Source organism: Pigmentiphaga sp. NML080357 (assembly GCF_002188465.1).
In the GTDB taxonomy this organism is placed as follows: Bacteria; Pseudomonadota; Gammaproteobacteria; order Burkholderiales; family Burkholderiaceae_B; genus Pigmentiphaga.
The window spans coordinates 170,063-226,431 of sequence record NZ_NINW01000041.1; the positions used below are offsets into that span (position 1 = coordinate 170,063).

General features: G+C 68.1%; 52 protein-coding genes and 2 pseudogenes (2 of these 54 running past the window's edge). 26 read left to right on the forward strand and 28 right to left on the reverse strand.

What is annotated here, in order from left to right:
* On the forward strand, window positions 1-555 hold the 3' end of the coding sequence (locus tag CDO44_RS19405) for an NAD(P)/FAD-dependent oxidoreductase (RefSeq protein ID WP_087781929.1). Its footprint begins 654 nt before the window's first position; 555 of the gene's 1,209 nt are visible here — the last part of the coding sequence; its start codon lies off the left edge, out of view; the stop codon is at window positions 553-555.
* Window positions 556-751: 196 nt separating this feature from the next.
* Here the strand turns inward: CDO44_RS19405 and CDO44_RS19410 are convergent, their stop codons facing one another.
* The 4 genes from CDO44_RS19410 to CDO44_RS19425 are packed head-to-tail and all read right to left on the reverse strand — an operon-like array spanning window position 752 to window position 4,269.
* Window positions 752-1,363, reverse strand: coding sequence for a membrane integrity-associated transporter subunit PqiC (locus CDO44_RS19410; RefSeq protein ID WP_087781930.1), 612 nt, complete (start codon window positions 1,361-1,363; stop codon window positions 752-754).
* Window positions 1,360-2,997, reverse strand: coding sequence for an intermembrane transport protein PqiB (locus tag CDO44_RS19415; RefSeq protein ID WP_087781931.1), 1,638 nt, complete (start codon window positions 2,995-2,997; stop codon window positions 1,360-1,362). Before CDO44_RS19415 ends, CDO44_RS19410 begins: the two co-directional genes overlap by 4 nt.
* Window positions 2,981-3,610: a paraquat-inducible protein A gene (locus CDO44_RS19420; protein WP_087781932.1), complete on the reverse strand. Its 630-nt coding sequence runs from the start codon at window positions 3,608-3,610 to the stop codon at window positions 2,981-2,983. Before CDO44_RS19420 ends, CDO44_RS19415 begins: the two co-directional genes overlap by 17 nt.
* Window positions 3,607-4,269 (reverse strand): paraquat-inducible protein A, encoded by a 663-nt coding sequence (locus tag CDO44_RS19425; protein ID WP_087781933.1) that lies wholly within the window; start codon window positions 4,267-4,269, stop codon window positions 3,607-3,609. Before CDO44_RS19425 ends, CDO44_RS19420 begins: the two co-directional genes overlap by 4 nt.
* A 244-nt stretch (window positions 4,270-4,513) precedes the next feature.
* Here CDO44_RS19425 and CDO44_RS19430 point away from each other — a divergent pair, with 244 nt between their 5' ends.
* Window positions 4,514-5,239, forward strand: coding sequence for an enoyl-CoA hydratase/isomerase family protein (locus CDO44_RS19430; protein WP_087781934.1), 726 nt, complete (start codon window positions 4,514-4,516; stop codon window positions 5,237-5,239).
* A gap of 9 nt (window positions 5,240-5,248) precedes the next feature.
* Here CDO44_RS19430 and CDO44_RS19435 read toward each other — a convergent pair whose 3' ends face one another.
* Complete coding sequence (locus CDO44_RS19435) at window positions 5,249-5,773, reverse strand: MarR family winged helix-turn-helix transcriptional regulator (protein ID WP_087781935.1); 525 nt, start codon at window positions 5,771-5,773, stop codon at window positions 5,249-5,251.
* A 151-nt stretch (window positions 5,774-5,924) separates the two neighbouring features.
* Window positions 5,925-6,923: pseudogene (locus CDO44_RS28410) on the reverse strand (Bug family tripartite tricarboxylate transporter substrate binding protein); the annotation flags it as partial.
* A 166-nt stretch (window positions 6,924-7,089) separates the two neighbouring features.
* Between CDO44_RS28410 and CDO44_RS19445 the strand changes: the two are divergent.
* A complete protein-coding gene (locus CDO44_RS19445) occupies window positions 7,090-7,854 on the forward strand; it encodes a hypothetical protein (protein WP_087781936.1) in 765 nt (254 codons plus the stop codon).
* A gap of 21 nt (window positions 7,855-7,875) precedes the next feature.
* Here CDO44_RS19445 and CDO44_RS19450 read toward each other — a convergent pair whose 3' ends face one another.
* The 3 genes from CDO44_RS19450 to CDO44_RS19460 are packed head-to-tail and all read right to left on the reverse strand — an operon-like array spanning window position 7,876 to window position 10,698.
* Window positions 7,876-8,880, reverse strand: coding sequence for a TauD/TfdA family dioxygenase (locus tag CDO44_RS19450; protein WP_158213345.1), 1,005 nt, complete (start codon window positions 8,878-8,880; stop codon window positions 7,876-7,878).
* Window positions 8,881-8,933: 53 nt separating this feature from the next.
* Window positions 8,934-9,701, reverse strand: a complete 768-nt coding sequence (locus tag CDO44_RS19455; RefSeq protein ID WP_087781938.1) for an HpcH/HpaI aldolase/citrate lyase family protein — start codon at window positions 9,699-9,701, stop codon at window positions 8,934-8,936.
* 28 nt (window positions 9,702-9,729) lie between these two features.
* Window positions 9,730-10,698 carry a tripartite tricarboxylate transporter substrate binding protein gene (locus CDO44_RS19460; protein WP_087781939.1) on the reverse strand — a complete coding sequence of 323 codons (969 nt, stop codon included), beginning with the start codon at window positions 10,696-10,698 and terminating at the stop codon, window positions 9,730-9,732.
* Window positions 10,699-10,942: 244 nt separating this feature from the next.
* On the opposite strand from CDO44_RS19460, the gene CDO44_RS19465 reads away from it, so the two are divergent.
* From CDO44_RS19465 to CDO44_RS19475, 3 genes are all read left to right on the forward strand, one after another.
* A complete protein-coding gene (locus CDO44_RS19465; protein WP_158213346.1) occupies window positions 10,943-11,920 on the forward strand; it encodes a tripartite tricarboxylate transporter substrate binding protein in 978 nt (325 codons plus the stop codon).
* 52 nt (window positions 11,921-11,972) lie between these two features.
* Window positions 11,973-12,992, forward strand: a complete 1,020-nt coding sequence (locus tag CDO44_RS19470; protein WP_158213347.1) for an isopenicillin N synthase family oxygenase — start codon at window positions 11,973-11,975, stop codon at window positions 12,990-12,992.
* A gap of 91 nt (window positions 12,993-13,083) precedes the next feature.
* Entirely contained in the window at window positions 13,084-13,395 is a 312-nt protein-coding gene (locus CDO44_RS19475; RefSeq protein ID WP_087781942.1) for a DUF1330 domain-containing protein, read from the forward strand.
* A gap of 62 nt (window positions 13,396-13,457) precedes the next feature.
* On the opposite strand, the gene CDO44_RS19480 is transcribed toward CDO44_RS19475, so the two are convergent.
* The 4 genes from CDO44_RS19480 to CDO44_RS19495 all read right to left on the reverse strand — a co-directional run bounded on the left by CDO44_RS19480 (window position 13,458) and on the right by CDO44_RS19495 (window position 17,562).
* Window positions 13,458-14,447 carry a tripartite tricarboxylate transporter substrate binding protein gene (locus CDO44_RS19480; protein ID WP_087781943.1) on the reverse strand — a complete coding sequence of 330 codons (990 nt, stop codon included), beginning with the start codon at window positions 14,445-14,447 and terminating at the stop codon, window positions 13,458-13,460.
* Between the two features lie 46 nt (window positions 14,448-14,493).
* Entirely contained in the window at window positions 14,494-15,513 is a 1,020-nt protein-coding gene (locus CDO44_RS19485) for a TauD/TfdA family dioxygenase (protein ID WP_158213348.1), read from the reverse strand.
* 35 nt (window positions 15,514-15,548) lie between these two features.
* Entirely contained in the window at window positions 15,549-16,532 is a 984-nt protein-coding gene (locus CDO44_RS19490) for a tripartite tricarboxylate transporter substrate binding protein (protein ID WP_087781945.1), read from the reverse strand.
* A 223-nt stretch (window positions 16,533-16,755) separates the two neighbouring features.
* Window positions 16,756-17,562, reverse strand: a complete 807-nt coding sequence (locus CDO44_RS19495; protein ID WP_233146277.1) for a LysR family transcriptional regulator — start codon at window positions 17,560-17,562, stop codon at window positions 16,756-16,758.
* Here CDO44_RS19495 and CDO44_RS28150 point away from each other — a divergent pair.
* On the forward strand, window positions 17,464-18,516 hold the full coding sequence (locus CDO44_RS28150) for a tripartite tricarboxylate transporter substrate binding protein (RefSeq protein ID WP_233146278.1): 1,053 nt from the start codon (window positions 17,464-17,466) through the stop codon (window positions 18,514-18,516). The genes CDO44_RS19495 and CDO44_RS28150 overlap by 99 nt on opposite strands.
* The gene (locus CDO44_RS19505) at window positions 18,513-20,039 is read left to right on the forward strand and encodes a sulfatase-like hydrolase/transferase (protein WP_087781947.1); all 1,527 of its coding nucleotides are present in this window, start codon (window positions 18,513-18,515) and stop codon (window positions 20,037-20,039) included. Before CDO44_RS28150 ends, CDO44_RS19505 begins: the two co-directional genes overlap by 4 nt.
* A gap of 21 nt (window positions 20,040-20,060) precedes the next feature.
* Here CDO44_RS19505 and tldD read toward each other — a convergent pair whose 3' ends face one another.
* From tldD to CDO44_RS19520, 3 genes are read right to left on the reverse strand one after another with little or no spacing between them, the layout of a single operon-like run.
* Window positions 20,061-21,521, reverse strand: coding sequence for a metalloprotease TldD (tldD, locus tag CDO44_RS19510; protein WP_087781948.1), 1,461 nt, complete (start codon window positions 21,519-21,521; stop codon window positions 20,061-20,063).
* A 48-nt stretch (window positions 21,522-21,569) separates the two neighbouring features.
* A complete protein-coding gene (locus CDO44_RS19515; protein WP_087781949.1) occupies window positions 21,570-22,391 on the reverse strand; it encodes a carbon-nitrogen hydrolase family protein in 822 nt (273 codons plus the stop codon).
* A 57-nt stretch (window positions 22,392-22,448) separates the two neighbouring features.
* Window positions 22,449-26,519, reverse strand: a complete 4,071-nt coding sequence (locus CDO44_RS19520; protein ID WP_158213349.1) for a YhdP family protein — start codon at window positions 26,517-26,519, stop codon at window positions 22,449-22,451.
* A 164-nt stretch (window positions 26,520-26,683) separates the two neighbouring features.
* Between CDO44_RS19520 and glnE the strand changes: the two genes are divergently transcribed.
* From glnE to CDO44_RS19540, 4 genes are all read left to right on the forward strand, one after another.
* Window positions 26,684-29,479: a bifunctional [glutamate--ammonia ligase]-adenylyl-L-tyrosine phosphorylase/[glutamate--ammonia-ligase] adenylyltransferase gene (gene glnE / locus CDO44_RS19525; protein ID WP_087781951.1), complete on the forward strand. Its 2,796-nt coding sequence runs from the start codon at window positions 26,684-26,686 to the stop codon at window positions 29,477-29,479.
* Window positions 29,480-29,755: 276 nt separating this feature from the next.
* On the forward strand, window positions 29,756-30,322 hold the full coding sequence (locus tag CDO44_RS19530) for a VOC family protein (RefSeq protein ID WP_087781952.1): 567 nt from the start codon (window positions 29,756-29,758) through the stop codon (window positions 30,320-30,322).
* Window positions 30,319-31,062 (forward strand): IclR family transcriptional regulator, encoded by a 744-nt coding sequence (locus CDO44_RS19535; protein ID WP_087781953.1) that lies wholly within the window; start codon window positions 30,319-30,321, stop codon window positions 31,060-31,062. The genes CDO44_RS19530 and CDO44_RS19535 overlap by 4 nt, the downstream gene beginning before the upstream one ends.
* A 60-nt stretch (window positions 31,063-31,122) precedes the next feature.
* Window positions 31,123-32,106 (forward strand): tripartite tricarboxylate transporter substrate binding protein, encoded by a 984-nt coding sequence (locus CDO44_RS19540; protein WP_087781954.1) that lies wholly within the window; start codon window positions 31,123-31,125, stop codon window positions 32,104-32,106.
* A 14-nt stretch (window positions 32,107-32,120) separates the two neighbouring features.
* Here the strand turns inward: CDO44_RS19540 and CDO44_RS19545 are convergent, their stop codons facing one another.
* Both CDO44_RS19545 and CDO44_RS19550 read right to left on the reverse strand, forming a co-directional pair.
* Window positions 32,121-32,471 carry an AzlD domain-containing protein gene (locus tag CDO44_RS19545; RefSeq protein WP_087781955.1) on the reverse strand — a complete coding sequence of 117 codons (351 nt, stop codon included), beginning with the start codon at window positions 32,469-32,471 and terminating at the stop codon, window positions 32,121-32,123.
* On the reverse strand, window positions 32,468-33,229 hold the full coding sequence (locus tag CDO44_RS19550) for an AzlC family ABC transporter permease (RefSeq protein ID WP_087781956.1): 762 nt from the start codon (window positions 33,227-33,229) through the stop codon (window positions 32,468-32,470). Before CDO44_RS19550 ends, CDO44_RS19545 begins: the two co-directional genes overlap by 4 nt.
* 193 nt (window positions 33,230-33,422) lie before the next feature.
* Between CDO44_RS19550 and CDO44_RS19555 the strand changes: the two genes are divergently transcribed.
* The 7 genes from CDO44_RS19555 to CDO44_RS19585 all read left to right on the forward strand — a co-directional run bounded on the left by CDO44_RS19555 (window position 33,423) and on the right by CDO44_RS19585 (window position 39,426).
* Window positions 33,423-34,343, forward strand: coding sequence for a branched-chain amino acid transaminase (locus CDO44_RS19555; protein ID WP_087781957.1), 921 nt, complete (start codon window positions 33,423-33,425; stop codon window positions 34,341-34,343).
* A gap of 13 nt (window positions 34,344-34,356) precedes the next feature.
* Window positions 34,357-34,548 (forward strand): zinc-finger domain-containing protein, encoded by a 192-nt coding sequence (locus CDO44_RS19560; protein WP_087781958.1) that lies wholly within the window; start codon window positions 34,357-34,359, stop codon window positions 34,546-34,548.
* Between the two features lie 120 nt (window positions 34,549-34,668).
* Window positions 34,669-35,523: a formyltetrahydrofolate deformylase gene (gene purU / locus CDO44_RS19565; protein WP_087781959.1), complete on the forward strand. Its 855-nt coding sequence runs from the start codon at window positions 34,669-34,671 to the stop codon at window positions 35,521-35,523.
* Between the two features lie 26 nt (window positions 35,524-35,549).
* Entirely contained in the window at window positions 35,550-35,972 is a 423-nt protein-coding gene (locus CDO44_RS19570; protein WP_087782002.1) for a nuclear transport factor 2 family protein, read from the forward strand.
* 21 nt (window positions 35,973-35,993) lie between these two features.
* On the forward strand, window positions 35,994-37,040 hold the full coding sequence (locus CDO44_RS19575) for a YheT family hydrolase (protein ID WP_087781960.1): 1,047 nt from the start codon (window positions 35,994-35,996) through the stop codon (window positions 37,038-37,040).
* A gap of 90 nt (window positions 37,041-37,130) precedes the next feature.
* The gene (locus CDO44_RS19580; protein ID WP_087781961.1) at window positions 37,131-38,816 is read left to right on the forward strand and encodes a thiamine pyrophosphate-binding protein; all 1,686 of its coding nucleotides are present in this window, start codon (window positions 37,131-37,133) and stop codon (window positions 38,814-38,816) included.
* The gene (locus CDO44_RS19585) at window positions 38,809-39,426 is read left to right on the forward strand and encodes a DUF2946 family protein (RefSeq protein WP_087781962.1); all 618 of its coding nucleotides are present in this window, start codon (window positions 38,809-38,811) and stop codon (window positions 39,424-39,426) included. Before CDO44_RS19580 ends, CDO44_RS19585 begins: the two co-directional genes overlap by 8 nt.
* A 36-nt stretch (window positions 39,427-39,462) precedes the next feature.
* Here the strand turns inward: CDO44_RS19585 and CDO44_RS19590 are convergent, their stop codons facing one another.
* Window positions 39,463-40,962 carry a M48 family metalloprotease gene (locus CDO44_RS19590; protein WP_087781963.1) on the reverse strand — a complete coding sequence of 500 codons (1,500 nt, stop codon included), beginning with the start codon at window positions 40,960-40,962 and terminating at the stop codon, window positions 39,463-39,465.
* 116 nt (window positions 40,963-41,078) lie between these two features.
* On the opposite strand from CDO44_RS19590, the gene CDO44_RS19595 reads away from it, so the two are divergent.
* Together CDO44_RS19595 and moaC are read left to right on the forward strand one after the other, a co-directional pair.
* Window positions 41,079-41,939 (forward strand): sulfurtransferase, encoded by an 861-nt coding sequence (locus CDO44_RS19595; protein ID WP_087781964.1) that lies wholly within the window; start codon window positions 41,079-41,081, stop codon window positions 41,937-41,939.
* A complete protein-coding gene (gene moaC / locus CDO44_RS19600; RefSeq protein WP_087781965.1) occupies window positions 41,939-42,424 on the forward strand; it encodes a cyclic pyranopterin monophosphate synthase MoaC in 486 nt (161 codons plus the stop codon). The genes CDO44_RS19595 and moaC overlap by 1 nt, the downstream gene beginning before the upstream one ends.
* 22 nt (window positions 42,425-42,446) lie before the next feature.
* Here moaC and CDO44_RS19605 read toward each other — a convergent pair whose 3' ends face one another.
* From CDO44_RS19605 to pmbA, 8 genes and pseudogenes are all read right to left on the reverse strand, one after another.
* The gene (locus CDO44_RS19605; RefSeq protein ID WP_198951399.1) at window positions 42,447-43,499 is read right to left on the reverse strand and encodes a P1 family peptidase; all 1,053 of its coding nucleotides are present in this window, start codon (window positions 43,497-43,499) and stop codon (window positions 42,447-42,449) included.
* Window positions 43,500-43,606: 107 nt separating this feature from the next.
* Window positions 43,607-44,956 carry a cytosine deaminase gene (locus CDO44_RS19610; RefSeq protein WP_087781967.1) on the reverse strand — a complete coding sequence of 450 codons (1,350 nt, stop codon included), beginning with the start codon at window positions 44,954-44,956 and terminating at the stop codon, window positions 43,607-43,609.
* 100 nt (window positions 44,957-45,056) lie between these two features.
* Window positions 45,057-45,743: pseudogene (locus CDO44_RS19615) on the reverse strand (ABC transporter permease); the annotation flags it as partial.
* Window positions 45,740-46,504 (reverse strand): ABC transporter ATP-binding protein, encoded by a 765-nt coding sequence (locus CDO44_RS19620; protein ID WP_087781968.1) that lies wholly within the window; start codon window positions 46,502-46,504, stop codon window positions 45,740-45,742. The pseudogene CDO44_RS19615 and the gene CDO44_RS19620, both read right to left, overlap by 4 nt.
* A complete protein-coding gene (locus CDO44_RS19625; protein ID WP_087781969.1) occupies window positions 46,501-47,514 on the reverse strand; it encodes an ABC transporter substrate-binding protein in 1,014 nt (337 codons plus the stop codon). Before CDO44_RS19625 ends, CDO44_RS19620 begins: the two co-directional genes overlap by 4 nt.
* Window positions 47,515-47,574: 60 nt before the next feature.
* On the reverse strand, window positions 47,575-48,489 hold the full coding sequence (locus CDO44_RS19630) for an ABC transporter substrate-binding protein (protein WP_087781970.1): 915 nt from the start codon (window positions 48,487-48,489) through the stop codon (window positions 47,575-47,577).
* A 222-nt stretch (window positions 48,490-48,711) separates the two neighbouring features.
* On the reverse strand, window positions 48,712-50,016 hold the full coding sequence (locus tag CDO44_RS19635; protein ID WP_087781971.1) for an NAD(P)/FAD-dependent oxidoreductase: 1,305 nt from the start codon (window positions 50,014-50,016) through the stop codon (window positions 48,712-48,714).
* Between the two features lie 99 nt (window positions 50,017-50,115).
* The gene (gene pmbA / locus CDO44_RS19640; RefSeq protein WP_087781972.1) at window positions 50,116-51,507 is read right to left on the reverse strand and encodes a metalloprotease PmbA; all 1,392 of its coding nucleotides are present in this window, start codon (window positions 51,505-51,507) and stop codon (window positions 50,116-50,118) included.
* 208 nt (window positions 51,508-51,715) lie between these two features.
* On the opposite strand from pmbA, the gene yjgA reads away from it, so the two are divergent.
* The 4 genes from yjgA (at window position 51,716) to CDO44_RS19660 (ending at window position 54,324) form a co-directional block, all read left to right on the forward strand.
* Entirely contained in the window at window positions 51,716-52,336 is a 621-nt protein-coding gene (yjgA, locus tag CDO44_RS19645) for a ribosome biogenesis factor YjgA (RefSeq protein WP_369824694.1), read from the forward strand.
* A 27-nt stretch (window positions 52,337-52,363) separates the two neighbouring features.
* Window positions 52,364-53,008, forward strand: coding sequence for a molybdopterin adenylyltransferase (gene mog, locus CDO44_RS19650; protein WP_087781973.1), 645 nt, complete (start codon window positions 52,364-52,366; stop codon window positions 53,006-53,008).
* A 32-nt stretch (window positions 53,009-53,040) separates the two neighbouring features.
* Complete coding sequence (locus CDO44_RS19655) at window positions 53,041-53,712, forward strand: alpha/beta hydrolase (RefSeq protein ID WP_087782004.1); 672 nt, start codon at window positions 53,041-53,043, stop codon at window positions 53,710-53,712.
* 117 nt (window positions 53,713-53,829) lie between these two features.
* The gene (locus tag CDO44_RS19660; protein ID WP_087781974.1) at window positions 53,830-54,324 is read left to right on the forward strand and encodes a universal stress protein; all 495 of its coding nucleotides are present in this window, start codon (window positions 53,830-53,832) and stop codon (window positions 54,322-54,324) included.
* 131 nt (window positions 54,325-54,455) lie between these two features.
* Here CDO44_RS19660 and CDO44_RS19665 read toward each other — a convergent pair whose 3' ends face one another.
* Window positions 54,456-55,382, reverse strand: coding sequence for a LysR family transcriptional regulator (locus CDO44_RS19665; RefSeq protein WP_087781975.1), 927 nt, complete (start codon window positions 55,380-55,382; stop codon window positions 54,456-54,458).
* A gap of 138 nt (window positions 55,383-55,520) precedes the next feature.
* On the opposite strand from CDO44_RS19665, the gene CDO44_RS19670 reads away from it, so the two are divergent.
* Window positions 55,521-56,369, forward strand: partial view of a tripartite tricarboxylate transporter substrate binding protein gene (locus CDO44_RS19670; RefSeq protein WP_087781976.1) — the 5' portion only. 111 nt of this gene lie beyond the right edge of the window; only the first 849 of its 960 coding nucleotides appear in the window; the start codon lies at window positions 55,521-55,523; its stop codon lies off the right edge, out of view.

Consider the following 56,369-nt stretch of genomic DNA (forward strand, 5'->3'; position numbering starts at 1 on the left):
ATATCCGGCGACGACATGCAGGGCCGGTGGCGGGCCGTCTTTCCCTCGCAGGTCGACGAGACCGACGAGGAGGCGCTGGGCGATGCCGCCGTGGCGCGCCGGCTGGCCCACGTCTTCCCCAAGGCCGAGCCCTACGAGGTGCTGCACCGGAACATCTACCGCGTCCACCAGCGCGTCGCGGCGCGTTTCCGGCAGGGCCGGGTCTTCCTCGCGGGAGATGCCGCCCACGTCAACAACCCCATCGGCGGCCTCGGGTTGAACTGCGGTATCCATGACGCCATGGAACTGGTCGACACGCTGGCCGCCGTGGAACGCGGCGAGGCGGACGCCTCGGTGTTCGATCGCTACGAGCGCAGGCGGCGCCAGCTGAACATCGAGTTCGTGCAGCAGCAGACGGTCAACAACAAGAAGCGCCTGGAAGAAAAGGATCCGGTGGTGCGGGCCCAGGCCCTGGACGAGGTGCGCAGGATTTCGGAAGATCCGCAAAAGCACCGTCAATTCCTGCTGCGCAGCTCGCTCATCGACAGCGTGCGCAAGTCCAGGACGATCGACTAGGAGGTGGTCTCGATTGCGGGGGGTGGGTTCTTGATCCGTCCTTGGCCGGTGGGGCGCAGCGGAGCCGGTCCCGCTGCGCCCCACCGCCCGCCCGGCCCCGGCGCATCGCACAAGCCCGTGTGAAGAACTCAACAGCCGCGGACACGCCGTGGCTGGACCGGACCGCTGCCGGCCGCAGTGCGCGGACCTCGGCGGCTCAACCCGCCGAGCAATGCGCCACCCGGCCGCCGCCCGCCGCCGCGCGCACGCTGGCGGCAATGGCGTCTGCCACTTGCGCGACCATGCCCTGGTGAGCCGCCACGACGTCGGGCACCGACGGCCCCACGGCGGCCTGCTCGAACCGGCCGAGGCACACCTGGCCGGGGCCCGCCGAGGCGCCCTTGACCGACCACGCCACGTCCGCCTGCACCGGACCGCCGAGCCTCGCGTCCAGGCGGGAGAACTCGACGTTGATGCGATAGGCCGGCTTGCCCGCAACGCCGCCCTTGGCCACGTCCACCGCGTGAAGCCGGCTCTGGAGAGCCGACGACAAGGCATCCTGCAACTCGTCCCCCAGCGACGCCGACCACCGCTGCTGTTCGAGCATCTGCACCTGCGCAGCGTCTTCGCGCAGCACGATCTGCCGGCGTCGCAGGCGTTCGGGCAGGGCCACGGGCGCGAGGTCTATCACCATGTCGGGCGCGACGGCCGGAGGCGCGGCCGGCGCCTCGCCCTGCAACGTGTAGATGCGCGGAGCGGGAGGCGCGGCGCATCCCTGCAATCCGCCTACCGCGGCCAGCGTCGCCATCGACAGTATGAAGCTCTTCATCGTTCTTCCTTGGGCTTTCCGCGCAGCAGCGATTGCGGATTCTCTTCGAGATAGTCGGTCAACTGGCGCAGCGAATTGGCGGTGCGCATCAATTCCTGCAAGGCCCGGCGCAGATCCTGCTGCAATGGCGCGTCGGCCGAGAAGGTGCCCTCGGCGGCCTTGAGCGTCTTGCGGGCATCCTGCATGGCGGCGACGATCTCCGGCGCCACCTGGCCGTCGAGCCGCTGCACCAGCTTGTCGGCGGACGCCATGGTGGCGCGCATGCCGGCCAGCGCCGACGACAGATCCTGGCCGATGGCATCGAAAGGCACCTTGCCGATCTTGTCCACGATCTCGGCCAGCTTGTTCTGCAGTTCGTCGAAGGTGCCCGGCACCGTCGGAAACTCCTGCAAGCCATGGCTGTGGCCGAGCCTGGGCGCCGCCGCGCCCTTGAAGAAGTCGATGGCGACGTAGAGCTGCCCGGTCAGGAGGTTGCCGTTGCGCAACTGGGCGCGCATGCCGCGCTGGACCAGCGCATCCATCAGGCGCTGCCTCCCCTCGGCGTCGAGCGCGCCCGGGTCGCCCGGCTGGCGCAGGCCCAGCCGCGAGGGATACAGATCCACGACGACCGGCAGCCTGAAGGAATTGGTCTCCTTGCGGAACTCGATTCCGATGGAACGGACCTCGCCGATCACCACGCCGCGGAAATCCACCGGCGCCCCGGGCGACAGCCCGCGCACCGACTGCTCGAAATACATCACGACGCTGGTGGGCGCGCCGTCCTCGACCTTGAGCGCGTCCTCCTGATTGTCGGCCAGCTGGAACACCGCATCGTTCTGGGCGATCTGCCCAGGCGGCAGATTGGGCGAGTCGAGGAAAGAAACCCCGCCCAGCAGGACGGTGGCGATCGACTCGGTCTGCAGCTTGAGGCCGTCGGCGTTGAGCTTGAGGTTGACGCCGCTGGAGTGCCAGAACCGGGTGCTGGTGGTGACGAAGGAATCGTAGGGAGACTTGACGAACACCCTCACCGTCACGCCTTTGCCATCCTTGTCCAGGTCATACGCCACGACCTGCCCCACGCTGACGCGGCGGAAATACACCGGCGACCCGATGTCGAGCGAACCCAGGTCGTGGGCATGCAGCACGAACTGCTTGCCCGGCGTGTCGGCCGTGACGATGGGCGGCACCTCCAGTCCGACGAAGGACGTGGCGCGCTCTTCGGAGCGCCCGGCGTCCACGCCGATGTAGGCGCCCGAGAGCAGCGTTCCCAGTCCGCTCACGCCGCTGGCGGCGATGCGCGGCTTGACCACCCAGAAGCGGCTGTCCTCCACCGCGAAGCTACTGGCGTCGGAGGTCAGTTCGACTTCGACGATGACGTGGGAGCGGTCTTCGGCGAGCCGGATGGATTGCACCTGCCCGATATCGACCTCCTTGTACCGCACCTTGGTCTTGCCCGCCTCGATGCCTTCGGCGGAGCGGAAGCTGATCTCGATGGTCGGCCCGCGCCCATACCAGCTGTCGAGGGCGAAGGAGAGGCCGGCGATTGCGGCCACGATGGGGATCAGCCACACCAGCGACGGCAGCCAGCGGCTGGGCCGGCGGCGCACGGGATCGCCCGGCGCAGCGTTCGTGGGGGTTTCAGGCTTTTGTGTCATGGACGTCTACCGGGTCCCAGATAAGGCGAGGATCGAAGCTCATGGAGGCGAGCATGGTAAGCACGACGACCGCGCCGAAGGCAATCGCGCCGGGTTCGGGCCGGACGGTGGCCAATGCGTCCAGGTGCACCAGCGAGGCCAACAGCGCCACGACGAACACGTCCACCATGGACCAGCGGCCGACCGCCTCCACCATGCCATAGAGACGGGTCCGCTCGAGAGGCCGCCATGTCGAACGGGCCTGCGTCGTGACCACGAGCATGAGCAGTACGGCGAGCTTGAAAATCGGAATGACGATGCTGGCGCAAAAGACCACGGCGGCCACGAAATACGATTGGTCGTGCCACAGGTAGACCACGCCGCTCATGATGGTGTTGGATTGCGTACCGAACAGGGTGCCGGTCGTCATGATGGGCAACAGGTTGGCCGGCAGGTAAAGCACCATGGCGGCCAGCAGAAACGCCCAGGTGCGGCGCAGGCTGTCGGGCTTGCGCAGGTTCAGGGCCGCGCCGCAGCGGGTGCACGCCGAGCCCGCGCGGGAGCGCGGGAAAATGGCGGTGCATTGCGGACACTCCACCACGCCGGCCTGCGCCGCCGTACGCACCGGCTTCATCGAGCCTCCTCCGCCATGCGCACGCGATCGGCCTTCTCGACCGATTCGGCGTACTCCCACAGATCCGCCGGGTCGAAACTGACCACGATCGCCAGCAGCACCGTCAACACCCCGAACGCCCATAGCGCGGGCCCTGGAATCACGGTGGCCATGGCGGACAGCTTCACCAGCGAAGCCACGATGCCGAGCATGAAGACTTCGATCATGCCCCAAGGCCGGCCCAGGCGCACGACGCGCACGACGGCGCCGAAACCGGCGGGGACGCGACCGCCCGACAGCGGCACCAGGAGGTAGGCCAGCAAGCCGAGTTCGAGCAGCGGGAACAGCATGGTGGTGGCAAGGACCAGCAGCGCGACCGAGAACATGTCCTCCTGCGCCAGGGCCCTGACGGCGCCCCATACGGTGGTTTGCGTGCTCACGCCCTGGATTTCCATCGTGACGATGGGAAAGGCGTTGCAGATGACGTATACGATCAGGCTGGCCAGCACGATGGGCAGCAAGATGGGATAGCGCCGGTCGTTGTTGCGATAGAGCTCCGTACCGCAGCGCTGGCAATAGGCGCGTTCGCCGGGGACGAGCGCGAGCCTGCGGTAGGCGGCGTCGCAATGCGGGCACAGCTTCAGGGCCGTATCGGCGCGGCAACTCGAAGGCAGCGGCATGGGGATGGGGCCTGGATGCGGGACGGCGCCTGCCGGCCGCAAAGGCATATACAAACACCGTTGTATGTAAACACTCCGTGCATGATATAGCAGAACCGGCCGGCCGCCCCACTCGGGGAGAGGCGGTGGCGACGCATCCGCCTGTTGACGGGCGCCGTCCATTTACTTATCCTGCATCACATACTTGAGTATTGATACTACCTTCCACCGTTCACGGCGGACACGCCGCCATACAGGACTTTCCATGTCGAATGCGCACGCCAATGCCGCCGGCTCCGGCTTTACGTACTCCACCGAAGACGGATGGGGACATCTGCGACTGGACAGGCCGCAGGCGGGCAACCGGGTCGCGCTGGAAGCGCTGGCTGCCATGACGGCCCTGCTCGACAGCGAACGCGGACGCGCGGGCGTCCTCCTCCTGTCGGCGGCGGGACCGGATTTCTGCCTGGGCCGGGAACGGGCCGAGCAGGCCGCCCCGATCCCCCCTTTCGACGCGTTCAGGCCGGTCGCCGCCTTCTACCGCGCCTTGTCGGAGTTTCCCGGCCTCACGATCTCCGCCGTGCAGGGACGGGCGGCGGGATTCGGCGTGGGCATGGCCCTGCGCACGGACGTATGCCTGGCATCCGACGACGCGAGTTTCACGCTCGACGAAATCCCGCACGGCATCCCGCCCATGTTCGTGCTGAGCGAACTGGTCGACCACATGCATCCCAAGCATCTGATGGAAATGGTGCTGACCGGCCGCACGGTGGCGGCCCCGGAGGCGCTCGCCATGGGCATCGCCTCGCGGACCCTGCCCGCCGGCCAATTGCTGTCCACGGCCAGGGAAATGGCCGGACGGCTGTCGGGATCCAAGGCGGACCTGGTGGCAGTGTGCAAGCGCTATACGCGGCAGATCCGCGCCGTGCCTCATGCCAGCCGCCTCGATGCGGCGCTGAGCGCGCAGACGCGCTATGCCGTGGGCGGCTGAAACGGCCGTTCAGTTCAGCGCCAGCCCGAACCCGGCGTAGAAGGCGAAGATTTCCATGGCCGCGCGCTGGTCCGTTTCCGACAGCTTGCCGTGGAAGTACTGCACTTCCCTGTGCAAGTCTTCGACGATGGCGTGCAGGATCTCCACACCCGCCGGCGTCACGCAAGCCCAGGTGGCGCGACGGTCTTCTTCCGACGGCACGCGGCGGACGTAGCCGCTGTCCTCGAGCTTGGTGACGAGCCTGGACGCCAGCGCGGACGACGAAATGTCGAGGCGTTCGGCCACCTGCCCGATGGGCAGGCGCTGGTCGGGCGAGCCATAGATCTGCACTAGCGCCTGCTGTTCCAGCGGCTCGAGCCCGTGCTTGCGCACGCAGTCGTCGATGATGCGCTGGACCCGCCGTATGACGTACCTGGCGGACGCCACGTTCTGCATGTAATCGTGGAACTCGTAAGAGTGGAAACCGTGGTTCGTGTCGACCCACTTGACGAATCGCAAACCGCTTTTTTCCGGGCTGACGCGCTTTCCGGCCATGTGTCGTCCTCTTGATTCTTTCCTGCCGCGCGCATGGCGGGATGCGGCAGCCGGGCAAGAAATTTGCCTTTAGTAGTGTATCAAAAACACTTACTTGGAACGGACACTGCGCCGTCGGCGGCGGTCGTTCGGGGAAGATGCCGGCGGTCTCGGCAATTCGCCGCCAGCTGCTCACGGCCCCCTTCAGCATGCCGGCGAACTCCTCCGGACTGGTGCCGACCGGCTCGGCGCCTTCGGCTACGAGGAGCCTGGCCACCTCTTCGTCGCGCAATAGCGCACGCACCTCGCCATTCAAGCGCGCCACCACCTCGGCCGGCGTTCCCTTGGGCGCGGCCAGGCCATGCCACAGTCCGCTCTCCAGATCCACCCCCTGCTCCCTGAAGGTCGGCACGTCGGGAAGCAGGGGCGAACGGCGGCTTGCCGCGATGCCGATCGCGCGCAGCCGCCCTTCCCGGACGTGGGGCAGGACCGGAACGACACTGGCCACGCTCATTTGCGTCTCGTTCGAAATCGTGGACAGCATGGCCGGCGCACCGCCACCATAAGGAACGTGGACCAGCTTCAATCCCATGGTGGTCTGCACCAGCTCGGCGAACAGGTGATTGACGGTTCCCTGGCCCACCGACGAATAGTTCAGGCTTCCCGGAGGCCGGCTCTTCGCATAAGCCTTGAACGCCGCGAGCGAATCGGCAGGCACGCCGGGATGCACCACCATGACGAAAGGCGCCTTGGCGATGAGCGAAATCGGCGCGAAATCGTTCATCGGATCGAAGGGCACGGTCTTGAAGATGCTGGGGTACACCGGCAGCGCGGTCCCTGCCCACAAGAGGGTATAGCCGTCCGGCTTGGCACGCGCGACCTGGCTGGAGCCGATCATGCCCGCCGCCCCGGCGCGATTCAGCACGACGACCGGCTGTTTCAACCGTTCCTCCAGCTTGCGCGCGACGAGCCGCGCGACCGGATCGACCCCGCCACCCGCCGCATAGGGAACCACGATGGTGACGGGACGCGATGGATAGCGCTCCTGGGCGGCGCCTGGCATGCCCGCGGCCATCAAGACGAGGCCGGCGCCCACGCAGCCGGCGACGGCGGAAGCGCCGGGGCTGGAACGAACGGCATGAGGCACTCCCGTATCGCGATGCATGGGCATTTCCCCTCTCCTGGCCGGCGGCCAAAGCTACTTATCTAAATATATGACTCAAGTTATTTTTTATTCATTGGCATAGTCGATGATTGACAATCATGGTTCAAGTAAATATCTTGAATAACTCACTTCAGTAAATCAATACGGCCCATTCCCCCGGGAGCTCGACACGATGATCATCGCCATATCGGACACCGCTGCCAGGCAGCGATCGGCGGTACTGGCCGCGGACGGCATCATTCCCCCGAGCCGCATCGAGTACATCGGAAGCCGGCCAGGCCGCGGCGGCGCCGGGCAGCCCCAGGCGTTCACCATCGAGATGACGCCGGGGCAGGAATTTGGCGCCCACTACCACACCGTGGACCAGTACCAGGTGATTCTTCATGGCGAGGGGCGCATAGGCCGGCGGGAAGTCTCGACCTACTCGGTGCACTACACCGACCGCTACACCGGCTATGGTCCCCTGGTCGCCGGCGAGAGCGCCATGCACTACATGACGCTGCGCGCCGAGGCCGACCCGGGCCCGCAATACATGGGCCAGCCGGGGGCCAGGGAGCGGATGCGGCCGTCCAAGCGCCGGTTCCTGCTGAAATGCGACATTCCCACGCTGGGCGCCGAGGAGCTGGCGCGGCTGGAGCAGCCCCGGATCGATACGCTGTTTCCCGCGCACGACGATGGCGTCCTGGCCCTCGCGTGGCGGCTCGGTCCGTCCATGACGGCCTTGGCCCCCGACCCTGCGCAGGGCGGCGGCCAGTTCCTGCTGGTCATGGACGGTGAACTTCTGCTCGATGAACCCCTGGGACGCCACTCGACGATCTTCGTCCATCCCGGCGATGAAAGCGTCGCCATGCGGGCCGGCGCCGCCGGGGCCCAGGTCCTGCTGATGCAGTTCCCGCGCGGCGGTCAGGCGGAGACAGCGCCCTCCTCCCCGCAGTAATGCGCGGGCCCGGCGCCGGATTCAACTCGGCAGGCGCGCCAGCCCATAGCCGTTGAGCTGGGGAAAGTCGGGCGGCAGACGCCGGCGCTCGCGGCACGTGAGCCAAAGCCGCAGCATGTGGCGCTCGCGCCCCGGCTCGGGCCAATCCTCGAAGTCCGTGCGCGAATGCAGCATCGTGTAGTTGTTGCACAGCTGGATATCGCCCGGGTTCAGGTCCATGTCGAGATGCAGCCGCGGATCGCGCGCCAGCTCGTCCAGGCAATCCAGCGCTTCCACCTCGAGCGCGGCGAGGGGCTGCCCGAGTTTCGCGGCGCCCGCTTCGATCTGGGCACGCACATACCGGCAGCTGACCAGGCCGTCCACCTGTCCGAATACCGGCACGCGATGCGGCGTGACGGGCGCATCGCTCAGGGCGGCCTCGCGCCGGATGTAATGGAACCCCCGGTACAACGGCGCCAGGTACTCGGGATGGCGGCGCCGGATCTCGTTGTGCAGCGTCAGCGCGCTGACGATGCTGCTTGCGCCGCCGGACTTGGCGCGCCGCAGGCACATGAGCCCGACCTCGTCGCAGCCGTCGGAATGGAAGGGCAAGTGCGCGTTGGTTTCGTAGCCGCGCACGTCGATCTTGCCGAACTGGCGCCCGTAGTCCTTGACGTGGCCCAGCAGTTCGCCGCGCGGGTTCTGCATGACGGCCATGCCCAGATACGCCCCGAGTCCCCAGAAGACCATGCCCGCCTCTTCATCGGTATAGCGCTCGGCGGGAAACCCGGTCAGCACCGCAAAGCCCCGGCCGCGTTCGATCTCGCGGGCGCAGCGTTCGAGCTTGGCCGCCACGCGCGGCAACGGGAAAGTCTCGCGGTCGACCTGCGGCAGTTCCAGCCCGCGCGCCTGCGCAGCGCGCAATGCGCGCTCGATCTCCTCCAGCTCGTCGTCGGTGAAGGCCTCCATCCAATCCCGCCGCGCGCCGAGTTCGGCGCCGATCCAGGCATCCGGCGATGTGATGGCATCCATGTAGACCGCAGACATATGCGTCGTTCTCCTCGTTCTCCAGCTGTTCGCCGGACGGTACGCCACCGGTCCTAGCCGGCGGCGGCCGTCCGCATGGAAGCAAGGCCGCCGCGCAATGCGGCGCCAAGCAGAAAGGTGAGCATCATCGTGTGATAGGTCATGCCCATGGCCACATGTTCCCGGCAATCGTCGCCGGAAAACGCGTTGGCCCCGACTGCCACGCCGGCGCGCTTGCAGGCGGCCACGCATTCGGCAACCGCCGCGCGCACCGCCGGGTGCTTGCCTTCGCCGGACAAGCCCAGCGAATAGGACAGGTCGGTTGGCCCCACGCACACCGCGTCCACGCCAGGCACGGCGAGGATGTCGTCTAGATTGGCCATCGCGGCGGCGGTCTCGATCATCAGGATGACGGCGATCGCCCGATCCGATGCCTCGACGTGCGCGGGGCCGCCGGCGAATCCATAGCGGGCCGCGGGCGTCGAAAACGCCACCGAGCGCGACCCGGCCGGAGGATAGCGGCAGGCCTGCACGATGCGCCGCGCCTGGTCGGCGGTTTCGACGAGCGGCACCTGGATGCCGCAGGCCCCGGCGTCCAGCAGGCGGGGAATGTCCCGTTCGAACGTGCGGACGATCGGCGCGAGGCCGACGCCATGCGCGGCGCGGATCGCCTCGCCGACGGTTTCCACGCTGGCGGGGCCATGCTCGTTGTCGATGACGACGAAATCGTAGCCGGCATAGCCGCACATCTGGATCAGCGCGGGCTGCGGCGTGCCCACGGATATGCCGTGTACGTGCCGGCCCTCGCGCAACCGCGGGGCGATGCTGTTCTCCAGGTTCATGCCAGGGCTCCCAAGCGGCCGACGGTCGTCATTGAGGCTTCAGATCCATGGCGCCGGCCAGGGTCCTGAATTTGGCGTTCTCCTTGCGTACGTTGCGCACCGCCGCTTCGCCCACGCTCCACGAAGGCGCCAGCCCCAGCTGTTGCAACTGCGCATTGGTATCCGCGTCGCGCGCGACCTTCTCCAGCGCCGCCTGCAAGCGCGCATACACGTTCGCGGGCACGCCCTTGGGCACGAATACCCCGAACCAGCCGCCAGCCTCGAAGCCCGGCAGCCCCTGCTCGGCGATGGTGGGAACCTCGGGCGCCAACGGGCTGCGTTGCAGCGAGGAAATGCCCAGTGCCTTGACCTGTCCGGCCTTGAGCAGCGGCAGCACGGCCGAGGTATCCGCGACCGTGAACTCGACATGCCCGGCCGCGACGTCGGCCAGGCTGGGGCCGGTCCCCTTGTAGGGTACGTGCAGGAATCGGATGCCGGCCTCGCGTTCGAACATGGCGATGAAGAAAGGATTGGCGCTGCCGCCGGTGGCGGCGGTGACGGGCTCCTTCTTCCGGCGCGCATAGGCGATCAGCTCCGGGATATTGGACGCGGGCACCTTCGTGTTCACGACGAATATCTGCACGCCCGTCGCGGCGATTGCGACCGGCGTGAAGTCGCCGTCGGCATCGTAGCGGACGCTGGCATTGATCAGCGGCAGGATGGAAATGGTCGCGGTGGACCCCAGCAGCAAGGTGTAGCCGTTGGGCGCGGAAGACGCCACGGCTTGCGCCCCGATAGCGCCTCCCGCTCCTCCCTTGTTGTCGACGTAGACCGGCTGCCCCAGTTCGCTGCCCAGCTTGTTCGCCAACAGCCGCCCTACCGAATCGACCGGCCCGCCGGGCGGGAACGGCACCACCAGTTTGACGGGCGCCGCCGGATACGCCGGTTCGGCAGCGAGCGAGACCGGCGTCAGGGCCGCCATAAAGATCGTGGAAAGAACGAGGCGCCAAGCTTTCATGATACGTCCGCGTGGAAGTTTCGATCTAGATTAATGCACAAAAATAATTTATTCAAGTACGATATTTTAGTTATCGAATCATAAATTGGAGGGCGGCGGATGTCAACGCCGCTCGTTCGCGCTCCTTCAAACGGATATCGCCGGCCCAGAAAAAATAGTGCACAAAAGTATGGTTTTAAAGTACCATAAAAAGAATAGCAAGCGGCTGCCCATCAGGCGAACAGGTTTTCAGAAGGATGGATCCATGGTCTCGATTGTCCGCGCGGGATGCTTTCTGCTGGCCACGGCCGGCATGCTGCCTGGATGGGCGCCGGCGCAGGCCTCTTATCCCGCCCGGCCCTTGACCCTGGTCGTGCCCTTTCCCGCCGGCGGCCCTACCGACCTCATCGCCCGCGTGCTGAGCACGAAGCTGTCCGAGTCGCTCGGCCAGCCGGTGGCGGTGGAGAATCGCCCCGGTGCGACGGGCAACATCGGCGCGGCCCACGTCGCCCGCGCCCGGCCCGACGGCTATACGCTGCTGCTCGGCACCAACAACACGCACGGCGGCAATCCCGCGCTCTACAAGTCGACCGGCTACGACGCCATCAAGGATTTCCGCCCCATCGGCCAGATCGCCTACCAGCGGAACAGCCTCGTGGCATCGCCCGATGCGCCCTTTGCCACGGTTGCACAATTGGTGGAACGCGCGCGCACCCGGCCCGAGGCAATACGGTTCGCCTCGCTGGGCAACGGCAGCGGAGCCCACGTCGCCGGCGAATTGCTGCAGCTCGCCTCGCATACCCGCATGACGCACGTCCCCTACAAGGGCGTCGCGCCGGCGCTGCTGGACTTGATGCGCGGCGAAGTGGACATCATGTACGTCGGGCTGCCGAGCTCGCTGCCCTTGCTGCGCGCGGGCAAGCTCAAGGCCTTGGCCGTGGACGGCGGGCAGCGGTCGGAAGACCTCCCCGACGTGCCGACCTTGGCGGAGTCGGGATTTCCCGGCATAGAGATCGAACCGTGGTACGGGCTGCTGGCACCTGCCGGCACGCCCGACGCGGTCGTCCGGCGCTTGAGCCGTGAAACCCTCAAGGCCTTGGACGACCCCGCCCTGCGCAAGCAATTCCTCGATGCCGGCTTCCACATCCGCGGCTCGACGCCTGAGGAATTCGAACGATTCATCCGCGGCGAACTGGCGCAATGGGCGCAGCGAATCCGGCTGTCCGGCGCCCGGGCGGACTAGGACTCCGCGCATCCTCATTGCCCAAGCGGCTTCACTCCACTGGGAGACATCCATGGCCTTACCTCTATCCAAGCAGATATCCACGGCGGAAGTGCCCGTGGTCGACCTGGCCCCCATGCACGACGGCACGCCGCAGGAAAAGGCCCGCCTGGCCGCGCACATGGCCGAGGTCTGCCGGGACATCGGCTTCTTCTATGTCGTCAACCATGGCTTGACGCCGTCCGACATGCAGGCGCCGTTCGAGGCCGCCCGGCGCTTCTTCGCGCAGCCTGCCGAGCGCAAACAGGCGATCGCCATGGCGAACTCGCGCGACTACCGCGGCTACCTGCCGATGAAGACGCTCGGCGACGACCCCTCGCTGAAAGGCAATATCCACGAAGCCTTCCATTTCTATCTCGAACGCGATGCGGCCCATCCTTCCGTCGCCGATGCCAAGCCGCTGCGCGGACCGAACCAGTGGCCCGGCGATCTGCCGGGCTTTCGCGATGCGCTGTTGCGCTACTACGAGCAGGTCGACGCACTGGCCTACCGCATGCTGGGACTGTTCGAGCAAGGGCTGGGCCTGCCGGAAGGCGGGCTGCGCCGCTACTTCAACGACCCCATGACCATGATCCGCCTGCTGCACTATCCCCCCCAGCAGCCGACGGACTCGGGCGAACACATCGGCGTTCGCCCTCACACCGACAACGGCGCTTTCACCATTCTTTCGCAGGACGATGTGGGCGGACTGGAGATCCTCGGCCGCAGCGGCGACTGGATCGCCGTCCCGCCCATCCCCGGCAGCTTCGTGATCAACCTGGGGGAAATGATGAAGCTGTGGAGCGACGGCATTTTCCTGGCGACCCCGCACCGCGTGGTCAACCGGTCGGGACTGGAGCGCTATTCCGTGCCGTACTTCCTGATGCCCGACTACGACACGCGCATCGAGCCGCTGGTGAAGAACTCCGGCGAATTCAATGAACCCGTGCTCCACAACACCATCGCCCGTGGCCAGCAATTGAGCTGCGGCGAGATACTCGGCGCGGTCTGGCAGCGCATCTGGCCCAGCCTGGATCGCCAGCGCGTCGACTAGGCATGGTGCATTCCCCAACCGCATTCCCCGGCGCCGGCCTGCGTCCGCACCACGGCCGCGCCGGACCACACCCATTTATCGCGAGGTATTGATGAGCTGCTATCTGATCAGTGAAATCGAATGGCTGGACACCGAACCCATGAAGCGCTACCTGCCGCTGGTGGAACTGTCCAAGCAGAAATACGGCGGACGCTATCTGGTGCGCGGCGGCAATCCCCGGCTGTTGGAAGGCGAAGGCAACGTCAGGCGCATGGTGGTCACCGAGTTCGATTCGGTCGAACAGGCCATGCGGTGGTGGAACTCTCCGGAATACGCGGAGGCCAAGGCCATACGCCAGCCTGTGACCAGATGCCGCGTCGTGCTCGTCGACGGGGACATCGAACGCGAGCTGCCTGCGGCGTGATGGCCGCGGCCCGCCGGGCGGATCGGGACCCGGCGGCGCCCTCGTGGACGGACCTCAATGATTCAATCGATGCGCAGGTTGCCGCTGCGGATGAGGTTGCGCCACTTTTCCGTTTCCTTGCGCACTCGCTCCCGCGCCGAGGAAGCATCGGTGGATACGGGCAGCACGCCGGCCGCGCGCATGCGCTCCTGGACTTCGGGCTGCGACATCTTGGCGGCGAGCTTGCTGGAGAGCGCCTCGACGATGGCGGCGGGCGTACCCGCCGGCGCGAATACCCCGAACCAGCCGCCGCTTTCCACGCCCTTCAATCCCTGTTCGTCCAGCGTGGGCACCGCCGGCACGAGGGGATTGCGCTGCAAGGCGGCGATGCCGAGCGGCTTGAGCCGGCCGGCCTCCAGGAACGGCAGGATGGCCGAGACGTCGGCCGCCACGACCGGGACGTGGCCGGCCACCACGTCCGCGATGGCCGGTCCCGTGCCCTTGTAGGGCACGTGGGCGAGGACAATGCCCGCCTCTTTTTCCAGCAGGTGCAGTGCCAGGTCGTCGGGCGTCCCCGCCCCGCCGGCAGCGGCCGCCAGCGGCACCCGCTGTTCCCGTGCATAGCGGATGAAGCCCGGCATGTCGCTCACCGGCACCTTGGGATTGACGGCGAAGATGTGGACGCCGGTGGCCACCACACTGATGGGGACCAGATCGCGCTCCGGATCGTAACCTACGTCGGCCTTCATGGACGGCAGGATGGAAATCGTCGCAGTCGATCCGACCAATAGCGTGTAGCCGTCGGCCGCGGCATGGATGGCCGCCTGGGTCCCCACCGTTCCCGATCCGCCGGGGCGATTGTCCACGTAGACGTTCTGGCCAACCGCTTCTCCCATCGACTTTGCCACCAGGCGCCCGATGACATCCACCGGGCCTCCGGGCGCATACGGCACGATCAGGCGTATGGGACGGGCCGGGTAGGGTTCCGCGCCCGAGACGGGCCCGGCGGCAAGCGCTCCCGCCGAGGCCAGGACAGTGACGAACAGCCTTCTTGCCGCATCGATCGAACGCATTTCACGCTCCGCATGGGGAATGTGGGGGAAAGACGGCCTGGGCGGTTCATCCGCCGAAAGCCACCTCGGTAAGCTGCCCCAGGCCGTAGCCGTTGTGCTGGGGAAAATCGGCCGCCAGCGGCCGCCTGCGCCGGCAGGTCAACCACAGGCGCAGCATGTGTCGCCGTCGGTCCGGTTCGGGCCAGTCTTCGAAATGCGTGCGGGAGTGGAGAATCGTGTAGTTATTGCATAGCTGCATGTCCCCGGGCTGCAGGTCCATGTCGATATGGAAACGGGGATCGGCGGCCAGGCGATCGAGGCAGTCCAGCGCCTCGCGCTCGAGGGCCGTCAGCGTCGTGCCGGTTCGAGTGCATGCCGCCTCGATCTGCGCCCGGACGTAGCGGCAGCTCACGACGCCGTCCCGCTGGCCGAATACGGGAACGCGCGTGGCGGTGACCGGATCGTCGGTCATGGCGGCCTCGCGTTTGATGTAGTGAAAGCCGCGATACAGGACAGGCAGGAATTCCGGATGACGCTCGCGGATCTCGTTGTGCAATGCCAGCGCGCTGACGATGCTGCTCCGGCCGCCGGCCTTGGCGCGGCGCAGGCACATCAGCCCGACCAGGTCGCAGCCGTCGGTATGGAAAGGCAGGTGCGCGTTGGTTTCGTAGCCGCGCACGTCGAGGTTGCCGAATGTGCGTCCGTAGTCTTTCACGTGGCCCATCAATTCGCCCCTGGGATTCTGCGTGACGGGCAGGCCCAGGTAAGTGCCGATGCCCCAGAAGACCGCCTCGACGTCCTCGGGCGCGTAGTCCTGCGCCGGAAAACCCCGGACCACGACGAATCCGCGCCCGTTTTCGATCTCCTCGGACCACCGCGCGAGCCTGGCCGCCAGCCTGGGCAGCGGAAACGTCTCCCGTCCGATGCGCGGGAGGTCGAGCTCCAGGGCGCGGACGTTGCGCAAGGCCGCATCCAGTTCCTGGAGGTCCCGCTCATCCAGGTGGTGAATCCAATCGTCTTCACGCTCGAGATCGGCGCCTTTCCACGCCGCGGGATGATCGATGGGCTGCAGGTAGACATCGGACATGAAACAGGCTCCATAGATGGCGGACAGCCGCCGGCTCACTCGGACGGCTTGATGCCGAACTCGGCCACCGCGCGCCGCCATTTCAGGCTTTCATCTTTGACGTGCGCGGCAAACTCGGCACGGCCGCTGCCGGTGGCCGTTACCCCTACGCCGGCGAGTTTGGCCTTCACTTCCGGGTCGGACACCGCGCGCCGCACCTCTTCGGCCAGGCGGTCGAGCACGGCCTCCGGCGTTCCGGCCTTGGCGAACACACCGAACCAGCCGCCGCTCTCGAACCCCGGCAACCCCTGCTCGGCCACGGTCGGCAGATCGGGCAGGACCGGGCTGCGCCGCGGCGAGGCGATGCCGATGGCGCGCAGATGGCCGCTTTCCAGAAACGGCAGCGCCGCGGCCAGCTCCACCACCATGAACTGGATCACGCCGCTTGCGAGATCGTTCAGGGCCGGTCCGCTCCCCCGATAGGACACCCGTTGCAATTGGAGGCCGGTATCGCGGGCGAAGATGTAGCCGGCCAGATCCTGCGGCGAACCGAGGAAGGTGCCGAAGCTGACCGGTGTGCGCTGCGCCTTGGCGAAGGCGACGAACTCGCGCACGTTGTTTGCCGGCGTCTTGCTGTTGATCACCAGCACGTGCGGACCGGTCGCCACCAGGCCGACCGGCGCGAGATCTCGCCCCACGTCGTACTGGATGGCGGGCGAGATATTCGGAAGGATGGAAATCGGCGTGGGCGATCCCATCAACAGCAGATAGCCGTCCGGGGCGGACTTGGCGACGACCTGGGTTCCGATCGCGCCCGACGCGCCGGACCGGTTCTCGACCACCACGGGCTGGCCCAGCCCGGCGCCCAGCTTCTGCGCCACCACCCGACCGATGATGTCGAGCGAGCCGCCGGGCGGATAAGGCACGACCAGGCGCACGGGCTTGTCGGGATAGGGTGCATCCCCCGCCGCCGCAAGCCCCGACACCGCCACGCAGGCCCAGGCGGCACACGCACCTACCCACCATCCGTACAGACGCATAGGTTTCTCCCCGAAAGCGCAGGCACGGCGGTATCGCCGGCAGCCGGATATATCGCACAAAAGGCGATTATATGAATATGGTACTCAAATTACATACTTGATTGAAAGCAGTCAACCGTTTTCTGCGCACGTAACGGCGGCGCGCGTGCCGGAGGGCGGAGCACGGGAAGCGTTGGGGTGGCCTCGCGCCGTGGCCAGGCGCGAGGCGGAAGGGAAAGGCGGCTCAGCGCTGGCGCGACATCTCGGCCGCCTCGGCCTGCAGGCAGTCGATCAGCGCGAGCATGTTGGGAGAAGGGTCGAGGCTCGGGTGGCGAAGGATACCGATCGGCCCGAAGACCGGGGGCAGTTCCATTTCCAGGATGGAAAGCCGGTGGCGGCGAGCATGATAGGCAGCGACCGACCGCGGCACCACAGACAAGGCCTGGCTGCTGTCCATCAGGACCATGTTGTTGACGACCGAAGCCGACTCGATCCGCGACGATGGACGAATGCCCTGGCGCTGGAACAGCATGTCCAGGCCGGCGCGCACCGGACTGCCCTGCGGCGGCATGATCCACGGATAAGCCGCGAGCGCCTTCCATGAAAGTTTTCGCCGCGCCGCCAGCGGATGATCGGCGGAACTGCAGACGCACATCGGCTCTTCGCACAGGATCTGCTGCACGAGTTCCTGTCCGCCGGCCCGTGCGCCCAGCCGTGCCACCACGAGGTCCAGCTTGCGGGTTTCGAGGTCGGGCAGGAGCGCCTCGATCGATCCTTCGCGTACCAGGACGTTCACGCCGGCGGCTCGCTGTTCGAACCGCAGCAGCGCATGCGGCACGAGATACGCGGCGGACGACGAGTTGATGCCGATGGCGATGGTCTCGATGCCCAGGCCGCCCGGCTCCGACCATTCCCGCCCCATGCGTTCGAGATCGCCCAGGACCCAGCGGGCATGCCTGATCATCGAGACGCCATGGTCAGTGGGAAAAGTTCCCTTGGACGTGCGGTCGAACAGCCGGACGCCAAGCATGTCCTCCAGTTCGGCCACCATCCGGGACACGGCCGGCTGAGTGGTGGCCAGGCGGCGCCCGGCGCGCGAGCCGCCTATCCGGATCGTCCCGTAACCCTCGTCGTGCCCTCGGTGCCCGGCGGGGCCGCCGACATGGTGGGGCGGCTGGTCGCCGAAAGCCTGGGCAAGGCGTGGAACGTGCCCGTCATCGTCGAAAACAAGCCGGGCGGCGCAACCATCATCGGCACCCAGGCGGTGATCAAGGCCCCGCCCGACGGCTACACCCTGCTGCTGGGCATCGACGCCTCGTTCATCGCCGTTCCCTATCTGATGGACCGGATGCCGTACCAGCCGCGCAAGGATCTGGAGCCCATCTCCACGGTATCCACGTTGCGCTACGTGCTCGTCGCCTCGCCCTCCGCGCCGTTCAAATCGGTCGAGCAGGTGCTCGACCAGGCCCGCGCCCGTCCCGAGACGATTACCTATGCCAGCGGCGGCGAAGGATCCACGCACCACCTGGGCATGGAACTGTTCGCCCAGGAAGCCGGAGTCTCTTTCAAGCACGTGCCGTACAAGGCGGCGCCGCAAGGTTTCGTGGACGTCATGGGCGGACACGTCGACATGATGTTCCTGGCCGCCAGCACCGCCATCCAGCCGGTCAGGACCGGCAAGGTCCAGGGGCTGGCCAACACTTCCGCCACGCCCATTCCCGACCTGCCCGAGCTCCCCATGCTCAAGGACAAGGTGCAAGGCTTCACGTTCGATAGCTGGTTCGGGCTGTTCGCGCCCGCCGGCACTCCAGCCTCGGTCATCGAGACCTTGAACGCCTCGGTAAGAACCGTGCTGCAAAGCGCCCACGTCCGCGAGAAGCTCCAGGCCCAGGGGCTGGCCGCGGGCGACGGCGGTCCGCAGGGGCTGCGCGACCGCATTGCCGGCGACACGCGCCGGCTCGCACCCGTCATCGCCAAGATCAAGAGCCTGCAGGGCAAGCCATGAAACGGCCCAACATCCTGCTCATCACCACGGACCAGCATCGCGGCGATTGCCTGGGCTTTGCCGGACGCCGCGTCAAGACGCCGCATATCGACGAACTCGCGCGCACCGGCACGCACTTCTCGGCCTGCATCACCCCCAACGTGGTCTGCCAGCCGTCGCGGGCATCGATCCTGACCGGATTGCTGCCGCTCACGCATGGCGTGTGCGACAACGGCATCGACCTGGACACGCGGACGGGCGAAGCCGGCTTTGCCGGCAGCCTGGCGGCGGCCGGATACGCCACCGGGTTCATCGGCAAGGCGCATTTTTCCACCCACCACACCTTCGCCCGGACCGGCCGGCCCGAGTGTCAATACAGCGAAGCCGACATGGGCGAGGATTGGTCGGGCCCCTACATGGGCTTTCGGCACGTGGAACTCGTGGTCGAAGGCCACAACTACTGGCTGCCCACGCCGCTTCCGGGCGGGCTGCATCATTCACGCTGGTACTACGGCGACGGGCTGGGCGAAATGCGCAATCGCCTGTACCAGACCGATCTCGGCCCGCCCAGCGGCGCGCCGCAAACGTTCAATTCCGGCTTGCCGGTGGCATGGCACAACTCCACATGGATAGGCGACCGCACCATCGACTTCCTGCGCAGGCATCGCGGCGAATCCTTCTGCCTGTGGGCCTCGTTCCCGGATCCCCATCATCCTTTCGATTGCCCCGAGCCGTGGTCGCGCCTGCATCATCCCGACGAAGTGGACCTGCCGCGCCATCGCAGCACCGATTACGACCGCCGTCCCTGGTGGCATCGCGCCAGCATGGAAAGCAAGCCGGTGGGCAACGCCGAGGTACAGGCGCTGCGCCAGAATTTCTCGCGCATCCCTACCCAGCCGGACGAACCCTTGCGGCGCATCATCGCCAATTACTACGGCATGATCTCCCTGGTCGACCACCAGGTGGGACGCATCCTCAACGCACTGCGGGAATACGGCCTGGACGACGACACGCTGGTGGTCTTCACCTCGGATCACGGAGAATGGCTGGGGGACCACGGCCTGATGCTGAAGGGCCCGATGCCGTACGAGGGGCTGCTGCGGGTGGCCATGGTGGCACGCGGCCCCGGCGTGGCGGCCGGTCGCCAGGTGCGCGATCCGGTTTCCACGCTGGACCTCGCGGCGACGATGTACGACTACGCAAGGGCCGAGGCCCTGGGTCCCGTGCATGGCCGCAGCCTGCGTCCCTTGCTGGAAGGCGGCGCGGCAAGCCGCGATTACGCGTTGAGCGAATGGGACGTGGCGGCCTCGCGCTGCGGCGTGGAGCTGAAGCTGCGAACGGTGCGCACGCGCGACTGGAAGCTTACGCTGGAACAGGGGACGGGCGCCGGCGAGATGTACTGCCTGGCCGACGATCCGGACGAGATGGACAATCTGTTCGACGATCCCGGCTACGCCAAGCGGCGCCGCGAGCTGACGGACATGCTGCGCGAGCGGCCCGCGGACCAGTTGCCGGGACGCTTGCCGGCCTCGGGCATCGCCTGAGCGGCGGCGGGCGCCCGGCGGTCAGGCCGTGCCGCCCACCGTCAGCCCTTCCATCTTCAAGGTGGGCTGGCCCACGCCCACCGGCACGCTCTGGCCGTCCTTGCCGCAGGTGCCCACGCCGGAGTCCAGGCGCATGTCGTTGCCGATCATGCTGACCCGGTTCATCGCATCGGGACCGTTGCCGATCAGCGTGGCGCCCTTGACGGGATAGGTGACCTTGCCGTCCTCGATCATGTAGGCCTCGGACGTCGAGAAGACGAACTTGCCGTTGGTGATGTCCACCTGCCCGCCGCCGAAATTGACGGCATAGAGGCCCCGCTTGACCGAGCGCACGATTTCCTCGGGGTCCTTGTCGCCCGCCAGCATGTAGGTATTGGTCATGCGCGGCATGGGCAGGTGCGCGAACGATTCGCGGCGGCCGTTGCCGGTGACGGAGGTCTTCATGAGCCGGGCGTTCAGGGAATCCTGCATGTAGCCGCGCAGGATGCCGTCCTCGATCAGCACGTTGCGCTGCGAGACGTTGCCTTCGTCGTCGATGTTGAGCGATCCGCGTCGACCGGGGATGGTGCCGTCGTCGACCACGGTCACGCCCTTGGACGCCACCCGTTCGCCGATGCGGCCCGAGAACACGCTGGACCCCTTGCGGTTGAAATCGCCCTCGAGGCCATGGCCCACCGCCTCGTGCAGCAGGATGCCGGGCCAGCCCGAGCCGAGCACCACGGTCATCTCGCCTGCGGGGGCTGGACGCGCCTCCAGGTTGACCAGGGCCTCGTGCACGGCACGCTCCACGTACTGCTCGAGCAGTTCATCGGTGAAGTAATCGAAGCCCGTGCGGCCCCCGCCGCCTCCGTGGCCGACTTCGCGACGGCCGTTCTGCTCGGCGATCACGGTGAGCGACAGGCGCACCAGCGGCCGCACGTCGGCTGCCAGCCGCCCGTCGCTGCCGGCCACCAGCACGACGTCGTATTCGGCGCCCAGCCCCGCCATGACCTGCACCACGCGGGGGTCCCGGGCACGGGCCATGCGCTCCACGCGCTCGAGCAGCGCGACCTTGTCCGGCGCCGACATGGACGCCAGCGGATCCTGCGGAAGGTAGAGCGAACGGCTTCCCGCCTGGCGATAGCCATTGGCCACCTTGACCTTGCCCGCGCCCTGGCGGGCGATCGTGCGCACGGCGCGGGCCGACGACAGGAGCGCGTCCTGCGACAGCGTGTCGGAATAGGCGAAGGCGGTTTTCTCGCCGCTCAGGGCGCGCACGCCCACGCCCTGCTCGATGGCGAAGCTGCCGGTCTTGACGATGCCTTCTTCCAGGCTCCAGCCCTCGCTGCGGGTGTACTGGAAGTACAGGTCGGCATAGTCCACCTTGTGCGCGAAGATCTCGCCCAGGGCCCGGGAGAGGTCGGCCTCGGTCAGACCCCAGGGGTCGAGCAGCAAAGACTTGGCGGTGGCCAGGGACTGGATGTTGGGTTCTACGAGTTGCATGGATGGCTGTACGGGAATTCGTTGCGAAACAAGGCGGGTGCCCAGGCTCTACAGTACACGATGGCGCAGCGCCGGCAACGCTGCGCGCACGTCGGCGATGCGAACGGGATCGATCATGCCGTCGACGATGCCGGGGCCCTCGGGCAGCACCGCCTGCGTCGTGCCCCAGGGATCGATCAGCATCGCATGCCCCCAGGTACGGCGGCCATTGGGATGCACGCCTCCTTGCGCCGGCGCCAGCACGTAGCACTGGTTCTCGATGGCGCGGGCGCGCAGCAGGATCTCCCAATGTGCCTGGCCTGTCGTATAGGTGAAGGCGGCAGGCACCAAAATCAAGTCCACCTGCCCCAGCGCGCGGTAGAGCTCGGGAAAGCGCAGGTCATAGCAGGTGGACAGCCCCACGCGTCCCCAGGGCGCGTCGAAGCCCACCGGCGCCGTGCCGGGGCGGATGCTCAGGGCCTCGTCGTAGGACTCGGCGCCGCGACGGAAGTTGAAGAGGTGGATCTTGTCGTACCGCGCCAGCGCGCGGCCGTCCGGGCCGTAGACGAACGCCGTGTTGTACACCCGGTCGGGATCGGGGCATTCCAGCGGCAGGGTGCCTCCCGCCAGGTAGATGCCATGCCGGCGCGCCTGCGCGGCCAGGAACTCCTGTATCGGCCCCTGCCCTTCCCGTTCGCGAATGGCGACCTTCTCGCGGTCGCTGCGTCCCATGAAGCAGAAGTACTCGGGCAGGGCCACCAGCTGCGCGCCCCGCTCTGCCGCCTGGGCGATCAAGGCTTCGGCATCGGCGAGGTTGCGCGCCACGTCGGGCGTGGACACCATCTGGACAGCAGCCACGCGAACGGCTGCGGGGACGGCGGATTCGGTCATGGGCGTCGGATCCTGGCAGACAGGTTGCAGGGCATGGGACTATTGTCGCGCAGAACGCTAGGGCGCGGGATTCGCGGGTTCCTGCACGGACGGCGCGGCCGGGGAATCGGCCGCATCCCCCTTGGTGGTGGCGACCTTGGTCACCTGGGGATCGGCCCAGGTGCCGGTGACCTCGTACTGGTAGGCCAGGACCTTGGAAAGCGGATTCTTGAGCAGCAACTGGGCGAGGAACACGCTCAGGCCCACCGCGGGATTGACCGCCAGGCCGTACAGCAGCGAAGCGGCGCCGGCGTCCAGCTTGGGCACTACCACGACCTGCAGTTTCTGGGTTTCTTGCTCCAGGTCGGTCTCGCCGGCGATGACCACCGTGGCGTTGACGCCGTTCATCTTGAAATCGTCGGTATGGGCCACGCCGTTGGAAATGCTTGCATGGGCCCGGATGGTGTCGTAGGCGAAGCCTTCGCTGAAGATATCGCGGAAGTCCAGCGTCACGCGGCGCGGCAGGGACTGCAGCGACAGCACACCCAGCAGCTTGGCGATACCCGGCTCGGCCTTGAGGAACTGCCCCTTGTCCAGGGCCAGCTCCACCTTGCCGGAAAGGCTGGGCAGGTCCAGCGAATACGGCAGGCCGCGCCACGAGACCTGCGCCGACAGCATGCCGCTGCCGCCGGCCATGGCCCCGTGCACCCCCATGCGCTCGAGGAACTTGCCCGTGTCGCCCAGCTTGAGCACGGCATCGAGGGACATGGCGCGCCGGCCCCGCGCGGCGCCGTCGGCAGCCACTTTCCAGACGCCCGAGCCATCCAGTTCGGCATCGGGGTTCTTCACGTTGAGCTTGCGCAGCCGCCACTCCCGGCCCCGGTTCGAGCTCTGGGCCAGCACTTCCAGCCGCCCGAGCTGCTTGCCGAACAGTTCGAAATGGTCGGCCACCAGATCGATTTCCGGCACCTCCGCGTCGTCGTCGGCGCCGGAGTCGGCCAGGGTCTCGGGGCTTTCGTCGTCGACCTCGCTGTCGACCACCAGCCGCGACAGCCGCGCGGTCAGGCGATGCGGCCCCGCGCCGCCCCGCGTCTCCATCCAGGACAGCCGGCCCGCCAGTTGGGCCGATTCGATGTCCGCGCGCCAATTGGCGCCCGCGCCGTTCTGCTGGCGCGCCGCGTAGAGCGTCACCTTGTCGAGCTGCCGGCCATGCACGCGCAGGACCGGCGTGGCGAGACTGATGCGGTTGAGCGGCACGTCGAGGGCGCCTTTGCCGGCTGCGCCCGTGCCCGTGCCCTGCGCCGAGGACGGCTGGAACTCCGCCGCCACCTTGCGCAGGGAATCGATGTCCAGTTCCGGCAGCTCGGCGCTCACGCTCAGCCCCGGACCGGCGATGGTGGCCGCTCGGTTGATGCCGATGGCGCCACGCACCTCGCGTACTCCGCCTTTGTCGTCGTGATCACGTTCGATGTGGAGATTGACGGCCGGCCCCACGCTGCCGGCGAACCAGTCGCTCCTGGGCCGGCCCGGCGCGGCCGGCGTGCCGCTCCATTCCAGCCGCGACGGGCGCGCTTCCTGCGCCGTCTTGCCCAGCGGCGCGGGCAGGTCGGCCGCCAGGCCGACGAGGTCGGACTCCACCAGCAGCACCGGCGTCTTCTTCGGCTCGATGCGTACCGATGCCTTGTAGGCCGTCCGTCCCGAAAGCCGAGCCATCCCGGGCGCATTCCACCACAGGCTGAAGGCCGACGCCGCGGCGGTGCCCTCGGCCAGCAGCAAGTCGCTGCCATCGGGCTGCGGCCCGCCGGACAGGCGCACGGGCCCGTCGAGCGCGGTGCCGGTCACGTCGCGCAGGGCCACGCCGCGGTTGTCGAACGCCACCGTTCCGGTCAGCCGGGAAAGAGGCGGCGCCGCAGGCGCCAGGCGGAATTCGTTGCCGGCCAGCCGGACCTCGCCCTTGACCTCCACTTCGGCGTGCTCCTGCTCCGATTCACGGTGCGCCAGCGGGATGCGGAGCGAAATCGGCACGACGAAATTGCCGCTGGCGGTGGCCTCGTCCAGCGCGCCGCCTATCATGCGTCCCACCGGCGATCCCTTGACGAAGGCCAGGAAGGCCGGCGCGGGGCCGCGCGTCTCGCCGTCGATGTCCAGCACGGCATCGTGCACGAGATCGGCAATGGCGGCGCGCGTGCGTCCCATCGCCACCGTGGTCGAGCGGTCCACGCGCACGCGGCCGGATCGCGCGTCCACCGCCATCGACACGCGATCGAACACCAGTTCGCCGGCGATGTCCTCCAGGCGCGGCCAGACGTCGCCGTGCGCCAGGGGCGCAGGCAGGTAGTCCAGCGTCACGCCGCTCACCTTGCCCGCCACCCTGAACTCGCCGGACCTGTCGCTGCCGTACGGGAAACCGTCCAGATCGCCGCGCACGCGCACGTCCACGTCCTGGGCCTGGCCGGCCACGAGCGCGTGCTGCAGCCAGGTCCGCACGTTCGCGCCGACGACGATGGGGATGTAGCGGTGGACCTCCTTCACGTCGGCCCGCTCGAGCCGGCCCCGCAGATCGAGCGTTCCCGCGGGCGAACGGCCATGGCTGCTCCAGTTGCCGCTGAAACTGCCCTGCACGCCCCGGCCCGCGAAATCCAGGCGCTCGACGTCGACCGTCCAGGCGCCGTCGGCGGTCTTTCGGGCAGCCGCCTTGGCGTTCACATTATCCATGGGCAGGTCGGGGTCGGCGAACACGCCCGGGAAACGCAGCACGGCATCGCGGGCGTCGATCTCGATACGGCCGCCTTGGGCATCGGCCTCGATCACGCCCTGCAGGTTCGAGAAGCCGGGGCGCTGGGGATGATGGCCGTCGTTGACCGCTGGCTCGGGCGCCGGGGCCATGGACAGGCCGGAAAACCGTGCGCGGCCCGATACGGAGGAAGGCTCGGTCGGCGGCCCCTGCCAGGCCAGGTGCAAATCGTCGATACGGCCCGCCGGCCGCAGCTCGGACAGCGACTGGCGCGTGGCCGCGGGCAGGGGCAGCCGGTCGGCCAGGCGCAGGCCCGCATCCAGGTCGAGACCGGCCGCGTCCACCTGCGTCGACGCCGGCGCGTCGTGCCGCGCCGGGCGCCATAGCACCGCCAGCCGCCGGGGCTGCAAGGCGAGGCCGTCGTCGGTGCGCGCATCCAGTTTCGTCACGTCCAGCTTGTAGCCGTCCTGGGTTGCCGTCAGTTCGGCGCGGCCATCCAGCTGCGCAAGGGTCAGCGCCGGCAGGTCGGGCGCGAGCTGCATGCGCAGCTCGCGCAGCGCGACCTGGGCGGTCCCCGCTCGTATGCGGCCACGGTCGTAGTCCAGCCAGGCGCGCAGCGAGCCGCTACCTTGCTGCGGCTCGCCGGGCACGTCCAGCCACGGCCGCCATCCCGCGAAATCGATACGCTCCATCGCCGCGTACAACGAGCCTCGCCACAGCGCGGGATCGGCGACGCCCAGCGTGAACCAGCTGTGCGTGAAATCGGCCCGCAGATCCAGCACGGATCCGAGATGGGCGGGCGGTTCGGCGCGCAAGGCCGCCCGGTGATGGCGCCCGGTATTCTGCATGGCGAACGCCACGTTGACGATTTCGAGCGGCGGCGCGGCGCGGGCGGCATCGCGCCAGCGCACCACGGCGTCCCGCACCACCACTTCGCGCTGGGCCAGCAGCCACTCGAGCCCGGCATGGGAACCGCCCCCGGCCTTGGGATCGAAGGACCAGCCGGCTATCCAATAGCGCCCCTGCTCGTCGCGCCGCGCATCGAGCTCGGGCCGATCGAGCTCGAGCCGCAGCAGGCGCGGCTCCAGTACCAGCAGGCTGCGCCACGACAGGATGGCCGAGACCTTCGGCAAGTCCAGTCCTGGCTGGCCGGAGGCGTCGGCGATCCGCACGGATGAGAGTTCGAAGCTGGGATGCAGGCCGCGCCATTCGGCTTCGATCCCTTCGATGCTGACCGGCGCGCCAAGCGCCCGGCTCGCCAGCCGTTCGATGCCGGGCCGGTATTGGTCGATGGCGGGCAGGACCGCGTAGCGCACGACCACCAGCGCGACCACGAACAGGAAGTAGACGGCCAGCACCAGCCAGACCAGGGGCCGCACGACGACGCGATAGAGAAAAGGTAGGTCGATATGCACGAAGGGACGGCGAAACGGAGTCGTTCCGTCGAAGCGGCGGCGACGGCCGGGATGGAAAGAATGAGAAAGTTGAAGCTTATACCGGCAGGCTTGTCTTATGCTGGCTTCTGCACAAAACTTCTTCGTGGCGCACAATTCTGTTACGCAATGCCACATTTTCCGCCATGTCAGATACGTCCCTGCTCGCACCCGCGCTCTCCTGGTCTGGCCACCTGCGCCGGCGCATCGACGCCCAGCCCGAATACGGCCAGTGGCTGGCCGACGCAGCGGCCAGGCCGGTCGACGCCTCGGCGCTGGCCTCCTGGTTCGACGAGCTGCGCACGGCCCGCACGGGTGCGGCCTCCGCCGGCCCCCTGCCGGTGGCCGACTGCCGCGCGGTGCTCCGCAAGCTGCGCGAACGCGTGTTCTGCGCGATCATGGTGCGCGACCTGGCCGGCCTCGCGCCACTGGAAGAAGTCGTGGGCGCGATGACGCGGCTGGCCGACCTGGCCATCGAAGAGGCCTACCGCAGCGTGGCGACCGAACTGGCCGAAGTGCACGGCATTCCGCGCGAAGCCTCCTCCGGCCTGCCGCAGGAAATGATGATCGTCGGCATGGGCAAGCTGGGCGGCGAGGAACTCAACGTCTCGTCCGACATCGACCTGGTCATGCTCTACGGCGACGAAGGGGAAACGGACGGCCGCCGGCCGATCTCCCATCACGAGTTCTATGGCCGGCTCACGCGCCGCATGATGCCGGTGATATCGGAGATCGACGCCGACGGCCACGTATTCCGCACCGACCTGCGCCTGCGTCCGGACGGCGATGCCGGGCCGCTGGCCTGGAGCCTGGACGCCTTCGAGAACTACCTGATCTCCCAGGGCCGCGAGTGGGAACGCTATGCCTGGCTGAAGGCCCGGCGCATCGAGGCCCGCGCCTTCGAGGGCAGCGATCCCGCCGCGCAGGCCGCCCAGCTCGAGGCGCTGTGCCGGCCCTTCGTCTACCGCAAGTACTTCGATTTCGACGCGCTGGCCGCGCTGCGCGCGCTGCGCGAGCGCATCCGCGAAGACTGGAACCGCCGTTCCTACAACGGCACGGGCGAACAGGTCACCCAGGCCGACAACGTCAAGCTGGGCGAAGGCGGCATCCGCGAAATCGAGTTCGTGGTCCAGCTGTCGCAACTGGTACGCGGCGGCCGCACTCCCACCTTGCGCGTGCGGGGCCTGCTGCCGGCGCTGCACGCCGAACGCGAGGCCGGCCTCGTTTCCGCGCAGGACGCCGAACGCCTCGAAAGCGCCTACCGTTTCCTGCGCCGCGTCGAGCACGCGCTGCAATACCGCGAAGACCAGCAGACCCACCTGCTGCCCCAGGACACCGAACGGCGCGCGGAACTGGCGCGCGCGCTGGGCTTTGCCGACCCCGCCGAATTCGAGCGCACGCTAACCGGGCACCGGGAATTCGTCGAGGCTACCTTCCGCGGCGTGTTCGGCCAGAGTGACGCGGGTCCGGCGGGTAGCCCGGAAGGCCACCGCGGCGGCGATCCCGAGGACCTGCTGGTCGAACGCATACGCGCCTGCCTGCCGGCCGAGGCCGACAGCCTGTTGCCGCGCGTGGCCGCGCTGCTCGGCAGCCCGCGGATCCGCAGCCTGCCCGACAACAGCCGGCGCCGCCTGGCTGCCCTGCTGCCGGCCGTCGTGGACGCCTGCGCGGGCACCAAGGCTCCCGCGCCGGCGCTGCTTCGCATGTTCGGACTGATCGAGCACATCGCCCAGCGCAGCGCCTACATGGCGCTCTTGGCTGAGTATCCGGACACGCTCGCCCGCGTGGCCCGCATCTTCGCCGCCAGCGACTGGGCCGCGGGCTATCTCACGCGGCACCCGCTGTTGCTGGACGAACTGCTCGACTGGCGCACGCTGCTGGCCCCGCCCGACCTGCCCGCCCTGGCGCGCAAGCTCAGCGACGACCTGGACGCGTGCGTGATCGACGGCACCGGCGCCCCGGACGTGGAACGGCAAATGAACCTGATGCGCGACGCGCAGCGCCAGTGGGGCTTCCACCTGCTTGCCCAGGACCTCGAGGGCCAGCTGACGGTCGAGCGCCTGGGCGACTACCTGTCCATGGTGGCCGACATCATGCTGGAAGAAACGCTCAAGCGCGTCTGGTACCAGGTTTCCAAGGACCAGGGCCGCACCCCCGCGCGCTTCGCGGTCGTCGCCTACGGCAAGCACGGCGGCAAGGAACTGGGCTACGCCTCGGACCTGGACCTCGTGTTCCTGTATGAAGACACGCGCGAGGACGCCGGCGAGATCTACGCCCGCTTCGGCCAGCGCATCCTGTCCTGGCTGGGATCCATGACGGCCTCCGGCCGCCTTTACGAAGTGGACTTGCGCCTGCGTCCCGACGGACAGGCCGGCCTGATGGTCATATCGACCGAGGCTTTCGAGCGCTACCAGAAAGAGCACGCGTGGCCCTGGGAGCACCAGGCCATTACCCGCGCCCGTTTCGCAGCCGGCGACCCGGCCGTCGGCCGGCAGTTCGAGCGCATCCGGCGCGAAGTGCTGCTCATGCCGCGCGATGCCCGCCAGCTGGCGGACGAGGTCATCGCGATGCGGCGCAAGATCAGCGAAGGCCACCCCAACCCGACCCCGGACTTCGATCTCAAGCACGATCCGGGCGGCATGGTGGACGTCGAGTTCATCACCCAGTACCTGGTGCTGCTGCACGCCCGCGACCACGAGATCCTGGTGCAGAACCTCGGCAACATCGCGCTGCTGCGCCACGCCGCCGAAGCCGGCCTGATTCCCGGCGAACTGGCGCAGCGCGTAGGCGACGCCTACCGCACGCTGCGGCGGGAACAGCACGCGCTGCGCCTGCAGGACATCGAAAAGGCGCGCGTCCCGCAGGAAGCCCTGGCGGCGGAGCGCGCCGCCGTGTTCGAGCTGTGGGAACGCGTATTCGGCTCGCCCAGGCTCCCCGGGTAGGCCAGCCCCGCCCGGCCGGGCTCGCGCGCCGGCCGGGAGCTCTCCCGCGCGGGCGTTCGCCCGCTCCCCACTGCCCCATCCGTTCGACCCCGCCGCCGGGCCGCCCAGCGGGCCGGCTTCGCCGTCGCCAGGAGCGCGCGCCCGCACTGCGCTTCCCCGCCGCCCTTTTCCGCACCTGGGGTTTCACATGAGTTCTTTTTTGAGTTTTTTACGTAATATGCAAAAAACCACGTTTTTCTGAAAAAAACCTCCAGACCTTCTCGAACAAATTCCACCATGATCAAAAGAACAGGTCTTTCGTTCAGCCATGTCGGCATCTTCGTCACCGACATCCAGCGGATGGCCGATTTCTATTCGAAGGTGCTGGACTTCACCATCACGGACCGCGGCATGCTCGACGGTCCCCAAGGCCCGGTCGAACTGGTCTTCACCAGCCGCGATCCGGACGTGCATCACCAGATCGTGCTGGTGTCGGGCCGGCCGGCCGACGTCCGGTTCAACGTCATCAACCAGCTGTCGTTGATGGCCGACTCCCTGGAAACCCTGCAGCGCTATCACCGGCGCCTTCAGGACGCCCGCGTGGCGGACCTTGCGCCGGTCACGCATGGCAACGCGCTGTCGCTGTATTGCCGCGACCCCGAGGGCAACCGGCTGGAGCTCTATGTCGATACGCCGTGGTACGTGTCCCAGCCCATGAGGGTTCCCATGCCCATCGAGCTGCCGCCGGCCGAATTGATGGCCTGGGCCGAACGGCATGCGCGCGGGCTGCCGGGCTTCCGCAGCCGGGAGGCGTGGCGGGCCGACATGGCGCGCCGCATGGGCGTCGAGCAAGCCCCGGCATGAGCGACGGCGCATCCAGCCTCGGGCGCATGCTGGCGCTGCTCGATGCCTATACCCATGACCGGTACGCGTGGACCGTGGACGACCTGGCCAGCCATTTCGGTTTCACGCCTTCGTCCACGTACCGTTATGTCAAGGAACTGTGCCAGGCGGGCCTGCTCATCCGGCTGCCCCGGGGCCGGTACGTAATCGGCGCGCGCGTGGTGGAACTCGAGGCCTTGATCCGCGAAACCGACCCCGTCACCCGCGCCAGCCAGCCCATCCTGCGCGAATTGGCGCAGGAGACCGGGTGCCACGTGCTGCTTTCCAACGTCTATGGCGAACATCTGCTCAACGTGGCGCACGAACCGGGCGTCGAGTCACTCGAACTGACCTACCTGCGAGGCAAGAGCCTGCCATGGTTCCGCGGCGCGCCATCGCTGTCCGTGCTGGCGTTCTGGCCGCGTGCGCGGGTGCGCAAGCTGTTCGAGCAGGCCCATGGCGACGCCGGCGAACAGGCCTGGAACGCCACGTGGGCCAGCCTGAAGGCCATACGCAAGGCAGGGTACGTGGTCAGCCACGCCGGGCTCGATCCCGACGTCATCGGCTATGGCGTCCCGGTGATGCTCGAGGATGAAGTCATCGGAACGATATCCCTCGTCTGCTCCAGGCAGCGAGGCGAGTTCCTCAACGGCGCGGCCTTGGGAGCCGTGCTGAAACAAAAAAGCCGTGAACTTTCCGCACGCCTGCAGCAGGCGGAATGAACGGTACCGCCACGCCCTCCCTGGCGACGGCATACGACAGAAACACGCGAGGAGACACACATGAGCAACGGCGACATTCGCCGGCGCGCCGCGCTGGCGGCGGCCGGCCTGCTGGGAGCGGCGCTGGCCGTTCCCGCGCTGGCCCAGGGCACCTATCCGGCACGGCCGGTCAAGCTGCTTGTCGGCTTCGCCGCCGGCGGCGGCAGCGATGTCGTGGCGCGCCTCGTGGGCAAGGCGCTGGGCGAACGGCTCGGCCAGCCGGTGGTCGTCGAGAACCGCGCCGGCGACGGCGGCAACATCGCATCGGCACAGGTGGCCAAGAGCGAACCCGACGGCCACACGCTGGTATTGATGACCAGCGGCCACGGCACCAATGCCGCGATGCGCAAGGACCTCCCCTTCGAGCCCGTCAAGGGTTTCAGCTGGATATCGACGCTCACCACTTATCCGCTGACGCTGGCCGTGGCCCCGGCCTCGCCGATCAAGTCGTTCGAAGACTTCGTCCACCGCATCAAGACAGAAAAGGACCGCTACACGTACACATCGGTCGGGGTCGGCACCGCCATGCACCTCGTCGGCGAATGGATCATGGCGGAGAGCGGCGGCAGCGCGCTCCACGTGCCGTTCAAGGGCGGGGCCGGCCCGATGACGGAACTGCTGGCCGGACGCGTGGACGTCATGATCGATACGATGACCAATACCGCGCCGCTGTTCAAGGCCAACCGCGTGCGCCTGCTGGCGACCACGGCGCCCGCGAATGTGCAGGCGCTGCCCGGCGTTCCGAGCGTGGCCGACACGCTGCCGGCGATCGTCTTCGAATCATGGCTGGGCATCGCGGCTCCGGCCGGCACCCCCGCGGACGTGGTGGCCCGCCTGAACCGTGAATTGCGCGCGGTGCTCGATACGCCGGCCGTGCGGCAGCAACTGGTGGACTGGGGCGGTTCGCCGCGGGCCTCGTCGCCGGAAGAATTCCAGGCGCGCGTGGAGAACGACATCAGGCGCCTGCGCGCCGTCGTGGTTCAGCGCAACATCCAGGCGGAATAAGCCCGGCGGCGCCGTCAGCCCAACAGCCAGCGCAACAGCCACAACGTGGCCATCCCGGCCCCGATCATGGCGATCGTATTGCGCGTGGTCACCATGACGGCCACCGCGACCACGGCAGCCAGCGCGCGCCAGTCGAAGACGGGCACCCCGCCAGGCGGCCAGGGCAGAAGGTCGGGCATGATCACCGCGGCGAGAGCCGCGGCCGGCGCATAGCGCAGGGCGCGCCGCACGCCGTCGGGCAGGGGCACGTTGTCGCCCAGCAGCAGGAAGCCGGCGCGGGTGATCACCGTGCACAGCGTCAGCGCGGCGATCACCAGCCAGACGTACGGCGAATCCGAAACCGGCGGAAAACTCGACGGACTCATGTCCTGCCTCCTTGCGCGGTCCTGCGCTCAAGCACCTTCTCGGCGGAGACGCCGGCCCAGACCCCCGCCACGACCGCCAGCACCAGGCCCAGCCGCAGCGGCAGCGGCTGGCCCGCCCAGCCCACCAGCCCCGCCGCGGCCACGGCGGCCAGCACCGGCCAGCTCGCCACCATCGGCACGACGATGGCGATCAGCGCCAGCACGGCCGCGAACTCCAGCGACCAGGCCTGAGGCACGACGGATCCCAGCAGGATGCCGGCGACCGAACATACTTGCCAGGTCAGCCAATTGCCCGCGGCCGCGCCCAGGAAGAACCAGATCTGCTCGGGCGTGCCCTTGACGGGCGCATCGCCGTAGCGCGGCATGAACAGCACGAAGCCGATGTCGCTCGTCAGATAGCCGAGGCCGAGGCGCCTCAGGCGCGAGAACCGGCGGAAATAGGGATGCATCGCGGCGGCGAAGATGACGAAGCGCAGGTTCACCACGCAGCCTGCCGCGAACACCAGCCAGACCGGGGCGCCGGCCACGATCAGCGGCAGGGCGGCCAACTGCGCCGAACCCGCGTACACCAGCAGGGTCATCGCCAGCGCCAGGGTCTGGCTGAGCCCGACCTTGACCATGGCCACCCCGCTGACCAGCCCCCAGACGCCGATGGCGATGGTGGTCGGCGCCAGCGCCTTCAGTCCCGCGACGAAAGCGGCCCGGAGCTCCTTCCTGGTCGGACCGGCGGGTACGGCGGAAGAAGGCGTGCTTGACATGAAGGTCGGGGAGCGCTGCCGCGGGGGGCAGGCCGGAAGGAGTAAAGTTATGGTTTACAGCTATTGTAAGTGATTACCCGAATCTCCCTGGAACCCGGGAGGGGTTGCCGGGGGAGTCCCCCTGCGCGCCGCCCCGCCGCTGGATCCAGTCGCAGATTGGTACAATATCTGGTTCATTTCGGAGATCCCAATCATGTCGATGTCAGACCGCGACGGCTTCATCTGGTACGACGGCAAGCTCGTCCCCTGGCGTGAAGCCAACACCCATGTGCTCACACACTCCCTGCACTACGGGTTGGCGGTATTCGAGGGTGTGCGCGCATACAAGACCGACCTCGGAACATCGATTTTCCGGCTCAAGGAACACACCGACCGCCTGATCAATTCCGCCCACATCTATCAAATGCAGATCCCGTACAGCCGGGAGGCCCTGATGGAAGCGCAGAAGGAAGTGGTCAAGGCCAACAACCTGGAATCCTGCTACCTGCGCCCCATCGCCTTCTACGGTTCCGAGAAAATGGGCGTCTCGCCCAAGGGCGCCAAGGTGCACGTGGCCGTTGCCGCCTGGGAATGGGGCGCCTACCTGGGCGCCGAGGCGCTGCAGAAAGGCATCCGGGTCAAGACCTCCTCCTACGCCCGCCATCACGTCAACGTGACGATGCCGCGCGCCAAGCTGGCCTCCACCTACGCGAACTCCATCCTCGCCAACCTGGAAGCCACCGAGGACGGCTACGACGAAGCCCTGCTGCTCGACACCGAGGGCTTCGTGGCCGAAGGCTCGGGCGAGAACATCTTCATCGTCAAGGACGGCGTGCTGGTCGAGCCCGAGATCGCGTCGGCCCTGACCGGCATCACCCGCTCCACGATCCACAGCCTGGCGGCCGACCTGGGCATCAAGGTGGTCACCAAGCGCCTGACCCGCGACGACGTCTACATCGCGGACGAGGCTTTCTTCACCGGCACCGCCGCCGAAGTCACGCCCATCCGCGAACTCGATCGCCGCAAGATCGGCGCCGGCCAGTGCGGCCCGATCACCGCGCGTCTGCAGCAGGCCTTCTTCGACCTGGTTGCCGGCCGCAACGCCAAGTACAACCACTGGCTTACCCACGTCTGAGCAGGAAAACGCCATGACCACCGAAGCTGCCAACGCCGTCACCGAAGTCGATGCCGACGAGCTTCCGCTTTCGTGCCCCGGGCCGCATACTCCGCTCTGGAACATGCATCCCAAGGTGTTCCTGGACGTGGCGACGACGGGCGAAGCCAAGTGCCCGTACTGTGGCGCGGAGTACCGCTTGAAGGGTCCCGCCCCTACGCACTGACGTGCGCGAGAACGGCGTTCTTCGGATGGTGTCCGATACCATCGCGCCATCCTTGAACTGCCCCGGTTCAGGACACCACCCCGGCCCGCCGGGGTTTGCTTTTGTTTACAGGACATTCCAGTGCAGCACAACGACTACATCCTGACGCTCGCCTGCCCCGATACGACCGGCATCGTCTATCACGTATCGGGCTTCCTGTTCGAGCGCGGCTGCAACATCCTGGATTCCCAGCAGTTCGGCGACGAGGACACCAAGCTTTTCTTCCTGCGGGTGCATTTCACCCTGCCCGGAGGCGTGGATGCCGAGGCCGTCCGGCAAGATTTCGCTTCACTGGCCGAGCGCTTCTCGATGCAATGGCAGATCCGCGACCCGCACCGGCGCGCGCGCGTGCTGCTGATGGTCAGCAAGCACGGCCACTGCCTGAACGACCTGCTGTTCCGCGCCAAGAGCGGCCAACTGCCGATCGACATCCCGGCGGTGGTTTCCAACCATCCCGATTTCGCGCTGCTGTCGGCCTCGTACGGCGTCCCGTTCTACCACCTGCCTGTGGCCGCGGGCGGCAAGGAGCAGCAGGAGCGGCAAGTGCTGCAGATCGTCGAGCGCGAGAACATCGACCTGGTCGTGCTGGCGCGCTACATGCAGATCCTGTCGCCGGACATGTGCCGCGCGCTGGCCGGCCGCGCCATCAACATCCACCACAGCTTCCTGCCCAGCTTCAAAGGCGCCCGGCCGTACTACCAGGCGCACGACCGTGGCGTGAAGCTGATCGGGGCCACCGCCCACTACGTGACCCCGGACCTCGACGAGGGCCCCATCATCGAGCAGGACATCGCGCGGGTGGACCACAGCATGTCGCCGGAAGCCCTGACCCAGGTCGGCCGCGACGTCGAATGCCTGGTGCTGGCGCGCGCCGTGCGCTGGCACGTGGAGCACCGCATTCTGTTGAACGGCCACAAGACCATCGTATTCGCATAATGGTGCTCAAATCCCGCGGCGCTCTGCTGTTCGCCACCTCGGAAGAAGCCGAACAGGCGTTCTACGACGCCCTGGAACAGGGCGACCTCGCCCAGCTGATGGCGGTATGGGCGGACGACGAGGACATCGTCTGCATCCATCCGGGCGGTCCGCGGCTGGTCGGCCACGAAGCCGTGCAGGAGTCGTGGCGCGAGATCTTCGGCAATGCGCCGGTTTCCATCCGTCCCACGCGCATCCACACCGTACAAAGCATGATGAGTTCGGTCCACACGGTAGTGGAGCAGCTCATGGTCGATACTTCGCAGGGCAGGCAGATCGTCCGCTGCTATGCAACCAATGTCTTTCACAAAGGTCCCACCGGCTGGCGTCTGGTTCTGCACCATTCGTCGCAGGCCCCTGCCGACCTCGGTCCGACCGAGCTGCAGGACGTTCCCGACCTACTGCATTGAGTTGCCGCAGCCGAACACCGCATGCCCGCTTACCTGGATACGACACCCTGCCCCACTCCCGCATGGTTGCCCGAAGGACATAGCCAGACCATCTTCGCGTCGCGGTTCTCATCGCATCACCACGTATCGTTCGTGCGCGAACGCGTCGATACGCCGGATGGCGATTTCATCGATTTCGACTGGACAGCGCCGGGTTTCGCGCCGGGCGCAGCCGTGGAGCCCGGACTGTTCGCCCGACTTGCCGCGGCGGCCGGCACCTCCACGGCGTCGCGCAATGGCCTGGTGCTCTTCCACGGCCTGGAAGGCAGCAGCGCCAGCCACTATGCGCAGGCCATTTCCCAGCATTTCCGCGCCCGGGGCTGGACCGTGGTCGTGCCGCATTTCCGCGGCTGCTCCGGCGAGCCCAATCGGCTGCCCCGGGCCTACCACTCCGGCGATTCGGCCGACATCGCCTTCATGCTGGACACCGTGCGCCAGCGCCTGCCCGAAATGCGCTGGCATGCCACCGGCGTGTCGCTGGGCGGCAACGCGCTGCTCAAGTACCTTGGCGAAGCGGGCTCGTCCGCGGGATGGCTCGTCGCGGCGGCCGGCGTTTCGGCGCCGGTGGACCTCATGGCCGGCGGCCGCATCCTGGGCACGGGCCTGATCAACCGGCACGTCTATACCCACATGTTCCTGCGCACCCTGAAGGCCAAGACCCTCCAGAAGGCGCAGCGCTTTCCGGGCACCATCGACGTGATCCGCGTGGCCAATGCCCGCGACCTGTACGAGTTCGACGACGCCTACACCGCGCCCACGCACGGTTTCCGCGACGTGAACGACTACTGGACGCGTGCCTCGAGCAAGCCGTTGCTGGCCGACATTAACGTCCCGACGCTGGTCCTGAATGCGCGCAACGACCCGTTCCTGCCCGGCCGCTACCTGCCCGACGCGTCACAGGCTTCGGACCAGGTCGTGCTGCACCAGCCCGAACAAGGAGGCCACGCGGGCTTTCCCACGGGGCGCTTCCCGAGCAACCTGAACTGGCTGCCGCAACGGCTGGCCGTCTTCTTCCGCTCGGGCCGCTGACGACGCCGTCCGAGGCCTGACAACGGCGCCGTTTTCTTCGACAATGCGGAAGACGGCCTGTTGCCCTTCACTCTTCGGACGGACGCTCCCATGATCCCGACTCACGCGGTTTCCGATGGACTTCCCCAGACCACCGGAGGCCGGCTCCTCGTCGAATCGTTGACTGCACACGGCGTAGACCGGGTTTTCTGCGTACCCGGCGAAAGCTATCTCGACGTGCTGGATGCCTTGCATGCCCATCCCAGCATGGACGTGGTGGTCGCCAAGCACGAAGGCGCGGCCGCCAACATGGCGGAAGCCGACGGCAAGCTCACCGGCAAGCCCGGCATCTGCTTCGTGACGCGGGGGCCGGGCGCCACGCAGGCGAGCATAGGCGTGCACATCGCCCAGCAGGACTCGACGCCCCTTCTTCTCTTCGTCGGCCAGGTTCCTCGCCGCGAACTCGGGCGGGAAGCCTTCCAGGAAATCGACTACCAGGCAATGTTCGGGAGCATCGCCAAATGGGTCGTGAGCATCGACGATGCCGCGCGCATCCCCGAGTTCGTAGCCCGCGCCTTCGCCTGCGCGACATCGGGCCGACCGGGCCCCGTGGTGCTGGCCTTGCCGGAAGACGTCTTGAGCGCACCGTGCCCTGCCGCCGCCACCCCGGTGGCCACGCCCGCCGCCTGCGGTCCGGACCCCAGCACCGGCCCACGGCTGCACGCGCTGCTCGGCGCGGCGCAGCGGCCGCTGGTCATCGTCGGCGGCCCGAACTGGAGCGAGCGCGCGGCCGCCGACTTCGCGGCCTTCGTCCAGGCCTGGAACCTGCCCGTGGCCTGCGCGTTCCGCCGCCAGGATCTCTTCGACAACCGGCTGCCGCAGTACGCGGGACATCTGAGCCTGGGCGTCAATCCCGAGCTCGCCGCCCTGGTCAAGAACGCCGACCTCATCCTCGCCGTAGGCACGCGGCTGGGCGAAATCGCCACCAACGGCTACACCTTGCTGGTCCCGCCACGCCCGGCGCAGAAACTGGTCCACTTGCATGCGGACGCCGCCGAGCTCGGGCGCGTCTACCAGGCCGATCTTGCGATCCAGAGCGGCATCGAGGCCGGTGCCGCTCTGCTCAGGAACCTCGCCCCGCCCGCCTCGCGCCCGTGGGACGACTGGACGCGCGAGGCCGGCGCGCTGCATGCGCGCTACAGCAAGCTGCCATCGCCACACCCCGAATCGCGCGGGATCGACCTGGCGCAGGTCATCGCCCACCTGGACCGCATCCTGCCCGACGACGCCATCCTCGCCAATGGCGCCGGCAACTATACCGTGTGGCTGCACCGCTTCTACCGCTATCGCCGGCCGCGCACGGAGCTGGCCCCCACCTGCGGCGCAATGGGGTACGGCCTGCCGGCCGCAGTGGCAGCCAAGCTGCGGCATCCGCGGCGAACCGTCGTATGCCTGGCCGGCGACGGCTGCTTCCTGATGTATCCCCAGGAGCTCGCGACCGCGCTGCAATTCGGCGCCGCCGTTGTCGTCATCGTGGTCAACAACGGCATGTACGGCACCATCCGCATGCACCAGGAAAATCGCTTTCCGGGCCGGGTGAGCGCCACCGACCTGCGCAATCCCGACTTCGTCGCACTGGCGCAGTCCTTCGGCGCCCACGCCGAACGGTTGGACAGCGCAGAGGCATTTCCCGCCGCCTTCGAACGCGCCTGCGCCGCGGGCCGCCCGGCGCTGCTGGAACTGCGCACCGATCCCCGGCAGATCACGCCGCAGTCGCGGCTGGCAGGGCGTGGATAGCGACGTCCTCGCCGCGATGGCGCGCTGGCCCGACGTGCCGGACGCCTACGGCTGGCTGTCGCTCGACGCGCGGGGCCGCTGGCGCCTGCATCCGGAGGGAGACGCGCTCGCGGGCGGCCCCGGAGTGTCCATCTCCAACCCGGGCATCCTCGCTTTCATCGCACGCAACTATGGACATGACGAGCAAGGACGCTGGTTCTTCCAGAACGGTCCACAGCGCGTCTTCGTCAGGCTCGATGCCGCGCCGCTGATACTGCGCCAGGCGGACGAAGCGGGCCGGCTGGCTACCCATACCGACCGCCCGGTGACCCGGGTGGAACGCTGGGCGCTCGACGCCGGCGGCCGCTTGTACGCCGCGACCGAGCATGGCCCCGGCATGGTCGAAGACCGCTACCTCCCGGGCGTGCTGGAGTTGATGCGCACCGCGGCCGGCCGGCCGCTGCTGGAGGATCCGCCCGGGTGGCTGGCCGATCCCGGCACGACAGCGGCGCACGCGCCCGAGACGGTACTCTATCCGGCCGTCAACAAGGCGGCCATTCCCCTCGTCCCGCTGCGCGAACCCGCCAGCACCGCTTTCGGATATATCGAACGGCCGGCGCCGCCGACATAGCAGGCGGGCGTATGCGCCCCCAGGGGCCGGGGCCGTTCAGCTCTGGAACCGCTTGAGCAGGTCGCGTTCTTCCTTCAGGCGGCGCTGGAGTTCGCGCACCTTGGCATCGATCTGCGATTGCTCGTAGAAGTCCTTGGACGCCGCGCGCGCCTGCTGCAATTGCTCCACCGCGGCCGGCAGCGCGCCCGTCATGGCGTAATAGTCGGCCATGTTGCGCCGCTCGTTCACGACGCTGCCCAGCCGCGAATAGCTGACCGCCGCCATCTGATAGAACCGCGGCTCGTCGCTCCACTTGAGCATCTGCTCCTTGAGGAAGTCGACCGCCTCCTGGTTGCGCCCGGCGCGTTGAAGGGATTCGGCCATGGCCATGGCCAGGCCTCGCTGCCCCGGCCAGCGCGCGTAGGCGCTGCGCGCGAGGCTCACCGCCTGCTGCGGGTCGTTGCGCGCCAGGGCGAGGTCGATGGCGAGGCGCTCCAGCATGAAATGGCTGCGGGCCCCGGAGGTGGCGCCCAGGTAGGCTTCCTGGGCCTTGTCGAATTCACGCTGGCGCATCCAGCCGACCGCCGCGCCGTAATAGGCCGCGGCGCGCTCCAGGCCTTCGGTTTCGGCGATCCGGCTCTCGAAATAGCGGATGGCGTCCCGGGTGTCCTGGCCGCTGGTCGCCTGCAAGATGCGCATCTTGGCGCGCACGAAATAGAAATCGGACGAACTCGCGCGGTTGTGGATGACCACGCCGCGCGCCCGGTTCTGCATGTCGGACATGCGCTCGATGGACAGCGGGTGGGTACGCGTGAATGCCTGGCTGGTGCTTTCGTTGAGTCCGGAAGCCTGCATCAACCGCCCGAAGAACGACGCCATGCCGTTGACGTTGTAGCCCGCGCCCTCGAGCATCTGGAAGCCCGTCCGGTCGGCCTCGCGTTCGGCCTCGCGCGAGAACCCCAATTGCGAGTTGATGGCCGCGGCCTGGCCGAAGGCCATCGCCGCCTCGGGCGCTTGCGAATTGCCGCGCGCGGCCACCAGCGCGGCCAGCAGCGCCGCGACCATGATGAGGCTGTCCTGCTTCTGCTGGACCAGGCCGCGGGCGATGTGCCGCTGCACCACGTGGCCGATTTCGTGCGCCAGCACGCCGGCCAGCTCCGATTCGTTCTGCGCCGCCACCACCAGCCCGGTGTGCACGCCGATGTAGCCCCCCGGCATCGCGAAGGCGTTGATGGAAGGATCGCGCACGGCGAACACGTGGATGTTCGGGGTGCCCGCGGGAGCCTGGGCCGACAGCTGCCGCGCGATGTCCGTCAGATACTGGGTGAGGTCGGGATCGTCGAGGTAAGCCGGATCGCGCAGCGACTCCATCATGATGGCGTCGCCCAGGCGTTGCTCGAGCCGGGGCGACAGCTCCTGCGCGGACGAATCCCCCAGGTCGGGCAGACCGACCGGCTGGGCGGGCGCCAGCGCCGGCGCGGCGGCCGACAGCAGGGCCGGCAGCAGCAACGCGGCGGCCTTGCGGCGTAGCGACAGGGGGCGGTGGGAATTCGGCATACCGGTATGATAGCCAGCTTGGGCGACGGGTTCCCGCCGCCGTGTCAAAACGTGAAAAATATACCAATCCGGCCCGCGGCCCGGCCAACCGCGGGGCAAGGCTTACAGGACACGCCATGAGCTACGGTACCTTGATTTCCCCGCGGGAACTGCACGCGCTGCGGCAGTCCAGCTCCCCCGTCCTCGTCTGCGACTGCACTTTCGACCTGGCCGATACCGGCGCCGGCGCGCGCGGCTACGCGGCCGGACATATTCCGGGCGCCGTCTACGTGGACCTGGACCGGGACCTGAGCGGCGCCAAGACCGGCGACAACGGCCGCCATCCCTTGCCCCGGCGCGAGGACGTCGCGGCGCTGATGGCGCGGCTAGGCGCGAGCGACGACACGCAGGTAGTCGCCTACGACGCCGTCGGCGGCGCGATGGCCGCACGCCTGTGGTGGCTGCTGCGCTGGGCCGGCCATCCGGCCAGCGCGGTGCTGGATGGCGGCCTGGCCGCCTGGCGTGCGGCTGGGCTTGCGCTCGAGCAGGAGCCGCCCGCGTCGCCGCGGCCGGGCCGATTCACGCTGCGGCCGCCGCTGTCCGCGACCGTGGAATACGACGAGGTGCGGGCCAATCTCCATGCGCAGGCTCCGCGGCTGGTGGTCGACGCCCGCGCCGCCGATCGCTTCCGCGGCGAGAACGAGACGCTCGACGCCGTGGGCGGCCACATCCCCGGCGCCGTCAACCGCTTCTTCCGCGACAATCTGCAGCCCGACGGACGCTTCAAGAGCCCGTCGCAGCTCAAGGCCGAATTCGACGCACTGCTCGGCGCCACCCCCGCGAACCGCGTGATCAGCCAGTGCGGCTCCGGTGTCACCGCCTGCCACAACCTGCTCGGCATGGAAATCGCGGGCCTGACCGGAGCGGCGCTGTATCCAGGCTCATGGAGCGAATGGAGCAGCCGTCCCGGCTCGCCCATCGCAACCGGAGAACGATGATGGCGCAATCCCCCTTGACCCATTTCGATGCCGCGGGACAGGCCCACATGGTGGACGTGGGAGCCAAGCCCGCGACCGCCCGGGTGGCCATCGCCGGCGGAACGATACGCATGCAGCCCGCCACGCTCGCACTGATCCGCGACGGCAGCGCCAGGAAAGGCGACGTCCTGGGGATCGCCCGCATCGCCGCCATCATGGCCGCCAAGAAGACCGCCGAGCTGATTCCGCTGTGCCATCCCATCCCGCTCACCCACGTCGCCTGCGACTTCGAGCTGGACGAAGCCGAGCACGCGGTGCGCTGCACCGTGCGCGCGGAAACCGTGGGCGGCACCGGCGTGGAGATGGAAGCGCTGACCGCCGTGCAAGTCGCGCTGCTTACCATCTACGACATGTGCAAGGCGGCTGACCGCGGCATGGTGATGGGCGACGTGCGGCTGCTGGAGAAGCGCGGCGGCAAGTCGGGCACCTGGACGCGCGGCGAATAGCGCCGTCGACCGCCGTTGCCCGTCACAGGCTCGACCATGCCGGCGCCGCCATGCCTGGCGGCGTGGCGGCGCAATAAACGCCGCGCGCGATGGCCCGCGCCAGCACATCGGCCGCCAGCGCGCCCAGCCGGCAGACGATGAAAGGCCGGGGGTCGACCGGGCCGTCGATCCTGGGCGCCTCGCGCCGGCCGGTCGAGATGGCGAACACCGTGTCGCCGTCGAAGGGAGCATGGATGGGACGAATGGCGCGCGCCATGCCGTCCTGCGCCATGGTCGCCACGCGCTGCAGCTCGTCCGGCGTCAGGGCGACGTCGGTCGCGATGCACGCGATGGTGGTATTGCCCAGCGGCCGGGGATCGAGCTTGGCCATCTCCCAGTTCTCGCCCTCGGCGCGCACGTCGGCCATGCCCAGGCCGCCGTACTCGTCGCCGATCTCGAACGCACCCGCCCAGAAGCGCCTGCCGTGCGGCGCAACCACCGAGCCGAAGCTGTTGCAGGCAACGATGGCCCCGACGGTCATGCCGTCGTGCGTGACGTAGGAAGCCGAGCCCAATCCTCCCTTGAGCGCTCCCGCAGCCGCGCCGAAGCCGGCGCCATGCGTGCCCAGGGCGAAGATCGCCTCGGCGCGCCGGGCCGCCTGCATCGCCAGCTCGCGGTAAGGCGGCGCTTCGCCCCAGCGCTTGTCGCCGCCGTTGGCAAGGTCGTAGAGCACCGCGGTCGGCACGATGGGCGACGGGGGAACGCCGGGTTGGCTCAGCAGCGTGAAGCCTCGGCCCTGGGCGCCCAGCCACGCCGCAACGCCGTCGCCGCTGGCCAGGCCATAGACCGAACCGCCCGACAGGACCACGGCGTCCACCGATCTCACGAGGTTGGAGGCTCCCAGCGTGTCCGTGTCCCGCGTGCCCGGCCCCCCGCCGCGTACGTCCACGGCGGCGGCGGCGCGGCCGTCGGGAAGGATGACGGTTACGCCAGTGCACGCCCGCGCATCGTCCGCCTGGCCCACGCGCAGGCCCTCGACGTCGGTAATCAGGTTGCGGGGGCCAGGGCGGCCGCGGGGCGCGTCGTGTCGTTCCATGCTGGAGTCCATTCGAAAGGGAGGCGGGGTCATTGTAGGTCCGGCACTTGCCTCGCCGCACGATCAGCCGTCCGGCATGGCGGGAAACCCGGAGGCCGCGCCATGGGCTATGCGTGCCCTGCCTCAGCCAGTGCGCAGTCGAGTTCGGCGAACGACGGCAGGGACTCGGCCAGCGGACGGCCGCCGCGTACGACGATGCGGTCGGACTGCGGCCGCGCGAGCAGCTCCGGCATGCTGCGTGCATCGAACACGATGAAATCCGCCGCGCCGCCCTCTTCCAGCATTCCACGGGCGGGATGGCGCATCAGGCGCGCGGGCGTGGCGGTCACGCTGGCGGACCAGTCCGCCGCGGCGCCGTCCAGGTGCCCGTTGCGCACGCCCTCGCGCAAGACCTCCAGCGGATCGTAGTCGCCGTAGGCATGGAAGGCATCGCCGCAGTTGTCGCTCGCCAAGGCGACCGGAATCCCGTGGCCGGCGATCTCGTGCAACGGGGCCAGGCCGCGCAGCCGGGGCGTGCGGCCGGCCGAGCGGTCCTGCAGGAACAGGTTGACCAGCGGCAGGCTGACGATGGCAAGGCCGGCCTCGAGGCAAAGGTCCAGGGCCTGTTCCCGCACGGCCTCCGGCTGGACGGCCAGGCTGCAGCAATGGCCGCAAACGACGTAGCCGCGCACGCCCTTCGCCTGCGCGGCGCGGGCCACCTCCCGCAACGAATCGGCCGCCGGTTCGCAGGACTCGTCCACATGGAGATCCACATCGAGGCCATAGCGGCCGGCCCATCCGAACAACGCGTCCAGCGCTAGCGCCAGGCGCTGCCGCGCGGCCGCGGGCGGCAGGCCGGGAATGCGCGTCACGCCGCCCAGCACGCCGCCGGATTCGGCCACCCGGCGCACGAAGGCCTCGGCCTGCGCGCCCAGATACGTGTCCATCGGCGCCATGGCCACCATCTGCAGCCGGATCCGGCCCGCCCACCGCGCACGCAGCGCCTGCATGACGTCCCACGACATGCGGGCCTGCGGCCCCGCGGCGTCCACGTGGGTGCGCAAACCCGCCGTGCCGTGGGCCCATGCGCAGCGCAGCGCGAAGTCGGCGCGGGTCTCGAGCTCGGCGGCATGCCAGCGGGCATGGTCGGCCATGACGGCCTTGACCGCTCCCAGCAGCGTGCCGTCCGCGTTGGGCGCGCGCGCCAGCGTATGCGTCTTGTCCAGATGAGTGTGCAAGTCGTGGAAGGACGGCCAGACCTGTCGCCCGGCCAGGTCCAGCACGGCGCCGGCCCCAAGCCGGCCCACCGGCGCGATGGCGCGCAGCCGGCCACCTTCCACCGCGAGGTCCACGCGCGCCAGTCCCTGCCCGTCGGCCAGCGCGCGCAGCGCGGTGGGCAGGAGTGCCCGCGGCACCCGCGCATCGCGCAGGATATAGTCCCCGACAGCCTGCGCGAGCCGCTCGCCGACGGCTCTCACGACTCGCGCTCCATCGCGCTTTCGTGCCAACGGCGCAGATGCGCTGCGAGGTCCACGACGTCGCCAGGAAGATCAGTACGCCGGTACATGAAATCAGCAGCAGCGCGGCGAACATGCGCGGCGTCTTCAACTGGTAGCCAGCCTCGAGGATGCGATAGGCCAGTCCCGAGCCCTGCCCGCCGGCGCCGGCCACGAATTCCGCCACCACCGCGCCGATCAGCGACAGGCCGCCCGAAATGCGTACGCCCGCGAGGAAGTACGGCATGGCCGATGGAATGCGCAGCCGCCGCAGCGTCTGCCCGGGAGTGGCCCCGTAGAGCCGGAACAGGTCGCGCAGATTGTGGTCGGCGCTGTTGAGGCCGACGATGGTATTGGAAAGGATGGGAAAGAACGCCACCAGCCAGGCGCACACCAGCAGCGCCACCTGGACGTTGTCCACCCAGATGATCAGCAGTGGCGCGATGGCGACCACCGGCGTGACCTGCATGATGACGGCGTACGGGAAGAACGTCAGTTCTATCCATTTGGACAGGCTGAACAAGAGCGCGATGGCGCCGCCCACCAGCACGGCGCTGGCGAATGCCGCGGCGGTGATCTTCAGCGTGACCCACAGGGCGGCCGACAGGAGCGGGCCGTCCTCGACCAGCGCCCGGGCGATGGCCGCCGGCCCCGGCAGGATGTGCGGCGAGACGTGCAAGCCGCGCACGACGGCCTCCCACAGGACCAGACTGAGCACGCCCATGGCGACGGGCAGCACGATGCGCGCGGTGCGGAGCTTGGAATTCATGCGTTCATGGCCTTTTCGAGCGCTTCGGAAGTCTGCCGGCACAGGTGGGCGTATTCGGCCGAGGTGCGGAATGCCTCGCCGCGTTCGGCATGGGGAGCGATCGCCAGGTCCGCGTGCAACCGCCCCGGGCGGGCGGCCATCACCACCACGCGCTGCGACAGGTACACCGATTCGAACACCGAGTGCGTCACGAACACGGCGGTAAAGCGCTGGTCCTGCCACAGCCTCAGCAAATCGTTGTTCAGCTTGAAGCGGGTAATCTCGTCCAGCGCGGCGAACGGTTCGTCCAGCAGCAGGACCTGCGGACGCGTCACGATCGCGCGGGCGATGGACACGCGCATTTTCATGCCGCCCGACAGCTCGCGCGGCAAGGCATGCTCGAATCCCTTCAGGCCGACCTTCTCCAGCGCCTGCGTTGCGCGCTGCCGGGCCTCGTCGCGCGGCACGCCGGCGAGGTCGAGCGGCAGCGTGGTATTGGCCAGCGCCGTCTCCCAGGGCATGAGCGTAGGCTCCTGGAACACGAAGCTGATCGCGCCCTTCGCATCGTGCCGCACGACCTCGCCCGCGGTGGGCTCGGCCAGTCCCGCGATCATCCGCAGCACGGTGCTCTTGCCGCAACCCGAAGGACCCAGCAGGCTGACGAAGCTGCCTCGCGCCAGGCTCAGGCTCAGGCCTTCGATCGCCAGCGTGCCATTGCCGAAACGCTTGGATATGCCCCGGAGTTCGAGCACGTCGCCGGTATTGTCGAGTGCGGCACTCATCGCATGCCGACCCGCTTGTTGACGAACCGCAGGGTGTACGCCTTGCGCACGTCCACCCCGGCCGGCAGCACGCCCACGTCCACCATGGACTTGTAGAAGTGCTCCCAGCGCGCGTCCGTCATGGCGCCTATGCCCATCCTCCTGGCATCGCCGGAGTCGACCAGGCCGCGTTCCTTCATGGCCTGGATGGCGAAGGCGATCTGGTCGTCCGTCATTTCGGGATTGTTGCGCTTGATCAGTTCATTGCCGGGCGCGGGATCGTCGTACAGGTAGCTGTACCAGCCTTCAATGGAGGCATCGACGAATTTCTGCACGAACTGCGGACGCTTCTCGACGTTGTCGCGCGTCGTGACGATGGTCGTCATGTAGGGGTCCCAGCCATAGTCCGCCAGCAGGAAGGACACCGGGTCCCGTACGCCTGCCTTCCTGAGCGCCAGCGGCTCGTTGGTGACGAGGCCCTGCTGCACGACCCGCTTGTCGGCCAGGAACGGCGCCAGCGAGAACGTATACGGCTTGACCTGGTCGTCGGTGAAACCGAAGCGGCCGCGCAGATAGGGCCAGAACGTCGCCATGCCGAGCGCGCCGACCAGCACCGTCCGGCCCTTGATCTGCTCGATCGAATCGACGCCCTGCCCCGGATGGGCGATCAGCACGCGGGGATCCTTCTGGAAGACCGCGGCCACCGACATCAGCGGCGCCCCTTCGCGCGCGGCATTGAGCGACGTGCCGCTGCTGCCGGCCGTGAAATCCACGCGCCCGGCCAGCAGCATGGGCGTGGGGTTGCTCTGAGGATTGCCCAGGCGGATCTCCACGTCCAGCCCGTGCTTGCGGTAGATGCCCTTGGCCAGCGCCTGGAAGAAACCGCCCCACTCGGCTTCGGCCCGCCAGCCGATGAACATGACCGCTTTCTCGGCCGCCGGCTGCCGGGCGCCCGCCAGCCCGGGTTGCGCGCAGGCCAGCGCTGCGCAGAACGCAAGCGCGCGCCGGATCTTGGAATTCGACTGCCTCATGATGGTCCCCCCGACTGTAGAAAACACCGCAACCGTCGCCGCGCGCGGCGAGCCCGTTCCTCAGAAGAACTGCTCGACGTCCACCTCGCGATCGAGCAGGCCAGCCCCGCGCAGCACGGCCGCCCAGCTCCGGTACATGGCCTTGACCGCGGGATCGTCCATGCCGAAAGGGTGGAACAGCGTGGTGTCGAATCCGATTTCGCGCAGCAGCGCCGAGTCCTGCCCGGTATGCCGGGCCATCGCGTCGAGCGCGGCGGACGGGTCGCGGTAGACCGCGTCCACCGCCTCGGCCAGCGCCTCGGCTGTGGCGGCGAACAGCGCCGGATTACGCGCGTAGGCCTCGCGGGTCGTCCACCAGTTCGACACCAGCGAAGGATTGCCCGTGCTCGCCATCGCCAGCGACCCTTCCCCCAGCACCTCGTCCACGGCATAGCCGAGCCCGCGGCGCAGCATGATCGTGACCAGGGGTTCGACGCAGACGGCGACGTCGATCTCGCCCGCGGCGAGCGCATCGGGCATCTTGTGGAAAGGCATCGGCACCCACTGCACGCTGGAAACATCGATGCCGTGGCGATTGAACAGATAAAGCGGCGCGGAATGGGTGATGCCTCCATCCAGCGCGAAGGCGGCCAGGCGCTTGCCTTCGAAATCGCCAGGCCGCGCGATGCTCACGTCCTTGCGCGCGATGATGTTCATGAAGTCGGCATTGCGGCCCCCGTAGCTGCCGCGCAGGGCCGCGGTGGCGACGAAGCGCGAGGCCAGGCCGAAGCGCTCGCGCGCCATGATCGTAAGCGTGGGGCCGGAGAAGGTGAGATCCATGCGATCGGCGCGCATGTCCTCGATGGCCTGCACCGCGGTGCGCTGGACGAAGACGGGTTCGATGCCTCGCTTGGCGAACAGCCCCGCGTCGATGGCGGTGAACAGGGGGACCAGTCCCATCATGGGATCGGGATGGGCATCGATTCTGAGTTCCATGGCGCTCCAGCCGCGTGAGAGGTCATCGCAATTTACATGACTTTATCATGCAAATTTGCGATGTCAATCGGTAGTCGCGGCCGGCAGCGCTAGGGTTCGTTGGGAGTTTCGGTTCTTGACACGGTCTTGTGCGATGCGCCGGGGCCGGGCGGCCGGTGGGGCGGGCCGCCCCGCTCCACCGGCCAAGGACGGATCAAAGCCCCCCGCAATTGAGGACACTTTCTAGTGCAGCTTCACGCGTGGCTGCGAACGACGGCTCAACAGCCGGCTCAGGGAACGCAGGCTCGCGCCCCACCAGCCCAGCACCGCGGCATAGTGCGACCAATGCGTGCCGGCATACATCATGCGGGCGATCCAACCCTCGACCAGCAGCTTGCGGCCGGAGAGGTTGCCCATCAGGCTGCCGACGCCTTCGGCATGCCCGATCGATACCAGCGAACCGAAGTCGCGGAAGCGGAAGGGTTGCGCCGGAGGCGTTTCGCCCCGTATGCGGGCCGACAGGATAGGCGCCAGATAGGAAGCCTGCTGGTGAGCCGCCTGCGCGCGGGCGGGAACCGTCTTGCCGGTCTCGCGCCAGGGCGCCGCGGCGCAATCGCCGATGGCATAGATGGCCGGATCGGCGGTGCGCAAGGTCTCGTCCACCTTGATCTGCTGCATGCCGTTCAACTCGAGGCCCAGCCTGCCCATGAGCGCCGGCGCCTTGATGCCCGCGGCCCAGACGCACAAATCGGCATCGAACACCTTGTCCTGGGCCACCACGCTATGGGGCGTGACTTGCGAGACGCGGCAGTCCGCCACGACCTGCACGCCCCGCTCCACCAGAAGCGCCTCGGCCGCCCGCGCCACCCGCTCGGGCAGCGGCCCCAATATGCGGGGGCCGCCTTCGATGAGCGTGATGCGGAGCTTATCGGGGGTCATGCCCGGCAGCCCATAGGCGGAAATCGTGCGGCCCGCCTCGTGCAGCTCGGCGGCGAGCTCGACGCCGGTGGCCCCGCCGCCGACGATCACCACGTTCACCACGCCGGGCGTGGCCACGTCGGTACCCGCCGAGGCGCGCGCCATGGCCTTGAGCAGTTCGAGCCGGAAGCGCTCGGCGGCGTCGGTGGTATCCAGCGAAATCGCGTATTGCTCGGCGCCCGGCGTATTGAAGAAATTGCCCAGGCTGCCGATCGCCAGCACCAGCGTGTCGTAGGGAACGCCACGCTCGGGGAGGATGAGCCCGCCGTCGGCATCGCTCAAGGCTGCCACCCGTACCTCGCGGGCCTGGCGATCGACCTCGGTGATTTCTCCCAGCACGAAGCGAAAGCCATTGTCGTGCGCGAGCATCGCATACGACAGTCCATCGCGATGGATGTCCACCGTGCCGGCGGCGACTTCGTGCAGCGACGGCTTCCAGATATGGAACGGCGTCGCATCGACGAGCGTCACGTGGTCAGGCCCATGGCGCCGCCCCAGGCGAACCGCCAGTTCGAGTCCTCCCGCGCCGCCGCCGGCGATCACGATGCGATGCAATGCCCCTGACTTCATGGATGCTCCCCGATGGCCGGCGCACGGGCGCCGGGCCGGCCCCGTGCCGGCAACGTTTCCCCAGCAGCCGGCGTGCCCGCCGCCGGCCGGACATCCAGACTAGAGCCCGGCGATCGACATTTCGGGCAGCAGGATGGAGCCGGTCGTTTTCGTGCCGCGGGTAAGCGTATCCGCCCCCACCGCGACCACGCTGCCGAACATGTCCCGCAGGTTGCCGGCGATGGTGATTTCCTGCACGGCGTGCTGGATTTCGCCGTTTTCCACCCAGTACCCGAACGCGCCGCGGGAATAATCTCCGGTCACGTAGTTGATGCCCTGTCCGATCAGCTCGGTCACGAGCAGGCCGGTGCCGAGCTTGCGCAGCATGGCGCGGAAGTCGTCCGAAGGACGCGTCAGGCGCGAGGTCAAGGCCAGGTTGTGCGATCCGCCGGCATTGCCGGTGGTGGCCATGCCGAGCTTGCGCGCGGTATAGCTCGACAGGAAATAGCCCTGGATCGTGCCGGCGTCGACCACTTTGCGGGCTTGCGTGCGCACGCCTTCGTCGTCGAACGCGGCGCTGCCCTGCGCGCCCTTGATGCCCGGATCCTCGAGGACATCGATGTGGCCGGGAAATACCTGGCGCCCCAGGCTATCGACCAGGAAGCTCGATTTGCGATAAAGCGCGCCGCCGCTCAGGGCTTGCGTGAGCGAACCCAGCAGGCCGCAGGCCAGGGGCGCCTCGAACAGCACGGGATACTTGCCCGTGCGGATGCGCCGGGCAGACAGGCGCGAGAGCGCCCGCTCGGCGGCATAGCGGCCGACCCGGACCGGATCGGCGAGCTTGGCCCAGTTGCGGTCGCTGGTGTACCAGTCGTCGCGTTGCATGTTGTCGCCGCGTCCGGCGATGGGGGAGACCGAGAGCGAGTGCCGCGAATAGGGATAGCCGTTCAGGAAGCCGCGCGTGTTGCCCATCACGAAGTGGCCTTCGTATGACGACACCGATGCGCCGTCCGAGTTGGCGATGCGCTTGTCGGTGGAAAGCGCGGCATGCTCGGCTTGCAGCGCCAGTTCCGCCGCGGCCTCGGCCGAGAGATCCCAGGGATGGTAGAGATCCAGGTCGGGGAACTCGGTCGCCAGCAGCTCGGCATCGGGCAGGCCGGCGGCGGGATCCTCGGCGGTATGGCGGGCGATGTGGTAGGCCGCCTGCACGGTGTCGCGTACCGCCTGGTCCGAGAAGTCGGACGTGGAAGCCGAACCGCGGCGCTGGCCCACGTATACGGTGATGTCCAGCGAGCGGTCACGGGTCTGTTCCACGGTCTCCAGCGATCCGCGCCGCACCGAGACGGCCAGCCCCCGGCTCTCGGACACTTCGGCCGCGGCATCGGTGGCGCCCGCCCGCTTCGACTCCTCCAGCACCCGCTCGATCAATCGGCGGAACGCGGCCTGGTCGGTGGCGAGCGAGGAACGGGCCGGGGTAGAGGAGGACTTCTTGCGAGATGAGGAAATGGCCATGGGTATCTTTGGGAAGAATGCGGAGCCCGGGGGGCGGCTAGGCTTTATGATAATGGATCCCCCCTACGCGCTTACGCGCGCCCCCCCAGGGGGGCGGGACCGGCGGAGCCGGATCCGCTGTGCCCTGGATCCGTGGAGGGGTTCTTGGCGCGGGGCGCCGGGTTCTTGCGTGATCCGGGGTGGCCCTCATGGATAGCTAATTATTTTTATGTCTCGTTCCAAACATTTCGCTTCGCCTTCGATGGTCGGTCACGATGCCGGCGACGAGGGCGATCAACGGGCGCCCAGCAAGTCCCAGCTCAAGCGGCAGATGACGGCGCTGCAGGAACTGGGGGAGCGCCTGGTGGGGTTGCCCGACAGCAAGCTTCGGCAGTTGCCGCTGGCCGAGCGGCTGTACGACGCGGTGCGGGAGGCCCAGCGCATTACTTCGCACGAGGGCAAGCGCCGGCAGCTCCAGTACGTGGGCAAGCTGATGCGCGAGGCGCACGTCGAGCCGATCCAGGCCATGCTGGCCGAGTGGGACGGCGAGTCGATGGAGCAGGTGGCGGCCTTCCATCAACTCGAGTTGTGGCGCGATCGCCTTCTTGGCGACGACGAGCACTTCACCGCCTTCATGAACCTGTACCCGCACGCCGAGGCCCAGCCCCTGCGGGCATTGATACGGGCGGCGCGCAAGGAACAGGCGGCCAACGCCGCGCTCCTGCCCGGCCGCGAGCCGCAGCGCAAGCACTACCGCGCGCTGTTCCAGGAAATCAAGCGGCTGCAGGCCGCAGCCAACGCCGAGCCGGCGCCCAGCGCCGGAGACGACGCGGACGACGACAAACGCTGACACGCAGCCTCACCTCTTCTTCCAGCCATGACGACTCCCGCCAAGCGCCTCGTGCGCAATCATCCCGACGAACTGCTGTGCGGCCTGGTGTCCATCAGCGATCGCGCCTCCAAGGGCGTCTATGCCGACGAAGGCATACCCGCGCTCAGGACCTGGCTCGACGGCGCGCTGCGGACGCCGGTGCGCTACACCGAGCGGCTGATCGCCGATGACGCGGACACGATTTCGGCCACGCTGGTCGAGCTCTGCGACGAACTCGGCTGCGACCTCATCCTGACCACGGGCGGAACGGGCCCGGCGCGGCGCGACGTCACGCCGGAGGCCACGCTGGCGGTCGCGACCAAGGAAATGCCCGGGTTCGGCGAGCAGATGCGCCAGATCTCGCTGCGTTTCGTGCCGACGGCCATCCTGTCGCGCCAGGTCGCCGTAATACGCGAGCGCGGCGCCTCGGCGGCGGACGGCGCCTCGCTGATCATCAACCTGCCCGGCCAGCCCAAGGCCATCCGGGAGACCCTCGAAGGCCTGCGGGAAGCCGACGGCACGCTCGCGGTGCCAGGGATCTTCGCGGCGGTGCCCTATTGCATCCAGCTCATCGAAGGCCCGTACGTCGAGACCCACGACGCGGTATGCAAGGCGTTCCGGCCCAAGGCCGCGATCCGCGCCGCCTCGTGACGCGCGACGCCATCGATCCCGGAGAAAATCCCATGACCGACATCCTGCTCGATTGCGTTGAAGCCGAAACCGGCCCCCAGCCTACGCGTGCCGTCATCTGGCTCCACGGCCTGGGCGCCGACGGCCACGACTTCGAACCCATCGTGCCCGAACTGGACCTGCGCGGCCTGCCGCCGGTCCGCTTCGTCTTTCCGCACGCCACCGTGCAGCCCGTGACCATCAATGGCGGCATGGCCATGCGCGCGTGGTACGACATCGTCGCGAGCGACCTGGTCCGGCGCGAGGACGAAGCCGGCATACGGGCCTCCCAGCGCCACGTCGAACGCCTCATCGCGCGCGAGAACCAGCGAGGCATTCCGAGCGAGCACATCGTGCTGGCGGGATTCTCGCAAGGCTGCGCGATGACCCTGCACACCGGCCTGCGCCATCCCGAGAAACTGGCCGGCCTCGTCGCCCTGTCGGGCTATCTGCCGCTGGCGGCGAGCTTTGTCGCCGAGCGCCATCCGGCCAACGCCGACACGCCCATCTTCATGGGCCACGGCACGGCCGATCCCATCGTCGCGCCGGAGCGGGCGACCGCCTCGCGCGATGCGCTGCGGCAGCTCGGCTACGACGTGGAATGGCATGCCTACCCGATGCCGCACTCGGTCTGCGCGCCGGAGCTGGCGGACATATCGGCATTCCTGCGCAAGACGCTGGCTTGATGCCGATCAAGACATACCGCCCCAAGATGTGGTGTACTTCACGAGTCAACGAAAACGCCCGCGACACCGCACCGGCGTTCGAGCGGTCATCTTCGTGATCTTCAAGGAGAAAACGCCATGTTCAAGAAAATCCTGATCCCCACCGATGGCTCGCCGCTGTCCGCCCAGGCCGCGAACGCCGGCGTGAGCTTCGCGCGTTCGGTGAATGCGGAGATCGTGGCCCTGCACGTCACGCAGCCCTTCGCCGCCACGATAGGCTTCGACGGCATGGCCGCCGCCTATGCGATCACCGATGACGCCTATGAAAAGGCCTCGGCCGAGCAAGCCGCCAAATATCTCGACGCGGTCACCAGCCGCGCCGACACGGCCGGCGTGAAAAGCACCGCGCTGTCCGTCTCCAACTTCAACGTGGCCGACGGCATCGTGCAGGCCGCCGCCGAGACCGGCTGCGACCTGATCTTCATCGGCAGCCACGGCCGCAGCGGCCTGTCGCGCCTGCTGCTGGGCAGCGTCACCGCCAAGGTGCTGTCCCTGGCCCACGTGGCGGTGCTGGTCTACCGCGTCAAGGAAGAAAAGAAGAAAGAAAAAGAAAAGGAAAAGACCGAGGGCTAAGCCTGCCGCCAGGCCCGGGGGAAAGCGGCGCGTCTCTCCCGGGCAGCCCGCGGGCCCGGCCGGGCCGGATCCGCTGCTCCCCCTTGCCCCTGCCGCCGGCCCGAACGGCGCCTCTCCAATCAGCCGGCCCCTCAGCGCTCGCCGGCCTGTTCCTTGACCACTTCCCGCAGGCAATCCAGCGCGACCTCCACCGCCGCCGGCCGCAATGCGTCATTGCGCCAGTACATTGCCACCGAACCGAATCCCGACAGCCGCAGCGGCACGATGCGCACGGCATTCATGTGCACCAGCCTGACGGCCGCGCGATGCGAGGCCACGCCTATCATGTCGCTATGAGCCAGCAGCGTGACGTTCAGCGTGGCGGAATTCGACTCCACATAATCGGCGGGCAGGTCTCGGCCCGCGGATGCCAGCGCGGAGTCCAGCGCAGTGCGTATCGGCGTGCCCCTGGGCCACAGGATCCAGCGATGGCGCAGCACGTCGTCCCAGGTCGCCTCGGGCCGTTCGAACAGCGGGTGGTGCGGGCGGGCGACGAAGTGTATGGGCTCCAGGTACAGCGCTTCGGAACGTATCGCGGGATCATGCAGTTCCGGCGCCGATCGACCGACCACGATGTCGAGATCGCCCCGCGCCAACTGCTCGATGAGCTGGTCCATGGTGCTTTCCACCATCCGTATGCGCGCCTGGGGCATGCGCTTGAGCAGCGCCAGCATGGCGAGCGGCACGGTGTCCGGCGCCGATGCCCCCGACGTGCCGATCAGCACCTGGCCGCTCCCGCCCGCGCGCATGGCTTCCATGTCGCTTTGCGCACGGTCCAGCTGGACCTCGATGCGCTTGGCGTGGGCGATGAGCGCCTCGCCATAGGGAGTCGGCCGCAGGCCGCGCGCATGGCGCTCGAAAAGCGGCAGGCCGATGTCGTCCTCCAGTTCCCGCAGCCATTTGGACAAGGCGGGCTGCGTGGTATTGAGCGCGGCGGCCGAATGGCTGATGTTGCGGGTCTGGGCAAGGCTGAGCAGCATCTGGAGGTTGCGCAGCCGCAGGCGGTGGGTCCAATCCATGGCGGGGCGAGAAGTTACCATACTCAAAATAGTATGGTTGAGAACAAAAATTCATTTTTCACAGCATATCTTTTTCCGCATACTGCCAGAAGAAAGCAACCTTACATGTCCGGCCCTGCCGGCCGTCCCGGAGACATCATGCTGCGATCCCTGCGTGCACTGGGCGCCCTCGCCCTGGCTTGTTCCTGCGCCAGCGCCTACGCCTGGCCCGAACGCCCCATCACCTTCATCGTTCCCTATACGCCGGCCACCGGCATCGACCTCGTCGCGCGCCAGCTTTCCGCCCAGCTTCCCAAGACCCTGGGCCAGCCCGTGGTGGTGGAAAACGTGGCCGGCGCCAGCGGCAACATCGGCAGCGAACGCGCGGCGCGGGCCGCGCCCGATGGCTACACCTTCATGGTGCAGGTCAACACGCTGGTCATGAACCGGAGCCTCTACAAGTCGCTGCCCTACGATCCCGTGGGCGATTTCGACCCGGTCGCGCTGACCTCGTGGGGTTCGCTGCTGCTGGTGTCGCCCGCCTCGCGCAAGCCGAACACCGTGCCCGAACTTGTGGCCGCCGCCAAGGCCGAGCCCGGCAAGCTGACCTATGCCACCCCCGGCGTGGGCACGCCCCATCATCTTTCCATGGCGCTGTTCCTGCAACGCACCGGCGCCGACATGATGCACGTGCCCTACAAAGGCACCGCGGGAGCGGTCACCGACATCCTGGGAGGCCGGATCGATGCCATGTTCCTGCCGGTGCACGTGGCCCTGCCCCAGATCAAGGGCGGCAAGCTCAAGGCCATCGCCACCGGCAGCGCCAAGCGCCTGCAGCAGCTGCCGGACGTACCGACGCTGGAGGAGGCCGGCATCCAGGGCGGCAACGTGGACATGTGGTACGGCGTCTTCGCGCCCAAGGGCACTCCGCCCGAGATCATCGCCCGGATGAACCAGGAGATCTCGCGCATCCTCCAATCGCCCGCCACCGCCTCCGCATTCGAGGCG

Coding starts and splice junctions, on each gene's coding strand:
- CDO44_RS19420 (WP_087781932.1), bottom strand. CDS start 3,610: ATGAAGCCGGTGCGTACGGCGGCGCAGGCCGGCGTGGTGGAGTGTCCG.
- CDO44_RS19660 (WP_087781974.1), top strand. CDS start 53,830: ATGTTCAAGAAAATCCTGATCCCCACCGATGGCTCGCCGCTGTCCGCC.
- CDO44_RS19515 (WP_087781949.1), bottom strand. CDS start 22,391: ATGACCGAATCCGCCGTCCCCGCAGCCGTTCGCGTGGCTGCTGTCCAG.
- CDO44_RS19505 (WP_087781947.1), top strand. CDS start 18,513: ATGAAACGGCCCAACATCCTGCTCATCACCACGGACCAGCATCGCGGC.
- CDO44_RS19545 (WP_087781955.1), bottom strand. CDS start 32,471: ATGAGTCCGTCGAGTTTTCCGCCGGTTTCGGATTCGCCGTACGTCTGG.
- CDO44_RS19455 (WP_087781938.1), bottom strand. CDS start 9,701: ATGAACCTGGAGAACAGCATCGCCCCGCGGTTGCGCGAGGGCCGGCAC.
- CDO44_RS19555 (WP_087781957.1), top strand. CDS start 33,423: ATGTCGATGTCAGACCGCGACGGCTTCATCTGGTACGACGGCAAGCTC.
- CDO44_RS19625 (WP_087781969.1), bottom strand. CDS start 47,514: ATGAGGCAGTCGAATTCCAAGATCCGGCGCGCGCTTGCGTTCTGCGCA.
- CDO44_RS19450 (WP_158213345.1), bottom strand. CDS start 8,880: ATGTCTGCGGTCTACATGGATGCCATCACATCGCCGGATGCCTGGATC.
- CDO44_RS19665 (WP_087781975.1), bottom strand. CDS start 55,382: ATGGATTGGACCCACCGCCTGCGGCTGCGCAACCTCCAGATGCTGCTC.
- CDO44_RS19475 (WP_087781942.1), top strand. CDS start 13,084: ATGAGCTGCTATCTGATCAGTGAAATCGAATGGCTGGACACCGAACCC.
- pmbA (WP_087781972.1), bottom strand. CDS start 51,507: ATGGCCATTTCCTCATCTCGCAAGAAGTCCTCCTCTACCCCGGCCCGT.
- CDO44_RS19480 (WP_087781943.1), bottom strand. CDS start 14,447: ATGCGTTCGATCGATGCGGCAAGAAGGCTGTTCGTCACTGTCCTGGCC.
- CDO44_RS19410 (WP_087781930.1), bottom strand. CDS start 1,363: ATGAAGAGCTTCATACTGTCGATGGCGACGCTGGCCGCGGTAGGCGGA.
- CDO44_RS19605 (WP_198951399.1), bottom strand. CDS start 43,499: ATGGAACGACACGACGCGCCCCGCGGCCGCCCTGGCCCCCGCAACCTG.
- CDO44_RS19465 (WP_158213346.1), top strand. CDS start 10,943: ATGGTCTCGATTGTCCGCGCGGGATGCTTTCTGCTGGCCACGGCCGGC.
- CDO44_RS19495 (WP_233146277.1), bottom strand. CDS start 17,562: ATGGTGGCCGAACTGGAGGACATGCTTGGCGTCCGGCTGTTCGACCGC.
- CDO44_RS19580 (WP_087781961.1), top strand. CDS start 37,131: ATGATCCCGACTCACGCGGTTTCCGATGGACTTCCCCAGACCACCGGA.
- CDO44_RS19620 (WP_087781968.1), bottom strand. CDS start 46,504: ATGAGTGCCGCACTCGACAATACCGGCGACGTGCTCGAACTCCGGGGC.
- CDO44_RS19415 (WP_087781931.1), bottom strand. CDS start 2,997: ATGACACAAAAGCCTGAAACCCCCACGAACGCTGCGCCGGGCGATCCC.
- CDO44_RS19535 (WP_087781953.1), top strand. CDS start 30,319: ATGAGCGACGGCGCATCCAGCCTCGGGCGCATGCTGGCGCTGCTCGAT.
- glnE (WP_087781951.1), top strand. CDS start 26,684: ATGTCAGATACGTCCCTGCTCGCACCCGCGCTCTCCTGGTCTGGCCAC.
- yjgA (WP_369824694.1), top strand. CDS start 51,716: ATGTCTCGTTCCAAACATTTCGCTTCGCCTTCGATGGTCGGTCACGAT.
- CDO44_RS19560 (WP_087781958.1), top strand. CDS start 34,357: ATGACCACCGAAGCTGCCAACGCCGTCACCGAAGTCGATGCCGACGAG.
- CDO44_RS19595 (WP_087781964.1), top strand. CDS start 41,079: ATGAGCTACGGTACCTTGATTTCCCCGCGGGAACTGCACGCGCTGCGG.
- CDO44_RS19425 (WP_087781933.1), bottom strand. CDS start 4,269: ATGCCGCTGCCTTCGAGTTGCCGCGCCGATACGGCCCTGAAGCTGTGC.
- CDO44_RS19430 (WP_087781934.1), top strand. CDS start 4,514: ATGTCGAATGCGCACGCCAATGCCGCCGGCTCCGGCTTTACGTACTCC.
- CDO44_RS19485 (WP_158213348.1), bottom strand. CDS start 15,513: ATGTCCGATGTCTACCTGCAGCCCATCGATCATCCCGCGGCGTGGAAA.
- mog (WP_087781973.1), top strand. CDS start 52,364: ATGACGACTCCCGCCAAGCGCCTCGTGCGCAATCATCCCGACGAACTG.
- moaC (WP_087781965.1), top strand. CDS start 41,939: ATGGCGCAATCCCCCTTGACCCATTTCGATGCCGCGGGACAGGCCCAC.
- CDO44_RS19550 (WP_087781956.1), bottom strand. CDS start 33,229: ATGTCAAGCACGCCTTCTTCCGCCGTACCCGCCGGTCCGACCAGGAAG.
- tldD (WP_087781948.1), bottom strand. CDS start 21,521: ATGCAACTCGTAGAACCCAACATCCAGTCCCTGGCCACCGCCAAGTCT.
- CDO44_RS19540 (WP_087781954.1), top strand. CDS start 31,123: ATGAGCAACGGCGACATTCGCCGGCGCGCCGCGCTGGCGGCGGCCGGC.
- CDO44_RS28150 (WP_233146278.1), top strand. CDS start 17,464: ATGCCTGATCATCGAGACGCCATGGTCAGTGGGAAAAGTTCCCTTGGA.
- CDO44_RS19630 (WP_087781970.1), bottom strand. CDS start 48,489: ATGGAACTCAGAATCGATGCCCATCCCGATCCCATGATGGGACTGGTC.
- CDO44_RS19530 (WP_087781952.1), top strand. CDS start 29,756: ATGATCAAAAGAACAGGTCTTTCGTTCAGCCATGTCGGCATCTTCGTC.
- CDO44_RS19490 (WP_087781945.1), bottom strand. CDS start 16,532: ATGCGTCTGTACGGATGGTGGGTAGGTGCGTGTGCCGCCTGGGCCTGC.
- CDO44_RS19590 (WP_087781963.1), bottom strand. CDS start 40,962: ATGCCGAATTCCCACCGCCCCCTGTCGCTACGCCGCAAGGCCGCCGCG.
- CDO44_RS19470 (WP_158213347.1), top strand. CDS start 11,973: ATGGCCTTACCTCTATCCAAGCAGATATCCACGGCGGAAGTGCCCGTG.
- CDO44_RS19460 (WP_087781939.1), bottom strand. CDS start 10,698: ATGAAAGCTTGGCGCCTCGTTCTTTCCACGATCTTTATGGCGGCCCTG.
- CDO44_RS19655 (WP_087782004.1), top strand. CDS start 53,041: ATGACCGACATCCTGCTCGATTGCGTTGAAGCCGAAACCGGCCCCCAG.
- CDO44_RS19635 (WP_087781971.1), bottom strand. CDS start 50,016: ATGAAGTCAGGGGCATTGCATCGCATCGTGATCGCCGGCGGCGGCGCG.
- CDO44_RS19445 (WP_087781936.1), top strand. CDS start 7,090: ATGATCATCGCCATATCGGACACCGCTGCCAGGCAGCGATCGGCGGTA.
- CDO44_RS19435 (WP_087781935.1), bottom strand. CDS start 5,773: ATGGCCGGAAAGCGCGTCAGCCCGGAAAAAAGCGGTTTGCGATTCGTC.
- CDO44_RS19575 (WP_087781960.1), top strand. CDS start 35,994: ATGCCCGCTTACCTGGATACGACACCCTGCCCCACTCCCGCATGGTTG.